The following is a 57,671-nucleotide window of genomic DNA, read 5'->3' as shown; positions in this document are numbered from 1 at the left end:
GGACCATGGCTGAGACGAACGCGGTGCACACCCAGAGCAGGAGCTACCAGGAGGCCGTCCAGGTTCTGAGGGACCTGGTGAACAATCCGGATGCCGAGTTCCACGACGGCCAGTTCGAGGCCATCGAGGCGCTGGTCGATCACTCGCGCCGGGCCCTGGTGGTCCAGCGCACCGGCTGGGGCAAATCCGCGGTGTACTTCGTGGCGTCCCTGCTGCTGCGGCGTCGTGGTGCGGGCCCTACGCTGATCGTCTCGCCGTTGCTGGCCCTCATGAGGGACCAGGTCGAAGCCGCGGCGCGCGCCGGGGTGAGGGCCGTGGCGATCAACTCCGCCAACCAGCTCGATTGGGAGAACGTCTCGGCCCGTCTCGCGGCGGACGAGGTGGATGTCCTGCTCGTCTCCCCGGAACGGCTCGTCAACCCGGCGTTCCGGGAACGCGAGCTCCCCGAGCTGATCCGCCGCACGGGCCTTCTGGTGGTGGATGAAGCACACTGCATCTCGGACTGGGGCCATGACTTCCGTCCGGACTACCGGCGCATCGCGGATCTGATCCGGCAGCTGCCCGGCGACGTCCCGGTCCTGGCCACCACGGCCACCGCCAATTCGCGCGTGGTGCATGACATCGAAGAGCAGCTCGGCACGGACGTGCTCACCATCCGCGGGACCCTGGGGCGTGATTCGCTGCGCCTGGGAGTCCTCAAATTGCCGGACAACACCGCGCGTCTCGCCTGGCTCGCTGAGCACCTCAAGGATCTGCCCGGCAGTGGGATCATCTACACCCTCACCGTCTCCGCTGCGGAAGAGACCGCACGGATGCTGTCCGAGCGTGGCTACGAGGTGCTGTCCTACAGCGGGAAGACGGACACTGCGGAGCGCGAGCTCGCGGAGCAACGGCTGAAGGACAATCAAGTCAAGGCCCTCGTGGCCACCTCGGCGCTGGGTATGGGCTTCGACAAGCCGGATCTCGGTTTCGTGGTCCACCTCGGTGCTCCCAGCTCTCCCGTGGCGTACTACCAGCAAGTGGGCCGTGCCGGTCGTGGCGGCGCCAACGCCGATGTCCTCCTGCTTCCAGGTGCGGAGGACCGCGAGATCTGGAAGTACTTCGCCACGGCGTCCATGCCGGAGCAGGAGAAAGCCATGGCGGTGCTGGACGCCCTGGAGACCTCGCCTAAGCCGTTGTCCAGTCCCGCTCTTGAACCCCGAGTCGACCTCGGGCGCTCACGGCTGGAGCTCCTCTTGAAGGTCCTGGCCGTGGACGGGGCAGTGGAGCGCGTGCAGGGAGGCTGGCAGTCCACCGGCAAGGGCTGGTTCTACGACGCCGAGCGGTACGCCCGCATCGCCGAGGCCCGGGTGCAGGAACAGGACCTCATGGTGATCTACCAGGAGACCGCAGGGTGCCGGATGGAGTTCATCACCTCCGTCCTCGACGACCCTGACGCGCATGCCTGCGGTCGCTGCGACAACTGCGCCGGGCCCTGGTACCCCAGTGGGGTCAGCCGGGAGGCCCTCAACGCCGCCGCGGCGGAACTGGACAAGGTGGGGGCCGTGGTCGAGACCCGGTCCCTGTGGCCCACCGGGATGGACCGACTGGGCGTCCCGGTGAAGGGCAAGATCCCGCCCGCGGAAGCCGTGGCCGAGGGCAGGGCACTTGCCCGGTTGAGTGATCTCGGGTGGGGCGGTCCGTTGCGGGAGGTGCTCGCCGAGAGCGCGGAGGACGCCCCGGTGCGGGAGGACATGCTGCGGGCCTGTGTCGCCGTGCTCCGTGACTGGGGCCGGCCGGAGGGCCGAGGCGTCGACCCCTGGAGCGGACAGGACCGCCCGCTCGCCGTGGTCTCCATGCCGTCCCAGAGGCGCCAACAGCTGATCGAATCCGTCGCCACAGGTCTCGCGGAGATCGGACGCATGCCGTACCTGGGCTCGCTCGGGGTCCGTCATTCGATGGGCGGTGCGGGCCGTCGCGGCAACAGCGCCTACCGACTGGCCGAGGTCTGGGATCGCTTCGGGCCGACACCGCGCATCGAGGAATTCCTGGCGGGGAACCCGGGTGCCACGATCCTCCTGGTGGACGACTCGGTGGACACGCGGTGGACCGTGGTGGTCGCCGGACGGTCGCTCCGGCAGGCCGGGGCCGGCGCGGTGCTGCCTTTCGTGCTCGCGCTCGCCGGCTGAGCGCCACCGGGTGGTGGGGTCACGCTCGCTGGCCGGCAGGGAACTGAAAATCGGCGACTTATTCTCCCGAAGGGGTGACGGGAGCTGATTCAAGGGGAAGGATAGTGATCGTGACTGAGCACACTTCATCTCCTCTCAATGAGAGCGACCCGTCCCTTCCCACCCTCAAGCCCAGCCTGGCGGCCGGTGCGGTCGTCGATGCGCACGATCCCGGTTACAGCTTCCCGGCCGATCCCCTCAGCCGCGCCCGTCTGGAGGACTGGCAGGATCACAAGTTCGGCATCATCATGCACTGGGGGATCTACACCTCCCAGGGCCTCGGTGACAGCTGGACTCTCTGCCGGTCCCGCGACGAGGAGATGATGCTCCTGCCGCCCGGATTCCAGGGCGATGACGATGCCTGGGAAGAGCAGTACAAGGCCGCCCGCACGGCTTTCGCCGGGGAGGACTACGACCCGGAGGACTGGGCCGCGCTCGCCCGTGCGGCGGGGGCGAAGTACCTCGTTTTCACGTCCAAGCACCACGACGGCTTCAACATGTTCGACACCGCCCACTCGGACTTCAAAGTCACCGCGGAGGACGTTCCGCTGGGCCGCGACGTCCTCGCCGAGACCTTTGAGGCCTTCCGCTCTCAGGGCCTGGAGACCGGCGTGTATTTCTCCAAGGCGGACTGGAACCACCCGGGCTACTGGTCGCCGGACGGCACCACCGTGGACCGTTTCCATAACTATGACGCCGCCGCGGAACCCGAGCGCTGGCAGAGCTTCGTGGACTTCACCCACGCCCAGATCGAGGAACTCCTCAGTGGCTACGGTCCCGTCAACGTGCTCTGGTTGGATGCCGGATGGGTCTTCGCTCCGTTCGAGCCCATCGACATCGACCGGATCGCCGCCCGGGCGAGGGAACTCCAGCCCGGCATTCTCGTGGTCGACCGGGAAGTGCACGGCCCGAACGAGGACTATCGCACGCCGGAGCAGCGGATCCCGGATCACCGCCCGTCCTACCCCTGGGAATCGTGCGTGACCCTTTCGGACAACTGGACGTCTCTCTCCCCGGACGAGCAGGCCAAAGACCCCCGGGAGGTGGTCGACATGCTGGTCAAGGTCGTCGCCCGGGGTGGAAACCTCCTGCTGGGCGTCGGGCCGGATCCCACCGGCGCGATCCCGCCGTCCATCCGTGAGGCCCTCGAGGTCATCGGGGCGTGGCTCGAGGAATTCGGGCCGGCCCTGTACGGCACCCGCGCTGTGACCGAGGGCCTGATTCCCGGCAACGGTCTCGCCGAGAGCTGGGAGGACGGGGAGACCACGTGGTGGCTGACCGAGACGCCCGCCGACGCCGGCACGTCCGGCCGGCTCCACCTGATCACTCTCGACGGTTCTGCCGGCAGCGTCAGAATTCCCCTGTCCCGGGCCGTCGCGGAGGTTCAGGCGCTTGGTGGGGTGACCGTCCTCGACTGGGACCAGGATTCCGGCGGCGTTCTCAGCGTGACCCTGTGCGAGAGCGCCGAGTGGCTGGAAGGCCGTCCGGCGGTGTCAGCTGACGCGCTGGGGGAAGATCCCGCGCTGGGGGCGCGCGGCGTCGTCATCCAGTTCGCGTGACTGGGCAGTTCAGGTGACTGATCGGTCCGGGTGACCGGGCAGTTCGGCTGACTCGCCCCGTCGAGTTCGGGGGTCCGTTCCGGACTCGGTGGCTGCAGCCGCCGAGTCCGAACGGACCCCCGAACTCGACGGGGCGCGCTGGGTAGTGGGCAAACAAAAGAGCCCCGGTTTCCCGGGGCTCGATTGGCGGAGACGGGGGGATTTGAACCCCCGGTCGAGTTTAACCCCGACCCTTCATTAGCAGTGAAGTCCATTCGGCCGCTCTGGCACGTCTCCTCGCTATTTGCTAGCCATGCAAGAGTACCGAAGCGCCCGCCGCAACGCAAAACGACGCGGCCCTCCTCGCGAGATGCCAGTTGAGCACAGTTCGGCTGCTCAACACTGTGCTCAACTGGCATCTCGCGAGGGGAGCAGGCCGCCGCTCAGCCCGGCAGCTGACCCGTCAGCGCCTTCCACAGGAAGTGCTGGTTGCGGGCCTGGAGCGCCGCGGCCTGTCGGTTGTCGGAGGCGCCGGCATGGCCGCCCTCGATGGTCTCGTGGTACCAGACGTTCGGCACACCCATCGCCTGCATCCGCGCCGCCATCTTGCGGGCCTGGACGGGCCCGACGCGGTCGTCCGAGGTGCTCGACCAGATGAAGGAATGCGGGTAGTCGACGGCGTCGCGCAGCAGGTGATACGGCGAGAACGTCTTGATGAACTCCCACTGCTCGGGGTCCTCGGGGTCGCCGTACTCGGCGATCCAGGAGGCGCCCGCGGACAGCTTCGTGTAGCGGCGCATGTCCAGGAGCGGCACGCCACAGGACACCGCGCCGAACAGCTCGGGGTACTGCGTCAGCATGTTGCCCACCAGGAGGCCGCCGTTGGACCCGCCCGCGCAGCCGAGGAGCCGCGGCGAGGTCACGTCGCGGTTCACCAGATCCTTCGCGACGGCGGCGAAATCCTCATACGCCCGGTGGCGCTTCTCCTGCAGGGCGGCGGTGTGCCAGGACGGGCCGTATTCGCCGCCGCCACGGATGTTGGCCACTACGTAGACGCCGCCGCGCTCCAGCCAGGCCCGGCCCACCACGCCGCTGTACGCGGGGGTCCGGGACACTTCGAATCCGCCGTAGCCGCTCAGCTGGGTGACATTGGTGCCGTCCAGCACGAGGTCCTTGCGGGCCACCTGGAAGTACGGGACGCGCGTGCCGTCCGCGGAGACGGCGAAGTGCTGCTCGACGGCGTAGTCGTCCTCGTGGAAGAACGACGGCGCGCGCTTGATCTCCGCGTGATCGCCGCCGATAGTGCCGCGCGTCAGAGTCGTGGGCGTGAGGAAGCCGGTGGCCACCAGCCAGTAGTCGTCGCCGTCCGTCTCATCCTCGTCATCGACGGCGTAGGCGTTCACGTCGTGCAGCGGCGGGCAGGCGTCCAGGAGGTCCGAGGGCCACTCACCGGCGGCGGCCTCGCCCGCGTCGCCGCCGTGGTTGTCCGTGCTCGCGCCTGCAGACGGGGGCGTCAGGACCCTGATCTGCGAGGACACGTCCACGAGCAGGTTCAGGAGGAGGTGGTTCCGGGTCCAGCTGTAGGACTGCAGCGAGGTCCGGGAATCCGGTTCGAACAGGACGGTGAGTTCACGGGAGCCGTCCAGCCAGTCGTCGAGGCGCGCCACGAGGAGCGAGCCTGCGGCGTAGTCGGCGCCGCCCACGGTCCAGGGATCGCGTGGCCGGAAGAGGATCCATTCGTGGTGCCAGGCGGTGCTGACGGTGCCCGGCTTGTCGATCCGGACCCAGGCCCCGTCCCGCCACAGCGAGATCTCGTCATTGAAGAAGTCGACGTAGTCCACCGCGGCCAGTCGTTCGAAGCCGGGCGTCGAATCCCAGGAGACGGAGGCGAGCATGTGGTCGTCCGGGACCTCGAAGAGCTGCTCAGCGTCCGACAACGGCGTGCCCCGGCGCCAGCGGGCGCTCGTCCGCGGGTAGGAGGACTGCGTCGCGGGGCGGCCTTCCGCCGTCGTGCTCACCAGGAGGGTGTTCTCGTCCTCCCAGCTCACATGGCCCTTCGCGGTGGGCAGCACGAAACCGCCCGGCAGGAACTCGCGGGTCTCGAGGTCGAACTCGCGGTAGGTGACCGCGTCGCCGCCGTCGGGGGAGAGGCCGATCATCGCGTGACGCCACTCGTCACCCGGCGCCGGGCGGAGGAACGTGGCACCGTGCCAGACCCACTCGGCGCCTTCCTCGGAGGCCAGCGCGTCGAGGTCCAGCAGCACGTCCCAGTCCGGCGTGGCGGTCAGGTAGCTCTCCCAGGTGGTCCGCCGCCACAGGCCCTTGGGGTGTTCGCCGTCCCGCCAGAAGTTGTAATACCACCGGCCTCGTTTGCCGACCATCGGGATGCGATCCGTCGAGTCCAGGACCTCGAGCAGGCGGTCCTGGAGCTGATGGAACTCGGCATCGTCCAGGACCTCCTCGGTCCGGGCGTTCTGCTCCCGCACCCAGGCGAGCGGCCCCTCCCCATGGATCTCTTCCAGCCAGATGTTCTCGTCCACCACGTCATGTGCCGTCATGGATTCATCCTAGACAGAGGGACTGGCGTTGGAGCGCCCCGGGTCGACGCGGCAGGACACACGCGGCCCTGCGGCGGCGCCTTCCGGGGCCCCGCCCCGGACCGGGCGGAACCGTCCGCGGGAGCCCCCGGCCCATTAGGCTTGTCCCATGTCAGGGGATTCGGTGCGTCGTGTGGTGGTGATCGGTGCTGGGCCGCGCGGCAGCAGTGTTCTGGAGCGTCTGGCCGCCAACTGGAAGGCCCGCCGTGAAGACGGCGCCCTCGACGTCGGCGCCCGTCTCGAAGTGCACCTCGTGGACCCGTACCCCCTCGGCTCCGGTCACGTCTGGCAGCCCGCCCAGTCCCGGCTGTTCCTCATGAACACCCAGAGTTTCTTCCCCACCCTCATCCCCGAAGACCCGGACCTGGCGGCGCCTCTGGCGGGTGGCAGCTTTAACACCTGGCGTGCCGCCGTCGCCGCGGGCCAGATAGACGGGCGGGACCGGCTGAGCGAGGACGAGCGGACTGAGTTGCTCGCGCTCGGGCCCGACACCTTCCCCAGCCGCGCGCTCTACGGGCGCTACCTCGAGGAGACGCTCGCCGCCGTCGTCGCGCGGATCGAGAGTGACCCGCTCCTGGGGGGCTTCCATCCGGTGCACCACCGGACCGAGGCCCACGCCGTCCGGCGGACCGGTGACCGCGGGTTCGTGGTCGACCTCCAGGAGGGAAGCATCGCCGCGGACCGCGTCGTCCTGGCCCTCGGTCACGTCCCCGCCCAGCTCAACCCGGAGCAGCGAGAGCTGTATCGCGCGGCGCAGGACCTCGGACTCAGCTACTTCCCACCGGCGTGCCCGGCGGATGTGGACTGGTCGCTCGTGCCTGGTGGCGAGCCCGTCCTCGTCCGCGGGATGGGCCTGAACTTCTTCGACGTCATGGGTCAGCTCACCGAAGGGCGCGGCGGACGCTTCGAACGGCGCGACGGCGGACTCCGCTACCTGCCGAGCGGCCACGAGCCGGTGATCCACGCCGCGAGCCGCCGCGGCGGTCCGTACAAGGCCAAGGCGCAGATCTCCAGCTACTACCCCAAGGAACGCCAGCTCCGGTACCTCACCGAGTCCGCGGTCCAACGGTTCCGGCGGTCCGGCGTGAAGCCCGGCTTCGGTCACGATCTGTGGCCGCTGCTGCAGCGTGATGTGCTCTGGGCCTACTACGACACTCTGGTCACCTCCGATCCGAACGCGATCCGGGACGCGGCCGAGTTCCTCGATCAGCTCGAGGAACTGCTCCGCCCGCATGCGCACAGCCCGGAGGACTGGATGGTCCCCGTCACGGCGCTGATCGAGCGATGCGTTCCCGAGCGGCTGCGCCTGAACCTGCGGGCGCTCGCGGCCCCCTTCGCGCTGCAGCGCTTCGATTCCGCCGCCGAGTTCGACGCCGCCGTGGTGCGCACCCTCGACGAGGACGTGCGCCGATCGGCCGCGGGGGAGAAAGACCCGGTCAAGAGCGCCGTGCTTATCCTGCACGCGGGCCGTTCGCTGCTGAAGGACGCGGTGGCCGACGGCGGCATCACCGAGGAATCCTGGGTGACGGAACTGCGGGGCCGCTTCGAGTCGCTCGTGGAAGGCCTCGCGAGTGGCCCGCCGGCCCTGCGCATCGAGCAGCTGGCCGCGCTGGCCCGCGCCGGCGTCGTGCACTTCGTGGGGCCGGAACCGCGCTTCACCGTGGACCGTGCGGCCGGCCTGTTCCAGGCCTCCTCACCGTGGGTGGACGGAAGCGAGGTCCGGGCCCGGACGCTGGTCGAGGCCCTGGCCCCGGCCAACCGGGTGTCCGCCGCGGCGTCCCCCCTGCTCCGTCAGCTCCTGGAGGACGGTCTCGTCCGCACACGACTCATGATGCGGCCCGAAGGCGGCCCGACGGAAGCATCCGGTCTCGACGTCGTGGCGCATCCGTACCGTGCGGTGGCGGGCAACGGCGAGGTCCAGGAAGATCTGCACGTGCTCAGCCTCCAGCTCTCCGCCGTGCAGTGGGGCGTGGCGATCGCCGCGGAGGCCTTCTCGGGCGGACCGGACGGCGAGCCCACGGAGCTGTTCCGCAGCGGTCAGCGCACGCTGCGCGACGCCGACGAGATCGCCCGGGCCGTCCTCAGCGCGTTCTGAACACAGCGCACCTTCTGAACACAGCGCACCTTCTGAACACAGCGCACCTTCTGAACACCGCGCGCGTTCTAAGCACAGGACAAGGGCCGGTTCCGATCGCGGAATGCGATCGGAACCGGCCCTTGTCGTCACCTCAGGTGAGGGGTGATCAGCCCTTCACGAGGCACGTGAGGTAACCGATCCACGCCAGGGCGTACTTGGCCCAGCCCGCCACGTCCCACCAGTGCTTCGGCGGAACGGGCTTGGTGCAGGCCGGCTGCGGCACCTCGGTCTTGGCGACGGTGACGCTGACCTTCACCGTCGTGCCCGACTCCGCGGCCTTCAGCTGCAGGACACCCGCACCCGCCGCGGCGCCGGCCGGAACGGCCAGGCTCACGGTGGCGGCGCCACCCGAGACCGGAACGGCGCCCAGGGCGGTGGCCTTGCCCGCGGCATCGGTGAACGTGGCCTCGAGCGAGGTGTTCACCGGGCTGCCCAGCGAGGTGAGATCCAGCTTCGACACCGCGGCCTGGATCTTCTCCCCGGCCTTCACGCTGGCCGGGGTGGAGTTCACGACGGCCACGCTGCGACGGGCGAAATCCGGGGACACCGGGGAGTTGGCCTTGAGGAAGGCCATCCAGGCGTCACGGTCCACCAGGCCGGAGTCACGGGTGTTGGCGCCGTCCTTGAAGATCCGGAAGTTGTCGCCACCGGTGGCCAGGAAGCTGAACGTCCCGATCCGGTAGGACTTGGCCGGATCCAGCGGCTGACCGTTGACCTGGATGGAGGTCACGCGGTCACCCGCGGGGCGGGCGGCGTCGTAGGTGTAGTTGATGTTCTTGGAGAGACCCAGTTGCAGGTACGGGCGGCTCGGCACGGTGCCGTCCGGGTTGGTCTGCCACTGCTGCTCCAGGAGCGTCTTGAACTGGGCGCCCGTGAGGGACGTGGTCCAGAGGTTGTTCACGAACGGCAGCACCGCGTTGGCCTGGGCGTAGGTGATGGTGCCGTCCGTGCCGTAGTACAGCTCGTTGCGCAGACCGCCGGGGTTGACCACGCCGATCTCGGCGCCACCCACGGTCGGGTCCTTGAGCGAGGCGACCAGCGAGTCGGCCACCAGGTTGCCCAGGGTGGACTCGCTGGAACGGTCGTCACGCACCGGGGCGCCCGTGGTCGGGTCCTTCGTGAAGGCGGTGGTGATGTCCTTGGTCACCTTGCCGACCGGCTGATTGCCGACGACGGCGGCGTCCGCGAGTGCCTTCTTCACGATCGTGTCCACCTGCTTCACGCGGGGGTAGGCCGCGATGAGATCGGCGGCGGCGTCCGTGGTGCGGGCGACGTTACGGGCCGAGTACGCGGAGACCTGCTTGGAGGCGAGGTCCACGGTCAGCTCGATCTGGCCGATGTTCGCGCCGTAGCTGCCGGTCTGGACCACGGGACGGGTCTTGCCGTCCTGGCCGGGGACGGGACCGTCCCAGGCGTACTCCTTGTGAGTGTGGCCCGTGAAGATGGCTCCGACGGCCGGGCTGGTCTCGGTCACGATCTTGGCGAAGGCCCCACCGGCGGCAATCTCCTGCTGGAGGGTCGCGCCGTCCGGGGTGCCGGCTCCGGCGCCCTCGTGGTACTCGGCGACGATCACGTCGGCGAGCTTGCCGTCCTTGATCTTCGTGGCCACGCGGTTCACGGCGTCGACCGGGTCACCGAAGTCGAGATCGGCGATGCCGCCCGGGGTGACCAGGGAGGGGACCTCCTGGGTCACGGCGCCCACCACTGCCACCTTCACGCCGTTGAGGTCGAGGATCTCGTATTCGGGCAGTGCCGGTTCCTGTGTGCCCTTCTTGTACACGTTCGCGCCCAGGTACGGGAACTTCGCGTTGTTCCCCCCGGCGATCACGCGGTCACGCAGATCGGCCCAGCCGCCGTCGAACTCGTGGTTGCCCACGGCCGAGGCGGTGAGGCCCAGCGTGTTGAGCACGTCGATGGTGGGCTGGTCCTTCGCCATGGAGGAGGCGAAGAGGGAGGCACCGATGTTGTCACCGGCGGAGACGAAGGCGGTGCTGCCCGGGGTGGCGGCGGCGCGGAGCTTCTCCAGAGTGCCCGCGACGTTGACGGTGTTGTTGTCGATGCGGCCGTGGAAGTCGTTCACGCCGAGCAGGTTCACCTTCGCGCTGGTGGGCGCGGGGGTGGTGTTCAGGCCCACGATCACGGGATCGTGGTCGCTGGAGCGGTACTGGTCCGGAGCGTAGAAGCTGGTCACGTTGTAGTTCCAGCGGCTGTACTCCAGGGCGACGGACTCCACGGAGTTGATGTTCCAGATGTCCGCGCCGTTGACCATCTTCTCCGCCGACGGGGAGGCGAAGATGTGGTCCAGAGAACCGGACAGGCCGCTGAACACGTAGGAGTGCTTCTGGGATCCGTCGGCGTTCTTGGCCTTGCCGTCCTGGTCGACGTAGCCGGCGTCGGTGAGGACGTTCAGCGGGTCTTCCTTGCTGTAGGCGTTGAAGTCACCGATCAGGAAGACCTTGTCGGTGCCCTTGTCCTTCGTCAGGGTGTCCACGAAGCCGAGCAGCGACTTGGACTGGGCGACGCGGGCGAGGTTGGACGCGCCCTGTCCCTTGTCCGTGTCGTCCGGGGTGGCCGCGGAGCTCTTCGACTTGAAGTGGTTGGCCACGGCGATGAATTCCTGCGCCTGGGTGCCGCCCACGGGCTTGAACACCTGGGCGAGCGGCTTGCGGGCGCTCGCGAAGGCGGTGGTGTCGTTGTGGATGACGGATTCGCCCACCGGCTCCGCCACGGCCTTCTTGTAGATGAAGGCGGTGCGGATGACGTCTTCATCGCTCAGCGGCGGCAGAGCCGACGGGCTGCGGACGTAGTCCCAGGTGCCCGGCTTGGCGTCGTTGAGGGCGGTGACCAGCTTGGCCAGCGCGTCGTCGCGAGTCTTGCCGAACTTGGCGGAGTTCTCCACCTCCATGAGGGTCACGACATCGGCGCCGGAGCTGTTGATCGCGGCGACGATCTTGTCCTGCTGGCGCTTGAAGTGCTCAGCGGTCGCGGCGCCACGGGCGTCGCAGCCGCCCTTGACGGTGACCGGCGCGCCGTCGCGGTCGGTGTAGTACTGGCAGCCGCTGAGGCTGTCACCGGTGGTCGGGAAGTAGTTCAGGACGTTGAACGAGGCGAGCTTGAGGTTGCCGCCCACAGCATTCGGCACATCGGCTCGGGTGTTGCCGATGGAGACCGGCTGCACGGTGTCCGCGGTCGCCGGGGTGAGGTGCTCCAGGGGCTCCAGTCGCCAGGCGTTGTTGCCGTAGCCCAGGATGACGTTGGTCTTGAACGTCACGGGAGCGCCCACCCGGACCGGGTCCTTGGTGGTCAGGTAGGGCAGCGGCAGCGCCTTGGTGGTGGCGTTGGAGAGGAAGTTCGTGGTGGCGCCGTCATCCAGCTTGATGGTGCGGGCCTGGTTGTCGTCGGCCACGGCCGTGTTCTCGGCCGTGCCGTACGGAGCCACCGCGTTCGGCTGGACCGCGGGGGTCTTGCCGCTGGCGAGGGTCAGTTCGCCGTACTGGTTGGCGTAGAAGTTGTCGGAGAGCGTGTAATCGCCGGACGGGGCGAGGAGCATGCCCTCGAGGGACTCACGGAAGGTCTCGCTCGCCGGGAGGGCGAAGTGCGTGGCCTTGACCTCGGGAGCCGCGTCGGTCAGCTTGGTCAGCGAGGCGGCGTCCGTGACGTTCACCTGGGTCTGACCGAAGTACTCGCTGACGGTGCCGGAGACCTGCACGTAGTCGCCGATCGCGACCGAGCCGACCGTGGCGGGCGAGTAGACGAACACGGCGTCGGACGCCTGGTGGCCGGCCTCGGTGAGGTCGCCGCCGGTGCCCGGGGTCTGGATGTAGTAGCCGTTCAGGCCACCCGTGGCGTAACGGGCGGTGACCTTGCCCTTGGTGGTCACGCTCTGGCCGACGAGGGGGCTCGTGGCGCCGGTGCCCTGGATCTCGGCGATCGTGGCGGTGCCACCCGGGGTCGGGGTGGGGGTCGGCGTGGGCGTGGGCGTCGGTTCCGGACCGCCCGTCCCGCCCGACGGCGTCGGGGTGATCGAGGTGCTCAGGCTGAAATCGGCCGAGTTGTCGTTGCTGTCCGCGTGGTTGCTGCGGGTGAGCGCCTTGACGTCGGTGTTCGACGACGGCGCCGTGGCCGCCTTGACCTCGTACGTGTTGCTCGTGCCGTAGCCGAGGAGGTCGGCCACGTTGGTCGGCTCGACCTGGCTGCCGGTGCCGAGACCGCTGAGAGCCGTGGCCTGGCGGGCGAGGATGACGGTGCCCGTGGTGCCGGACGGGTTGAACGACGGCGCGTCCTGGTCCGGGGTGGGCAGCTCCGCCGCCGTGGAGGCCGCGTTGTTGCTGCCGCCCTTGATGAGGAACGTCCCCTTGGCGGGGATGTTCCCACGGAGCGCGGTCACGGAGTTGGGGGCGGCGGTCCCGGTGCCGGAACGGTACTGGAGTGACCAGCCGTCCAGCGAGACGGGTGCGTCCGAGGAGTTGTACAGCTCCACGAACTTGTTGCGGTAGGCAGCCCCTGCGCTGCCTCCACTCAGATAAGCCTCATCGATGATGACGGAGGAGGTGCCCGGTGTGGCGACCGTGTTGACCAGCGCGAAGGCCGGCGCGGTCGCCAAAGGGGCCGCGATCAACGCGGCGGTCAGGGCACTCCCCAAGGTTGCTTTCGCAAGCGAGTGAGTCATGGGGTTCTTTCTGTCCAGAGATCGGGTGAGATCCGGTGTCCTGTGGCGGACTGAGAGCTCGGACCGCCAGCAGGAAAGCGAGGGGTCCGTAGCCTAGTCCACCAAGAGAGAGTTAACTCCGGGTTGCGGGGAAAAGAAACTGTTGTTTCAAGATCCGGCGCGAAAAAAATCCTGTGCCGTCACCGCCCGTCGGGACGGGGACGGCACAGGACCTGGCCGGTCTCAGACCAGCGACTGGTGCAGCATGAAGACCGCTCCGGACGGATCGGTGACGCGCGCGTGCCGGCCGTGGGGATCGTCCCGCGGCTCCTCCAGGACGCGGCCTCCGAGCTCGGTGACCTTCCGGGCGGCCTCGTCGGCGTTGTCCACCACGAGGTAGATGAGCCAGTTCGACGGCACTCCCTCGGGGAGGAACTTCGCGGCGTCGAACAGTCCGGCACGAGCCTGATCGCCTTCGCCGAGGGTGCTGTAGCGGAAGTCCTCGGTGTCCTCCATGACGGAGATGTCCCAGCCGAAGGCCTTGCGGTAGAAGTCCACCGCGGCGGCGTAGTTCCGGCTGGCCAGTTCGTGCCAGCCGACGGCGCCGGGTTCGTTGACCAGGGAGTAGCCGCCGTGGGAAAGGGGCTCCCACACACCGACGAAGGCGCCGGAGGGATCCTCGGCGATCGCCATGACGCCCATCTCCGGGACCGTCATGGGCGGCACGACGACCTGTCCGCCCGCCGCGGTGATTGCCGCGGCGGTGGCCTCGGCGTCGTCGCTCTTGAGGTAGATGCCCCAGGTGCTCGGCATCTCCTGCTGGTCCGGCTGCTTGGCCATGAGGCCGGCCACGCGGCGGCCGTCCTTGGACGCGGTCACGTAACCGCCGTACTTCTCCTCGTCACCGCTTTCGAAGGTCCAGCCCAGGAGTTCGCCATAGAACTTCTGGGCCGCTTCCACATCGTCCGTCATCAGGTCGGCCCAGCAGGGATCACCGGGAGCGAAAGTAGGGGTGGTCATGATGCGCTCGCTTTCTAGGGAAGTGCCGCCGTGCGCCGGCGGACCAGGGTGGGCGGAGCCCGTGTGCCCTGATAGTGATGACGCTAACGCCGGGGTCCGACATTCTTCAACGGTTCGCTGCCGACCGGTGGGTGAACTCCCGGCGGTCCGGGCCATGAGCGGTGGCACGGCATGAAAAAGGGCCCCGGAACCTGATGGTCCCGGAGCCCTTGTCCGCGGAAGGTATGGGATTTGAACCCATGAGACGGGGTTACCGCCTACTGGTTTTCAAGACCAGCTCCTTCGGCCGCTCGGACAACCTTCCCTAAATCAAAGTGTTTCACAGCGCGGACGCGCGCTCCAAACGTGCGCGGCGCCGCCGGGGACAGGGAGGAGCGCAGGACCTGCGGAGACACCACCACCCGTGCGCCGTTCACAGTGGGCGCCGTGCACACGAGGCGCCGTGCACAATAGACGGGGGGCCAGAGCGTCCAGAGGAGAGTGGAGACCATGCGAGCCGTCCAGATCACCGAGCCGGGAGGCCCGGAAGTCCTGCGGGTGACCGAAACGCCGGACCCGGTGCCCGGTCCGGGCGAAGTCCTGATCGACGTCGTCGCGGCAGGCCTGAACCGGGCCGATGTGCAGCAGCGCCGGGGGTTCTACCCGCCGCCGCCCGGCGCCTCCGACATCCCCGGTCTGGAGGTCTCCGGCCGGATCGCGGGCTTCGGTCCCGACGTCTCCCGCCCGTTCGCCGTGGGGGAGAAAGTGGTGGCCCTGCTCTCCGGTGGCGGCTACGCCTCGAAGGTCGCCGTGCCGGCCGGGCAGGTGATCCGGATCCCGGAGGGCGTCGACCTGGTGACCGCCGCGGGCCTGCCCGAGGTGGTGGCCACCGTGTACTCCAATCTCTACATGACGGCCGGCCTGCAGGCGGGGGAGACCGTCCTCATCCACGGTGCCACGGGCGGGATCGGCGCCTTCGCCATCCAGCTCGCCAAGGCCCTCGGCTCGGTCGTGGCCACGACGGCGGGCAGCCCGGAGAAAGTCGCCACGGCACGGGGCTTCCTCGGCGCCGACATCGCGATCGACTATAAGACGCAGAGCTTCCCGGAGGCCCTTCGGGAAGCCAACGGCGGGCATGGCGCGGACGTCATCCTCGACGTCGTGGGCGCCAAGTACCTGTCCGCCAATCTGGACGCGCTGGAGGTGCACGGCAGGCTGGTGGTGATCGGCCTGCAGGGCGGTGCCCGCGGGGAACTCGATCTGGGCGTGCTCCTGAGCAAGCGCGCCGCCGTCATCGGCACCACGCTGCGGGCTCGGCCCGTTGAGGAGAAGACCGCCATCATGGACGCCGTCCGGGACGTGGTCTGGCCGCTGATCGCCGACGGCTCGGTCCGCCCGCTGGTCGCGCGGACGTTCCCGCTCGCCGAGGTGGCCGAAGCCCACCGGTACTTCGATTCCGGTCAGCACACAGGGAAAATCCTGTTGACCATGTGACGTGTCTCTGAACTAGGGTGCCTAGTGGGACCGCTGCAGCATTGCACGGTCGCATCCGCTGACGTATGCACCCAGGAGGCCCCCATGAGCGGTACACGCAGCACGGGAGAGCGGGGCGGCACTCTGCCGCCCGCCGCCGTCGCACCGGAGAGACTCGACGCCGAATCCCGGCGCTGGACCCCCGCGCGGATCGCGCTCTGGGCGGCCATCGCCCTGCTCGGCGGTCTGGCGTGGGTCATGCTCGCGCTCGTCCGTGGGGAGACGGTCAACGCGATCTGGTTCGTGTTCGCCGCGGTCTGCACCTATCTGATCGCGTACCGCTTCTACTCCAAGTACCTGGAGAGGAAGCTGATCCGGCCGGATGACCGAAGGGCCACCCCGGCCGAGTACAAAGCCGACGGCAAGGACCACGTCCGCACGGACCGGAACGTCCTGTTCGGCCATCACTTCGCCGCGATCGCGGGCGCCGGTCCCCTGGTGGGCCCCGTCATCGCCGCCCAGATGGGCTATCTCCCGGGGACGATCTGGATCATCGTGGGCGTCGTGCTCGCGGGAGCGGTCCAGGACTACCTGGTGCTGTTCTTCTCGATGCGGCGCGGCGGCCGGTCGCTCGGGCAGATGGCCCGCGAGGAGCTCGGCGTGGTGGGCGGCACCGCGGCCCTGCTGGCGACGCTGCTCATCATGGCGATCATCGTCGCCATCCTGGCGCTCGTGGTGGTCAACGCTCTCGGCGAGAGCCCCTGGGGTGTGTTCAGCGTGGCCATGACCATCCCGATCGCCCTCTTCATGGGCGTCTACCTGCGGTTCATCCGGCCCGGTAAGGTCCTGGAGATCTCCATCATCGGCTTCGTCCTCCTGATGGCCGCGATCATCGGAGGCGGCTGGGTCGCCCACACCGAGTGGGGCGCGGCGTTCTTCCACCTGGACAAGAGCACCATCGCCTGGGGGATCATCGTCTACGGTTTCGTCGCCGCGATCCTTCCGGTCTGGTTGCTCCTGGCCCCGCGGGACTATCTGTCCACCTTTATGAAGATCGGCGTGATCGGGCTGCTGGCCGTCGCGATCGTGGTGGTCCGCCCCGAGATCAACGTCCCCGCCTTCAGCGAATTCGCGGGCCGGGACAACGGGCCGGTGTTCTCCGGTGCGCTGTTCCCGTTCCTCTTCGTCACGATCGCGTGCGGCGCCTTGTCGGGGTTCCACGCATTAATCGCCTCCGGCACTACGCCCAAGCTGATCGAGAAGGAGCGCCAGACCCGGTACATCGGTTACGGCGGCATGCTCATGGAGTCCTTCGTGGCGATCATGGCACTGGTGGCGGCCGTCTCGATCGACCGTGGCCTCTACTTCGTCATGAACGCCCCGCTGGCCCTCACCGGCGGCACCGTGGAGCAGGCCGCGCAGTGGGTGAACTCGCTCGGCCTCGCCGGGGTGAACGTGACCCCGGCGGAGCTGAAGGACGCGGCCGCGGCCGTGGGGGAGCAGACGATCATCTCCCGCTCGGGTGGCGCGCCCACCCTCGCGGTCGGCCTGGCGCACATCATGCAGCAGTTCATCGGGGGTCCGGGGATGGCGGCCTTCTGGTACCACTTCGCCATCATGTTCGAGGCCCTGTTCATCCTCACGGCCGTCGACGCCGGAACGCGCGTGGCCCGCTTCATGCTGCAGGATTCGATCGGCAACTTCGTGCCGAAGTTCAAGGATGCCTCCTGGCGCCCGGGAGCGTGGCTCTGCACGGCCGTCATGGTCGCGGCCTGGGGCGCGGTCCTGATCATGGGCGTCACGGGTCCGCTGGGCGGGATCAACACCCTGTTCCCGCTCTTCGGCATCGCGAACCAGTTGCTGGCCGCGATCGCCCTGGCCGTCTGCCTGGCGATCGTCGCGAAGAAGGGCCGCTTCGGAGCGCTCTGGATGGTGGCGCTGCCGCTGGCTTTCACCGCGGTGGTCACCATCACCGCCAGCTTCCAGAAGATCTTCTCGACCGTCCCGGCCGTCGGGTACTTCGCGAACAACGCCGCCTTCAGCAAGGCGCTCGCGGACGGCAAGACGTCGTTCGGCACCGCGAAGACCGTGGCCGCCATGGAGGCCGTGGTCCGCAACACCATGATCCAGGGCATCCTGTCCGTGGTGTTCGTGGTCCTCGCGATCATCGTCATCGTCACCGCGCTGATCGCCACTGTCCGGGCCTTCCGGGCGCACCGGGCCGGGGAGACCGTCACGGATCACGAGGACCCGTTCGTGCCGTCGAAGGTCTTCGCGCCCGCGGGCCTGATCCCCACCGCCGCCGAGCGCGAACTCGCCGCGGAGTGGGCGGAGGTGCCGGCGTCGGAGCGCCTCGCGGACGCGGGGCACCACTGATGAACCGCAAGAGCCCGACGACGGCGGCCGTCCCGCCGTCGTCGGAGGAGCCGCTGCCGCCGGCCGCGCCGCCGCCGGCCACGCCGCAGGGGGTGCGTCCGGGCCGGCCCGCGTCACCGTGGGAGCGTCTGGCCCGCGGCGCGGAGTCATTGAAGCGAGGGATCCGGGGGGTTCTGGGAGCCGACGCGTACGAGAAGTACCTGGAGTTCCACGCGGCCCGTCATCCCGGTCACGAGCCCCTGAGTGAGGCGGAGTTCTGGCGGGACCGCACCGATCGGCAGGACCGGAATCCACAGGGCCGGTGCTGCTGAGCCCGTGAGAGTATGGGGCCATGAGTGAGGAGCCGAAGCCACAGGAATCCGCAGGGGCGGCCGGGCAGGAGGGTCCCGTGGAGGGGCGTCCCGTCGAGGGGACTCCGGTCGACGGTCCGGGGGACACTCAGGAGCCCCGGTCGCAGGAGCCCCGCGCGCAGCAGGGACCCGGCGGCGAGGGGGACCGCCGCCCCCGCAACATGCTCGAGCTCGTGGATGAGCCGGCCAAGGTCATGCGGATCGGCACGATGATCCGGCAGCTCCTGGAGGAAGTGAAGGCGGCCCCGCTGGATGACGCGGCCCGCGGGCGCCTGGCGGAGATCCACGAACGGTCCATCAAGGAGCTCGAGGACGGGCTGGCCCCGGAACTCGTGGAGGAACTGGAACGGATCTCGCTGCCGTTCCCGGAGGATTCCGCGCCATCGGATGCGGAACTGCGGGTCGCTCAGGCCCAACTCGTCGGCTGGCTCGAAGGCCTCTTCCACGGCATCCAGACCGCGATCGCCGCCCAGCAGACCGCCCGGGAACAGATGGCCGCTCAGCTCCGGCAGCTCCCGCCCGGCACCATGGTGGCACCTGGCGTGGTGATCGGGGCCAACGGCGAGCTGCAACGGGCCCCGGCTCGACCCCAGCAGAACCCGCGGCACGCCGGGCCCGAGGAACCCGACTCCGGCCTCGGCCAGTACCTCTGACCCATGGGTCTCTTCAGTGAACTGAGGCAGGCCCGTCGTGACGACGCGGAACTGGGCAAGGGCCTGTGGCGGCGTGCCCACGACCGTTTCCGGCGCGGCCTCGACCGCTTCCATCAGGTGCTCGACGGCGTGAGCGACGACGCCCTCTACGCGGAACTGCTGCCCATCGCCGACGAACTGGCCGCGCTGCTCCCACGGGTCCGCGCGATCTGCGTGGAGGCACAGCGGAGCACCCCGAGCGACGGCCTGGACATCCCGCCGGAGCTGGCCCCCTTGCACCGTCTGCTCTCCCGGGCCGGCAACGACCTGGCGACCGCCGCCCAGGCGGCCACGATGGCCCGGCTCGGCACCACCGATGTGGACAGCGTGCGGCGGCGGGCCGTCGTCGTCGGCTCTCTGATCTCCGAAGCTGAGCAATCCGGGCGGTGACCGGATCTATTCCCGGATTCGCTGACAGAGAACCGGGAGCTTTGTGTCTGGTGGCGTGACAGCTTCCTTTGGAAGGATGGCGCCATGAGCGCAAACCCAGATCTCACTTTCAACGATGGCAACACCATCCCCCAGCTCGGCTACGGCGTGTGGCAGGTGGCCGACGACGTCGCGGAGACCGTGGTCGGCCAGGCCTTCGACGCCGGTTACCGCCACATCGACACCGCCAAGATCTACGGCAACGAGGCGGGAGTGGGCCGCGCGATCGCGGCGTCCGGCCTGGACCCCAAGGACCTCTTCATCACCACCAAGCTGTGGAACTCCGACCAGGGCTACGAGAAGACCCTCGCGGCCTTCGAGGAGTCCCTGGACCGCCTCGGCCTGGATCACCTCGATCTGTACCTGATCCACTGGCTGCAGCCGCAGCGCGGCACCTACGTGGACACCTGGAAGGCCCTGGTCGAGCTGCAGAAGCGCGGCCACGTGACGTCCATCGGCGTCTGCAACTTCACCGCTGAGGCCATCGATGAGCTCATCGAGGCCACGGGCGTGGTGCCCGCGATCCACCAGATCGAACTGCACCCGTACTTCAATCAGTCCGCACTGCGCGAGTACAACGCGGGCAAGGGCATTCTCACCCAGGCCTGGTCCCCGCTGGGTCAGGGCGGCGAGCTGCTGAGCGACCCCGAGGTGGTCCGCATCGCCGAGAAGCACGGCGCCACTCCGGCCCAGGTCGTCATCGCCTGGCACCTGGCCATCGGCAACGTCGTCATCCCCAAGTCCGTCACGCAGAGCCGGATCGTGGAGAACCTCGCGGCGCTGGATGTGACGCTGGATGACGAGGACATCACGGCGCTGAGCAGCCTGGACCGCGGCGCCGAAGGCCGCATCGGTCCCGACCCGGCGGTATCCGACTTCGCCTGATCGGTGATCCGACCGACCGGTCCCGTCCTGCCCTGACCGAAGGGTCAGGGAACGGCGAAGGCCCCCAGGAACTCCTGGGGGCCTTCGCCGTGTCCGAGCTTCCTATCAGAATCGAACTGATGACCTTTTCATTACGAGTGAAACGCAGGAACTGCATTTCAAAGGAAGAAAACATGAGAGAAGGACACGGCTGAGGCGACGGAGAAGTAGCGGGTCAGCTCTAGTGGGGCCCTGCTAGCGCACTGTTTAGCTATCCCGCGCTGTGATCCATCTCGTGGTCGGACAGGCCACCGTACAAAGGCTTTGCCGCGCTCGCGTGGCCAGCAATCCGCTGGACGCTTACTACCTTCCCCAGACTGATTGCAAAGCGTATGGCCGGGTGTTGGAGGTCCTGGACGGGCGGCCTCGGGAAAGTCGGATCATCTGCGGCCGCACGAGCACCGGCTGGTGCGTAGCGACTTCGTCTCCAGGGAAGTTAGTCAGTGCGGACCCGCACCCGTCACCAAAGCGACTTCGAGATGGAAACTACAACTTGGCACGCGATTTCAGATGCGCCCAACCGCCGGGAAAGGCACAATCCTGCTCGTGCCGCCTTTGGCTAGGCCTGGGACACGTTGGTCCCCTGCTTCTGAGCAAGTCCTGCGAACCGCTATGGCAGGCTTGGGGGTTTAGCTCCAGATCATGGTGGGTGAGGGCTGTAATCTCACCCACCTGCAAACCGCAAGTGTCGGGTAGCGTCACGAGAAACTCGCAGTTTCTGCACTCGTCTGCCTGAGTCGTCAACCACGACATTGTGAGACGCACATGCTCACGCTGCATTTGACGCGCTGGAATGTAGTCCGTTTCGCCGACAGGATGTCTCACAGGGCTGTACTCGGATCTTCAATTTCCGAATTCTTGTCGGCGACTGCCGCCGCACCGGAGCGTAAGCTCCATAGCGCTGCAGAAGCGCAAAGGAACCCCAATTTAGAGTAGCCAGTCTCAGCCTGCCGCCCGGGACCAGGGACGTGTGTCGGACTGCGGGCAAACCCTCTGCTTTCCTGTGTCCGTCCAGGGCCTCACTTTTGACTTTGGGGGACGAATCCGCCACCAGCGGGACGCCAGCAGCGACCATAGGGCGCCAGCTAGAGCCAGGGTGTCACTGGATGGCTCCTGCATGCCGTGACCACTCAAGTTGTCGTAGGTCGGAAAGCGCGGACCGCCCCGAACAAGTAATTCGGGACTGTCCCTGCCAACTTCAGCGTCCAAGACTTCGCCAGTGTGGTAGAATTTTTAGACCTGTTGGGAGCGAGCACTAAGGATGCCGTCGATTCACGATCGATCGTTCCGCGGAACGGGGAGATCCGGGTTCGAGTCCCGCGCGAGTTCGTCTCGTAGCTTAAATGGCCAGAGTCCATGTGACTTGGGTCAGTGGTAAAGCCCTCGCTTTAAATTGGATACTGTTGATAACAATTAAAGTGCGGCCCGCATGTCCGGGCCGCACTTTTGTTTATATGACTGCCTGTATTTCTGCCTTTGTGAAGCGGAGGGGTGCATAGTACATACGCGCGTATCCGGTGAGGTTCTTGAGGCGTTGCTGAGGATTGCCCTTCGGGGGGTTTGACGCTATCCAATCCGCCTTCAACATCTCAAGCCACCTCCCTCGTCGCAGGGTCGTTTGCAGAACGATGTTTGCTGCATCGGCAAGACGTTTGGTCACTGCAAGGCAGCAGATAAGCTCAGGTAAGCCCAGACGGACTTCGTTTCCGACTGTGAAGTGCGGTGCCGCTTCGCCCGTGATTTGCTTCCACATGGCGATGGCAGGGGCGGATAGGCCTGAGACTTGGTTCTGAAGGGCCGTATTCGCGCGTCCTCCGTTGTGAATGTGCGCGTTCCGCATTATGCGAATTAGGTGGAACAGTTCCGTAACCTCGCCGGGGAACCGTGCGCCAGTCGCTCGTTCAAACTTCGAGTGCATATTGCTTGCCTTGGCGTTGCTGAGATCCGGCACCCGTGTGTTGGGCTCCGCGTTTATCAGCTTCAACATCCCGACAACTAGGTCCTCATGGAGTCCTATCACGAAGGGGACCGCCATAATACCCAGCAAGGGCTCAGCGTCGGACAAGACGGCGCGAGCCTTGTCTGTCAGGTGATCGAACCTGCGGACGTGTTCAACTGTCGGAAACATCTTTGATAGCGTGACCGCGGACCCAGCCGTCAGCTCTAGAGTCGCAGCTGCCAACTTGGATCCCACGAGCAGGCCCATCATAGTGTCGTTCGCTTGAACGCGTTGATGCTCGTGGATGCGGTAGCTAAGGTAGCTGACTGTCCTCATGATTCCTTTTCTAGGAAGCTGTACGGGGAATCGGCTCCCAGGTTCACTCGAAATGCTGGGTTCGCGTTAATCTCTGGCATCGAACAATTCTACATAAGTAGCGGGAAGTCGGGCCGGTCCGCGCTGTCGTCTGTGGTGCATGAGCGTGCCAGCCCGAAGGACACACGAATATATACGTCCGCGTAAACTCCCCGTGGACGGGCAGGCAGTTCCGAGGTGGCCCTTGATGCCGGTACTTCCCAAGGGCGATATCATCAACGCACCGCCGCCGGAGAGTCAGTGGGAATTTGCCGGCCGTACTTGCGGCGTTCCATTCGATTTCGTCGAATATCAGGCGAGCGAATAGATGGCAACGAAAGCAACGTGCGCGCAGCTGGGAAGGTTCTTGGCGATCGAAAAACCGAGTTTACGGACAGCCCGATTAGGGACGCCGGGCGCCATATCGACGCTGACAGCAAGCGGTCTCTGTTGCTCGTGATCCTGGTATGTCTAGAGATGGCCCCGCAGGCGCTTGATTGCTCTGTCGGAATACTGGCCTTAGTCAGCCTGATCGTCGATCTGCACGTCATCGATAGTGGCGTTCCAGACGACGGTCGGATGTACGATTCTTGTCCCTCCGATTTTCTCGCCATAGGGGAACCGCTTGTCTCGGGACATGAAGTATTCGGCTTCATAGCGAAGAGCAGTTGCAAGGTGCGTAGCATCTGCACCCCTGAGGAGGTGCTTCTTCGCGAGGGTTCGAGCGTCAATAGCGATACTCACGTCCACCTCAACCCAGTGAATCTTCGACTGTCGCAGGAAGCGATCGAGCATAGCGTCTTGGCTGACTTCTTTCATCCCGCCGTTGTACCCACTTAGTTCTGCGAGCAGTAGCGTGGATGCGACGAGCTGTATGTCCCCTCGGTCCATCGCAAGTAGGACCTTCAGGCCTTCTTTCCAGAGGCCGGGCTCTTGTTTGATGACGCTGATAATGGGGCAGGTGTCTAGGTATACGCGAGTAGCAGGGGGCTTAGCGGCCACGAGTCACCTCCATGTACTCCTCGGTTGATAGAGGTCCGGTGAAACCCGGGCTAGAACCTAAGAGAGTCCAAGGGGATAGTCCTGGCTCAGCATGACGCTCTTCGAGCACAGTTAGCCCAAGACTGATCACCTGGCCACGGCCGTTCCTCTTCAACTGCCCGTGCGCCACTACCTCTTGCCCCCAACATTCCTTCAACTTTGCAACATGTTCTGGCGATGCCTGAATCATTACTGCTCTGCGTTCCATAGGGACGTAGACCTGTGCTCGAACACCATGCCGGTGGCGGCTGTCCAAGACGTCTAGGATTCCGGTGACGCTGCCCCAACTCGTCCTCGAACCTTTGACGGCGTCGTGGGCGTTCTTTGCCGTGACCTCTGTCAGAACTGTTTCACTGCGACTGCCGTTTACACTTGTGACCTGGATAGCCTCCACGCGTCCTCTGGAAATCGAACTGCTCACTCGCTCAACACGACGTACCGTGGAGGCTGTGAATAATTGAGGTATCTCAGGTGTGGTGCCGAGCCCATTGAGGCCAGAGACCAAACCTCGAGCCGTGGAACTGACCGTTTCCATATCTAATGACGGGGGCATGATGACCGGCGCCAGCCATGCGTGTATCGACGCCGATCCGCTAACTTGGGCGATTCCCCACTCCACGCGCGCGTTCTTTCCGGGACGTATGGTCCTGTCGATTTCGTCCAAGGACCACGACAACTGATTCAGGATTGTGGCGAAGATGGGGACGGGCACCCTTTTGGTGGTATCGATGATGACTTCGATGGCCGTGTCGGTGGTCGGCCGTTCCAGTGTGATTGTCATCTCTTCACCCCCTATCCCTAGTAAAACACGAAAGCGGGGCTCAGCACTCGCAAGTGCAAGTGAGCGGACGGGAGTGCGCGGATCAACGGGTTTTGTCCGAAGGTCCGGACTCAGCTTGAATAGCCAGATGAACATAGCCTCTCCCCGCTGGGCGAACCTTGTCGTCGAAACGCAGTTCGCTACAGAACTGACTCTGACTGGGCTTCGGAGACTGTGTTCTGTCCCTACAGACCCTGCACTGACTCAGCGGGGCAGCGGCAATCTGGACTACGCGCTTCATGTAGGGATGTACTCGTACTCCTCAGGCCTGGAGCGCCTCTGCAAGCTAGCGATTGCCTGCAACGCGTACGCGGCAACGGGCACCTTCCCCGGACTTCGCGGGTACTCGCACAAAATCGAGAAACTGCTTGATGCTGTTGAGGCTCTAACTCCAACTGGCCCCGGTGCTTCGATGCATAAGGCAGAGTATCTTATCCGCCCGGTGGATCGCCTTGACCCCGACCTTACGAAGACCGTAGAGCGGTTCGCAGGTGGTGCCGGAAGGTACGAGCACCTTGACTCGCTGTGGAACGACGACACAGAAGTCTCCACCTACATCAAGTGGTCTGCGCTGGCTGCAAAGGTTTCAGTCTCCGAGAGAGTTCGCGGGCTAATCTCGATTAAGAGGGCAGCTGCGGACGCAATCAAAACGGACCTCATCGATGACGGACTTGGAGCGGCTGCGCAAGGGCCGTTGGACGACCTGGCGATTCCGACGTTCGAGCCCTCGGTCGGGGTGGCGTTGAGTTTGTTCCGCAAGGTCAGATGGGTATCGACGATCCTAGACGTTGCTACTTACTACACCGGCAAGGGACTCCCAATCCTCAGAGAGGTGATCTCACCAGCCTTCATCCAATCGTCAGAGGACTTCTTCAAGTATCGAATCGCTCGGATCTCAGACGAGGAAGTGGTCGTCGAGGAGTTGCAGACGGCATTTGAGAAAATGAGGAAGCGCGAGTCAACAATGGGCGATGAGGACTTCGAAGAAAACGCCAGCGATACGTGATGAGTGCCTGCCTGCCGTCCATGCAGCCCGGTGGCACGAGGCCAAGGGATGTCCAGCGCGAGACTGTACCCCCGTAGGGATGCCCTTCAACTGCCCCAGAGTCGTGCGAAAATGGCACGCAGCCATCCTAGAGGTTTGGTCTGGTCACGAGGGCGTCCGACGCGTAGCTAGGGGTCGACTTCGGGCCGAACAGGCGCGGAGTCAGGAAGGCGGTCGGGGCAAATTCCGTGGACGAAATGCGCAACGCGGCCCGCGAGCCAGGACGGGTGCGGGAGAAGGTGTGGATTCGCATCACCGCCCGGCATCGAGCGACGGATTAGGGGTGGTCTGTGCCAGGTCAGGAAAAGTGACGGAGAGCCTGGGACCCGACGTAGTTGCGTATACAAAGAGCCCTCTGGCAACATTCCGGCGAAGGCCCCCAGGAATTCCTGGGGGCCTTCGCCGTGTCCGAGCTTCCTATCAGAATCGAACTGATGACCTTTTCATTACGAGTGAAACGCTCTACCGACTGAGCTAAGGAAGCACATGCCGCGCCTGGCCTGCTGGCCTGACCGCACAGGAAACAAGTTTAGGGTGCACTCCGGCCGTGGGTCAAAACGGCCCCGGGCAGGGCCTTTATCCGGGCGCGGTCGCCTGTTCATGTCCCGGTCCTGCACGGTTCAGCTGGCCGTCGCCCGCGCGCGGGAACCTGTAGCTCACGGCGCCATGGGGGGCACGTGCTGCCGCGCGGCCGGACCCGTGTGGCGAGGACCAGCAGAGGAGCGCACACGATGACCGTGAACCCGGTAGCCGGACGGACCACCGCCCAGGACATCACCGGCCGGGCGAGCTGCCTGAGGCTCGCCGTGGTCGACATGTCCGGCACCACCGTCACCGACGGGGGACTCATCGACGAGGCCCTGCGTGACGCGTTCCTGGATGCCGGGGAGGACCCGGACGGCCAGCGGTTCGGATCCATGATGGATTTCGCCCACAGTGCCATGGGGCTCTCGAAGCTCGGCGTCTTCCGGCAGCTCTACGAGGGTGAGCCGGAGCGTGCTCTGCTGGCCAACGCCGTCTTCGAGAAGTCCTACGACCGGCTCGTGGCCCGCGGGGGCGTCCAGGCCATCCCCGGAGCCCGGGAGACCATGGAGTGGCTCCGTGAGGCGGGGATGCAGCTCTGCCTGGTCACCGGATTCGGCCGCCACACGCAGAACACCATCCTGGAATCGCTCGGCTGGATGGGCCTCGCCGACCTGAGCCTGTGCCCGGAGGACGCCGGTCGCGGACGGCCCCACCCCGACATGATCCTCACCGCGGTGCTCGCCCTCGACCTGGACGACGTCCGCGAGGTTCTCGTCGTGGGGGACACGACGGCGGACATCCAGTCCGGCCTGCGCGCCGGCGCCGGGCTCGTCACCGGCGTGCTGAGCGGCGCCCACTCCGAATTCGCCCTGCGTGCAGCCGGGGCCGATGCCGTGGTTCCTTCGATCCGCGACATCCCCGGCCTCCTGCGGGAGGGGAGCCGGCCGCTCCTCGGCGGACGCCAGCTCTGAGGACTGAGGACGCTCGAGGCGTCCCCAGGACAGCGAAAGGCCCCGGCGGGATCCGCAGGGGCCGTTTCACTTTCGCACGCCTTTCCGCTCACGCACGCAGGCGCTCACTCACGGTGCGCGGGGGCTCAGGTGCAGCGCAGACCGTCGTCCGGCGTCGTGCCCTTCACGAAGTAGCTGTCCACCGCCTTGGTGATGCAGTCGCCCGCGCGGCCGTAGGCGGTGTGGCCCTCGCCCTCCCACGTGACCAGGGAGGCGTTGCCCAGCTGCTTGCGCAGATTCCCGGCCCATTCGTACGGGGTGGCCGGATCGCCGGTGGTGCCGATGACCACGATCGGCGCCTTGCCGCTGTACGACGCCGGGGCCACCTTGCGGATGCCGGTGGTCTTGAGGCCTTCGCAGGAGATGCCGCCGTAGGCCATGTACTTGCCGAGTGTGGGCGAGACCTTCTGGAGTTCCTGGGCCTCCTTGCGCATATCGCTCTCCGAGGAGTCCGGCGTGTAATCCAGGCAGTTGATCGCGTTGAAGGCGAAAGAGCTGTTGGACGTGTACTTGCCCTGTGAATCCCGGTCCGCGCCGAAGTCCGCGAGCTGCATCATGGGCGATGGGTCTCCCACGAGCGCCTGGGCGAGGGCCTGCCGCAGGGTGGGCCAGCTCGAACTGCTGTAGAGCGGGACGATCAGGCCGGAGACGAAGCTGTTCACCGTCACGGGACGGCCGTCATTGGCCGACGGCGGGCTCTTCTCGTATTCGGCCAGGAGCTTCTGGATGCGGGCGATCCCGGCGTCGACGCCGTCACTGAGCGGGCAGCCGGAGTTGCGCTGACACCATTCGACGAACACCCGGAGGCTCCGTTCGAAGGCCTTCGCCTGGCCCACGGTCAGCTGCGACTGGGTCAGGGTCGCGTCCAGTGCGCCGTCCAGGACCATCCGGCCGACGCGGTTCGGGAACAGCGTGGCGTAGGTCGATCCGAGGAACGTCCCGTAGGAGTAGCCGAGGTAGTTGAGCTTGTCATTGCGGAGCGCGGCCCGCAGGATGTCCAGATCCTTGGCGGCACTCGCGGTGTCCACATGGGACAGGACGGGGCCGGTCTTCTGCTGGCACGCCTCGTTGGTGTCGCGCTGCTCCTGGACGGCCAGGGCCAGCCCGTCCGCGGTGGACGGGTCGAAATACTCGGCACGCTGCGCGTCCCGTTCCTGGTCCGTGAGGCAGGTGACCGGTGCGGAGCGCTTGACGCCGCGCGGATCGAAACCGACCAGATCGAAATTCGAGCGCATCTCATCGCTGAGGATCCACTGCGCGGACTCATTGACGAAGTCGTAGCCGGACCCGCCCGGGCCACCGGGATTGATGAAGAGCGACCCCTGGGACTTCCCGGTGGCGGCGATCTTGATCAGCGCGATCTCGATGCTCCCCTTGCCCGGGTTGTCGTAATCGGTGGGGACCTTGACCGAGGCGCAGTTCGCATCGTGCTCGCAGGACGTCCAGCTGACCTTCTGGCCGTAGAAGTCCTTCAGCTCGGCCGGAGCGCCATCGCTCAGGCCTTCCTGCTGGCTGCCGGCAGCGGGTGCCTTGGAACCCTTCTCCGGAGCCGGGATGGTCACGCAGCCGCTCAGGCTCAGTGCCAGCACGGCCACGGAGGCGACGACGGCGGCGAACAGCCCGGTGCGCGCCCGTCCCGTCCGCGGGTTCCGCCCCGTGCTCGTCGCAGTGCCCTTCACGCTCTGCCTCATCCTCGTCCACCTTCCGAACTGTCGTGGTTCGCCGTGTCGTCTCCGCGGGCCGGTCCACTCCGGCCGCAGTTCTGTCTGTGAATCGTTTCCTGGTCCCGATACCCGGTTCGCGCCGGTCTCAGACCAGCCCCGCAGCCATGCCTTCCAAGGCCAGCAACGGGGCCACATTGCTGGTGACCAGGCGCCGCCGGGTGAGGTTGATGGCATCGATCCTCGCCAGGGTCTCCTCCGGCGTCCCGTCGGCTGCGAAGGCCTCGATGTCCGCCCGGATCTCCTCGTTCACGAGTGACCCGGTGGCGCCCACTTGCAGGATGAGGACGTCCCGGTAGAAGGAGAGGAGGTCGGTCAGGGTCCGGTCCAGCGAGTCGGTCACCGACCGCTTTCCGCGCCGTTTCTGGTCCTCCTCGAGGCGCTTGAGCTGGCTGCGCAGGGCAGGCGGCACGGTGGCGCCCTCCTCGAGTCCCAGCGATCCCAGGAGCGCGGCGCGTTCGGTGGCGTCACGCTCGGCGTTCGAGCTGTCCGCTTCGGCGGTCGCGATGGACATGAGCCGTTCCGCCATGAGCACCGCGGAGGTGATGCCTTTCAGGGCGAGGGGGAACCGGACGGTTTCCAGGCGCCGCTGCCGGGCGTCGGCGTCGCGGGCCAGACGCCGGGCGATCCCGACGTGGCTCTGCGCCATCCGCGCCGCGCTGGCCGCGAGAGCCGGGTCCACGCCGTCGCGCGCCACGAGCAGTGCGGCGACGTCGTCCACCGCGGGCAGGCGCAGACCCACGCCGCGGCAACGGGACCGGATCGTGACCAGCACGTCTGCGGGGGAGGGGGCGCAGAGCATCCAGACGGTGCGTGCGGTGGGTTCCTCGATGGCTTTGAGCAGCACGTTCGTGGTCCGCTCGGCCATGCGGTCCGCGTCCTCCACGATGATGATGCGCCAGCGGCCGGACGCCGGGTGGTTGCCTGCGGTCGAGACCAGTTCCCGGGCCTCGTCGATGGTGATCGTGACCTTCTCGGTGCGGACGTGCTGCACATCCGGGTGCGTTTCGCCGAGAATCGTCCGGCAGGCGTGGCACTGGCCGCAGCCGCGCTGGGCGGGGTCGGGCTGTTCGCAGTTCAACGCCGCGGCGAAGGCCGTGGCCGCGTTGGATCTGCCCGAGCCGGGCGGGCCGGTGAAAAGCCAGGCGTGGGTCATCCCGTCGCCCGCGGCCGCCCGGCGGAGCTGGGTGACCACGGCGTCCTGGCCGCGGAGTTCGTCGAAGACCGTCACGCGCCTGCTCCCGGCGAACCCGGGCCGGCGCCCGTCGCGACGGCGGACGCGGCGCCATGAGCCGAGAGGACCTGCTCCACCCGTTCCAGGATCAGGCCGGCGATCACCTGAACGTCCTGACGGGCGTCGATGACCAGATAGCGCTCGGGGGCGGCGGCCGCTGCTTCCAGGTAGGCGTTGCGGACCTGGGCATGGAAGGAGTCCGGTTCGGATTCGAGCCGGTCCTCGCCGCCGGGGGCCCGGCGGGCACGTCCTTCGACGGGATCCACGTCCAGCACCACGGTGAAGTCGGGCCACAGGGAGCCGGTGGCCCAGGCATTGAGATCCCGGACCTCCTGGGTTCCGAGCCCGCGCCCGATGCCCTGATAAGCGACCGAGGAGTCGATGTACCGGTCCGTGATGACGGCCTCGCCGCGGGCCAGGGCGGGGCGGATGAGCTGTTCCACGTGTGCCGCGCGGGCCGCCGCGTACATGAGGGCCTCGGTGCGGGGATCGATCTCGCCGTGCCCGTGGTCCAGGACGAGGGACCGGAGTTTCTCACCGATCTCGGTGCCGCCGGGTTCCCGGGTCTGGACGACTACCATGCCGCGTCCCCGCAGTGCCTCGGCCAGCAGCCGGCTCTGCGTGGACTTCCCGGCGCCGTCGCCGCCTTCAAAGGCGATGAACAGGCCGGTTCCGTTTGCGCTGGTAGTCACCCTCACAGCCTAGCGGGCCAAGCTGGGTGCAGGCGGAGAGTCCGCGCTGCTGTGGATGACCGGCGATCCCGTTGCCCACATGACGGGATCCCCTTGCCTGCGATGCCGGAATGCGCCGTAACGTGAGGTCCATGCACGAATCCCTGGACCTCAGCCCCGACTCACTCGTGGTGGCCGCCGGCCGTCCGGACCGGGAGCGGGACGCCCCCGTGAACCCGTCCGTGGTGCTCTCCTCCACCTTCATCGGCACGGGACCGCTCGGCGCCGGGGACCGCGGCTACGGGCGGTATGCGAATCCCACCTGGGAGGCGTTCGAGGACGTCCTGGGCCGGCTGGAAGGGTCTGCCGAGCCGGCGCTGCTCTTCTCCTCGGGTCTGGCGGCCGTGAGCGCGGCGCTGTCCCTTGTGCCGCTCGGCGGGGTCGTCGTGATGCCGGGGCACTCCTATGCAGGCACCGTGCAGATGGCCACCGAGCTCGCGGAGAAAGGGCTCTTCACTCTGAGGCTCGTGGACATCGCCGACACGGACGCCGTCCTGACGGCGTTGACAGCCGAAGACCGCGCGGCCGATCTGCTCTGGCTGGAGAGCCCGACCAATCCGATGCTCGGGGTCGCCGATCTTCCCGTCCTCATCGCCGAGGGCCGGAAGGCGGGCGCGCTCGTGGTCGTGGACAACACGTTCTGCACCCCCTTGGTCCAGCAGCCGTTGCTTCTGGGCGCGGACCTGGTGCTGCACTCGGTCACGAAGTACCTCGCGGGCCATTCGGACGTGGTGCTCGGTGCGCTAGTCGCCCGGGAGTCGAGTCTGCGGGACACCCTCCTGCATCACCGCGCGCTCCACGGGTCCATCGCCGGGCCTTGGGAGGCCTGGCTCGCACTGCGGGGTCTTCGGACTCTTGCGCTCAGGGTGGAGCGCTCGCAGGCCAGCGCGCAGATCCTCGCGGAGCGGCTCGCCGCGCACCCGGCCGTGGAGCGTGTCCGATTCCCCGGGCTGCCCCAGGATCCCGGCCACGAACGGGCCGCGGCCCAGCTGAAGGGTTTCGGTTCCATCCTGGCCATCGAGGTGGGGCCGTCCGGCGGCCGCAGCGGCGCCGAGAACGCTGACGCTCTCGTGCGGGCCTTGCGGCTCTGGGTGCCCGCGACCTCCCTGGGCGGTGTCGAGTCACTCATCGAACGACGACGGCGCCACGTCGCCGAGCCTGTCAGCGTCCCGGACAACCTCGTGCGGCTGAGCGTCGGGATCGAAAGCGTGGAGGACCTCTGGGCGGATCTGTCGCAGGCGCTCGACGCGCTGCCGGGCCACGGAGGATAGGCTGGAGCCGTGAGCGGACAGATGCTGATCTCCTTTGCCACCATGGCCGTCTACTTCGTGATGGGCCTGGTGGCCTTCGGGCTGGAGGCCTGGGCGTTCGTCGACGCCCTGATCCGGAAGCCCGGGGACTTCGAGGCCGCCATGAAGCGCAGCAAGGGATTCTGGCTCGCGGTCACCGGGGCGGCCGCCGCGGTCGGCCTGCTGTCCGTCCTGTCCAGATCGGGTGGTCTGGGCCTGTTCGCGCTCGTCGCCGTGACGGCGTCCTGCGTCTACTTGGCTGATGTCCGGCCCGCCATCAAGGATCTCCGCAGCGGGGGCTACAACAGCTGGTGAACAGATGGTGAGCCTGGCCTGAGGCCGAGGGCTTCACGCCCCGGGCGCCACGGCCGCCCAGGCGACGGACAGCTCGCCCAGGCGGAAGCGGTGGGGGCCGTCGAGCACGGGCCAGCCGGTGTCCCGCAGGACTTCGCACATTCTCATCCAGCGTTGCCGTTTCCCGAAGCTCGCCAGAGGGGCCGCGGCCAGCCAGGCCTGGTCCGCGGCATTCAGGAAGGCGTGGATGCGTTCGCCGGGAACGTTCCGGTGGATGAGAGCCTTGGGCAGGCGCTCCGCCGTCTGGGACGGCAGCTCCAGCGAGCCGAAGTGCACCGAGAGGTGGAGGCTGAGGGGACCGTCGCCGTCGAGCGCCACCCAGAAGGCGGTCCTGCCCAGTTCATCGCACGTCCCCTCCACCACGAGCCCGCCCGGGGCCAGCCGGGAACGCAGGGTGTCCCAGATGGCCGCGACATCGCCCTCGTCGTATTGCCTCAGGACGTTGAAAGCCCGCACCAGCACCGGCCGCTCGTCCACCGGAAGCTCGAATCCACCCAGCCGGAAGTCCAGACCCAGCCTGGCCTCCTCCAGGGCCCGGGCCACCCGGCCCGGCTCGATCTCCACCCCGGTGAGCCGGAAGCCGGGATCCACGGTGCGGAGCCTCTCGAACAGTTCGATCGCGGTGCGCGGGCTCGCCCCATACCCCAGATCGACTGCCAGTGGCCGGTCGGCGTCCCGGAACCGCCAGGCCTGCGTGCCGGTGATCCACCGGTCGACGCGGCGCATGCGGTTGGGGTTGGTGGTCCCGCGGGTGACATTGCCCAGGGGTCTCCCAGTCCTGCCCGCGGCGCGGCCGGGGGCGCGGAGACGTTCGGATTTCTGGACCACCGTCCCATGGTAGGCGCGGTCACGGACGGTGACGTTAAGACGCAAACGACCGGGGGCCTCCGCGGCTGGCTAGGATTGAAGCATGACGTACACCTTGATCCTGCTGCGCCATGGTCACAGCGAATGGAATGCCAAGAACCTCTTCACCGGTTGGGTGGATGTGGACCTCAACGATCAGGGCCGTGCCGAGGCCGCCCGCGGCGGTGAGCTGCTCGTGGAGAACGACGTCCTGCCGGACGTGCTCTACACCTCACGCCTCAAGCGGGCCATCAACACGGCGAACATCGCCCTGGCGAAGGCCGACCGCGGCTGGATCGACGTCAAGCGCGACTGGCGCCTGAACGAGCGTCACTACGGCGCACTCCAGGGCAAGGACAAGGCCCAGACCCTCGCCGAGTTCGGCGAGGAGCAGTTCATGGAGTGGCGCCGCAGCTACGACACCCCGCCGCCGCCCCTGGCCGACGACTCCGAGTTCTCCCAGGTGGGCGACCCGCGCTACGCCGATCTGGGCGATGCCGTGCCCCGCACCGAGTGCCTCAAGGACGTCCTGGTCCGCCTCCTGCCGTACTGGGAGTCCGACATCAAGGAAGACCTCAAGGCCGGCAAGACCGTCCTGGTCACCGCGCACGGCAACTCGCTGCGTGCGCTCGTGAAGCACCTGGACGGCATCTCGGATGACGACATCGCCGGTCTGAACATCCCCACGGGCATCCCGCTCGTCTACGAACTGGACGAGAACTTCGCCCCTCTGAACCCGGGCGGCCGTTACCTGGATCCCGAGGCCGCCGCGGCCTCGATCCAGGCCGTCGCGAACCAGGGCAAAAAATAGCCCCAGCCTCCGCGAGCCGCCATTTGGCGCCCGAATCCCGCGTGGAAAAGGGCGCTAAGTGGCGGCTCGCGCTGTTTCTCGACGCTTAACGACGACGGCGACCCGCCCGCTCAGGGTGAGTCGCCGTCGTCGTATCCGAGTCAGCGTCAGGCGCCGCCGATCTCCTCCGGCTGCCACTCGCCGTTGACGAGGTAGCTGACCTTGCGGGCCACGGAGACCCCGTGATCGGCGAAGCGCTCGAAGTAGCGGCTGGCCAGGGCGACGTCCACGGAGGTGGAGGCGTTGCCGGACCAGTCGGCCGCCGCGACGGCCTTGAAGACGCCGGCGTGAAGTTCGTCGACCTCGAGGTTGAGCCGGACGATCTGGCGGGCCACGTTCAGGTCGTGGGTCTCGAGGAGTTCGGCCACCTTGTTCGCGATCTGGATGTCCAACTCGGCGAAGGAGCGGAAGGTGTCCCGCAGGGACTCCGGGATGACCGGGGCCGGGTAGCGCAGGCGGGTGAGCTGGGCGATGTGACGGGCCAGGTCGCCCATGCGCTCTAGGGAGGCGCTCATGCGCAGGGAGCTGACGATCATGCGCAGGTCGCTGGCGACGGGGCCCTGGAGGGCCAGGATGTCGATGGCCTTCTCGTCGAGGGCGTTCTGCAGGAAGTCGATGCGGGCGTCCGCGGCGATCACGTCCTGGGCGAGGTCCACATCAGCGGTTTCAAAGGCCTGCGTGGCGTTCTGGATGGCGGTCGCCACCAACTTGGAGATTTCAACGAGCTCATCGCCCACCTGGGCGAGCTCATCCTGGAAAGCCTTGCGCACTGACGGCGTCCTTTCGTATGGCTGCGTGCCGCAGTGACGCCCCGTCCGGGGAGCGCCCCCAACACGCTGGTGGTCCAGCTACTTACAGTGTCAGCAGGCCGTGAATAGTGCACGTCCTGAAAGTGAACGTTAGTTGAACCGGACTGCTCCGCCCCGCAATCTGGCCGGATGCCGTCATGCCGGACCGTAAGCTGGGGATGTGGATCCTCTGCTCATCGGCGTCATCGCGGGCCTCGTCGGCTTGTGCCTCGGTGTCTTCGGCGTCCTCGCGTTCCGTGCGAGTGAACATCAGCGCACCCTGGTGGATGACGAGCTGGACGAAGCGCAGCTTCCGGAGGGCGCCGCGGAGGTCCTGAGCGTCCTGGGCCGGGCCTTCGTGATCGTGGATGACATCGACGGCGTCGTGCGCGCCAGCCCTGCCGCCTACGCCTACGGCCTGGTTCGCGGCCACACCGTGGTGCACCACCAGCTGCTCGAGATGACCGCGAAGGTGCGCCGTGACGGCGTGGTCCTGGAGGGCGAATTCGAACTGCCCCGCGGCCCGCTCGGCGCCGGTTCCATCATCGTGCAGGTGCGCGCCGCGGCCCTGGGTGACGAATACGTGCTGCTGCTGGCGGATGACCGCACCGAGATCACCCGCACCGAGGAGATCCGCAACGACTTCGTCGCGAACGTCTCCCACGAGCTGAAGACCCCCGTGGGCGCCATCTCCCTGCTCGCCGAGGCGCTCGAGGACTCCTCGGATGACGAGGTGGCCGTGCGCCGCTTCGCCAAGCGCATGCACAAGGAGGCCTCGCGTCTCGCGGACCTGGTGCAGGACATCATCGAACTGTCCCGGTTGCAGGGAGCGAACATCGCGCTGCAAGGCACCGTGGTGGACATCAACCACGTGATCGCCGACGCCGTCGACCGCTCCAAGCTTCCTGCGGAGAGCAAGAACATCACCCTCGTCGTCGGCAGCGCCGGCACCGACGCCCGCGTCTTCGGCGATCCGGACCTCCTGACCACGGCCTTCCGCAACCTCATCGACAACGCCATCCGGTACTCGCCGGAGAACACCCGGGTGGGCATCGGCATCCGTTCGCGCGAAGGTCTCATCGCCGTCTCGGTGACCGATCAGGGCGACGGCATCTCACCGGAGGACCAGGAGCGCGTCTTCGAACGGTTCTACCGGGTGGACGCCGCCCGTTCCCGTGCCACCGGCGGCACGGGCCTGGGGCTCAGCATCGTCAAGCACGTCGTGTCCAACCACGGTGGCGAGGTGTCCGTCTGGTCTCAGCCGGGCCAGGGTTCCACCTTCACCGTCCGCCTTCCCGAGATGGAGGGCCGCGAGTCCTCCGACGACGCGGGGAGCCCGGAGGAAACCCACGAGGCCGGCAGGACCGGCCGCCGCAACGCTCATCAAAGCAGCGCTCATCACGAAGGAGTCCAGGCGTGAGCCGCATTCTGATTGTGGAGGACGAGGAGTCCTTCAGCGACCCGTTGTCCTACCTGCTCGGCAAGGAGGGCTTCGAGGTGGAGGTCGTGGACAACGGCCTCGACGCCATCACCGAATTCGACCGGAACGGCGCGGATCTGGTGCTGCTGGACCTCCAGCTGCCCGGCCAGTCCGGCACCGAGGTGTGCCGGCAGCTCCGTCAGCGGTCCTCGGTCCCGGTCATCATGCTGACGGCCAAGGACTCGGAGATCGACAAGGTGGTGGGCCTGGAACTCGGCGCGGACGACTACGTCACCAAGCCGTACTCGTCCCGGGAGCTGGTGGCCCGCGTGCGGGCCGTGCTGCGCCGTCAGGGCGAGCCGGAGGAGCTCATCACCACCACCGTCCAGGCCGGCCCGGTGCGCATGGACATCGAACGGCACGTGGTCAGCGTCGGCGGCGAGCAGGTCTCCCTGCCCCTCAAGGAGTTCGAGCTCCTGGAGATGCTCCTGAGGAACTCCGGCCGTGTCCTGACCCGTGGCCAGCTGATCGACCGGGTGTGGGGCTCCGACTATGTGGGGGACACCAAGACCCTCGACGTCCACGTCAAGCGCCTGCGCAGCAAGATCGAGCCCGACCCCTCCGCACCCCGGTATCTGGTGACCGTCCGAGGGCTGGGCTACAAGTTCGAGCCGTGAGCACTGGGCCTCGGATCACCGGGTCCCGGGAGTCCCGGGGCGGCTGACGGAGGGCGCGTGCCGGGAAGGCTTGCGGAAAGCGTCCGCGGAAAACGCTGAAGGAGCGGTCCCGAGGGGCCGCTCCTTCAGCGTTGGTGGTGCCTGACGTGCTCCGGCGCGGAGGCTCTAGCGTCCGCGCCGCTGCGAGCTCCAGTACAGGGGCCCGCCCAGCGCGACGGCCAGGAAGGCCACCGTCAGGACGAGCTCCGCGAGAAGCAGCATGAACACGGCGGTGACGCCGAGGTTCAGGGCCACTCCGCCGAGCGCTCCCAGACCGACCATGAGGGCGGCCAGGATGGCCAGTGCCAGGAGGTAGGCGCCGAAGAAGCGGCCGGGGGTGTCGAGGCGTGCCAGCTGGCGGCTGATGGACCGCGGCTGGACCAGGTTCAAAATGGTCATAGTCGTCCTCTGACAGAAAATTCCAGGGAAGGGGCGGCTCAAGCCGCACCTCTTATTCTTCCGCACCGGCGTCCCCGTGGCACCTGTTGGACGGCTGACGCGGCTGTGTGTTTGCTCACAGGGTTTCCGGGGGCGTCCGCAGGGGTTCCTCCGCGTCCGCCAAGCCGCGCCTCCGGGCGGGAAAAACGTCCCTGAGGGGGAACGACGACGGCGCGGCCCCCGGCAGTGAGCAGGTCACCGCGCGGGGTCCGCGCCGTCGTCGTGCGGGCCGGAGTCCGGCCGTAGGCCGAAGCCGGCTGAAGGCTAGTGGCCGCCCTCGGTGGTGGAGGTCGACTCCGGGGTGGCGGAGGTGGTGGGCTCGGCCTTGGTGGAGGCGCCCGGGGTGGCCTTGGGGGCGGGGAGGTACTGCTTGTACTCCTTGATGGTGCCGTCCAGGACGGGGACCTTCACGTCGTCGGTCTTGCCCTCACCGGAGAACTGGAGGCTGACCAGGGAACCCGGAGCGCCGCCCGTGGTGCTGAGGATCGCTGCGTCGCTCTTCTCGTTGAGGGACACTTCGTCGTTCGCCTTGACGCGGACCTGGGTCTGGGAGCCCTCGGCGCCGTTCACCGTGACGGTGACGTCCTGCTTGCTGCCGTTGAAGATGCTGCCGAGCAGGCGGCCCGGGTTCTTCTCGCCGTCGCTGACGAGCATGACGTTGCGGACCTTGATGTCGCCGAACTGGGCGTTGACGCCGTCCGATGCCGCGTACTGGTGGGTCGTCTGCTGGGCCGAGGTGGCGGAGCAGGCGGTGGTGGCGGCGAGGAGTCCGAGGCCCAACGCTGCGGCGGCCAGGGCGCGCTTGCCGGGCTTGACGGTCTGGGGGGCAGTGGAACGCACTTTACGTAACTCCTTGCACGAGTGAATGAGAGCTCTTTGCTGACAGTTTATCGGCAAATGGGACAGGCCCGGGTTCAGCGGGGCCGGGCCCCTGTTACACGGGGACCCGGATGCACCTTTTTGCCGGTCCGTCAAGTCACGTGACGAACCTGTGAGTGGGCCTGGATCCTTGATATTTCAAGGAAGAGCGGCATCCGGCCCGGGAAGTTGCGGCGCTCACACGTGGTAAACTGGAAGTCGGGAAAGGGGATAATCCACATGGTTTTTGAAGTCGGCGAGACGGTTGTTTACCCTCACCACGGTGCTGCGAAGATCGAAGAGATCAAGATGCGCACCATCAAGGGCGTTGAGAAGATGTACCTCAAGCTCCGCGTAGCCCAGGGCGACCTCACCATTGAGGTGCCCGCTGAGAACGTCGATCTGGTGGGCGTTCGGGATGTCGTGGGCAAGGAAGGCCTGGAGCACGTTTTCGACGTCCTCCGTGCCGAGTTCACCGAAGAACCCACCAACTGGTCCCGCCGTTACAAGGCGAATCTGGAGAAGCTGGCTTCCGGTGACGTGATCAAGGTCGCCGAGGTCGTGCGTGATCTCTGGCGCCGTGACCAGGACCGCGGCCTGTCCGCGGGAGAGAAGCGGATGCTGTCGAAGGCGCGTCAGATCCTGATCTCCGAGCTGGCCCTGGCCGAGAAGACGGACGAGGAGCACGCTGCGAACGTTCTGGACGAGGTTCTCGCCTCGGACGTGAAGGCTTCCTAGCAGTCCCTGCAGGGTTTTCCGAAAGATCTGTTTTGTGAAAGGCCCGTCCGGTGCACCAGCACCGGACGGGCCTTTCGCTGTTCGGGGTCCCTGGTGTTGTCAGGAGCTCGTTCCGCGCCGCGACGTGAGGACGATCCCCGGTGCGGGCATCATCCGCCCGTCCCGGTCCGCCTCGATCGTCACCTCGAGCCGTGACGTGCCGCTGGGCTCGTCCGTCGGGAACCAGGACCGGCCGGGAGTGACTAGGAGGAGCATCCCGTGCACGGTGCCGAGAGGCTGGAACGACGCCGATCCGCGGCCGTAGTCGGGAAGACCGAAGGCCGCACGGATCCCGGCCGCAGTGGCCTCCACGTCCGCGACCGGCACTCCGGCCTCGCTGATGTTCTGGATGTCGGCCGCCGTGAAGGGGTGGTCCCGGTCGTCGGGGATGTCGCGCCGGATGATGAGTTCCAGGATGTTCCCGTCAGGATCTGCGAAGTAGAGCGACCGGGCGTTCCACACGGCCGGCATGTCGAACTCGTCCTGGCCGTCGGCGTCCCGGAGCAGCGTGACCCGCGAACTGAGCCAGAGCTTGGCGCTGGGGAGCTGCCTACGGGGGATCGTCCACGCGAGGTGCTGACGGCCCGGCCCCGTGGGGCCCTCCCGGAGCCGCAGCTCGGAAGTGCCGATCCGGACGAGAAGCCCGGCGTCCTCGCGGTGGACCGGGAGCCCGAGGAGCTCTCAGTAGAAGGTTTCCGCGCGCTGGAGGTCGGAAGTGTTGAAGGCGACTGAAGTGATCCGCATGGTGCCAGCCAACCGCCTCAACCATGGTTGAGGTCAAACGTCTGCTGCCGCCGGGCGCCTCCGCCGCGACTACGCTGGCTCTATGACTTCTGTTTCACGGCTCGGGGTGGTGGTCCTGGCGGCCGGCTCCGGGCAGCGCCTGGGATTCGGCATCCCCAAGGCCCAGGTCCTCCTGGGCGACGAACCGATTCTGCGGCACGCCCTGTCGGGAGTGGTGGCCGCGGGCGTCGCGGACGCGATCGTGGTCGCGCTCCCCTCCGCGGACGCCGGCGACGGCGCCGCGCTGCGGGAGGTCGTGGAGAACTTCCGCGCGGAGCACCCCGGTGCGCCGTGGAGCCTCTCCGTCGTGGAGGGCGGCGCGACCCGCTCGGACTCGGTGGCGCGCGCGCTCACCGTGCTGGACGACGTCGAACACGTCCTGGTGCACGACGCGGCCCGGCCGCTCGTCCCGGTCCAGGTGTTCCAGCGGGTGGCCGACGCCCTGCGGGCGGGTGCCCGGGCGGTCATCCCCGCCATCCCCGTGGTGGACACCATCAAGCAGGTGCACGCGGGGCACGGCGCGGACGCGGAGATCGCCCCCGAACTCGTCACGGGCAACATCGCACGGGAGACGCTGCGGGCCGTCCAGACGCCCCAGGGCTTCAGCCTGGCCGCGCTGCGGGCCGCCCACGAGGACGCGCAGTACCTCGATGACCGGCAGGCCGCCGCCATCACGGACGACGCCATGCTGCTCGAGTCCCGCGGAATCCCGGTCCACGTGGTGGCCGGTTCCAGCTACTCGCTCAAGATCACCACGGCAGTGGACCTGATCCTCGCCGAAGGCCTGCTCGAAGGGCCGCTCGCCGGGCGCTGGGTGGGGGAGGCATGATCATCCCGCGCACCGGCGTCGGCGTCGACGCACACGCCTACGCCCCCGAGGACGCGCCCCGGCCCCTCTGGCTCGCCGGTCTCCACTGGCCGGGCGAGAGGGGACTGGACGGGCACTCCGACGCGGATGTCGTCGCCCATGCCGCGGCAGACGCGCTGTTCTCCGCGGCCGGGCTCGGCGACCTCGGCACCCACTTCGGCACGGGCCGCCCCGAGTTCGCCGGCGCCTCGGGCGTCCGACTGCTCACCGAGGCCGCACGGCTCGTGCGGGAGGCGGGATTCGGGATCGGCAACGTCGCCGTGCAGCTCCTGGGCAACCGCCCCAAGTTCTCGCCGCGGAGGCTTGAAGCGGAAGCGGTGCTGAAGGAGGCCGCCGGAGCACCCGTCAGCGTGTCCGCCACCACCACGGACGGCCTCGGCTTCCTGGGCCGCGGCGAAGGGCTCACCGCGGTGGCGACAGCTCTCGTCTATCCGCTCCCGGAGGACGGGGCCTGAGCTCGTCCCTGGGGTCCGTCCCGGCGCAAATGGCGGGGACGGACCCCAGGGCATAGGCTTTGGCAGGTGACACTGCGTTTCTATGACACGGCCTCAGCCCAGGTCCGCGAATTCCAGCCGCTCGAGCCCGGCAAGGCGAGCCTGTACTACTGCGGCGCCACCGTCCAGGGCCTGCCCCACGTGGGCCACGTCCGTTCGGCGATCGCCTTCGACCAGCTCACCCGCTGGCTCCGCTACCGGGGCTTCGAGGTGACCGTGGTCCGCAATGTCACGGACATCGACGACAAGATCCTCGCCAAGTCCGCCGAATCCTTCGAGGACGGCTTCGTCCCGGACGGCGACCGCCCGGCGAAGGAACCGTGGTGGGCCTTGGCCTACCGCTACGAGCAGGCGTTCCGCACCGCGTACGAGACGCTGGGAGTGTCCGCGCCGAGCTACGAACCGCGCGCCACGGGCCACATCCCGGAGATGCACGCGCTCATCGCCCGGCTCATCGAACGCGGCCACGCCTATGCCGCCCCGGACGGCTCCGGCGACGTCTACTTCGATGTCCGTTCGTGGCCCGAGTACGGATCGCTGACGCACCAGCGGATCGACGACATGCAGGCCGCCACCGACGCCGACCCGCGCGGCAAGCGCGACCCCCGCGACTTCGCGCTGTGGAAGGGCCACAAGGCGGGCGACCCCGAGACCGCCGCCTGGGATTCCCCCTGGGGCCGCGGACGCCCGGGGTGGCACCTGGAATGCTCGGCCATGGTCACCAAGTACCTCGGCCCCCGCTTCGACATCCACGGCGGCGGCCTGGACCTGCGCTTCCCGCACCACGAGAACGAACTGGCCCAGTCCGCGGCGGCGGGCGACGGCTTCGCGAACTTCTGGATGCACAACGGCATGGTCACGTACCAGGGCGAGAAGATGTCCAAGTCGATCGGCAACACGGTCAGCCCGGAGGAGATGCTCTCCCAGGCGAGCCCCCGCGTGGTGCGCTACTACCTGGGCCAGGCGCAGTACCGTTCGGTGCTCGACTACAACCCGGGCTCGCTCGTGGAGGCCGCGTCCGCCGTCGAGCGCATTGACGGTTTCATCAGCCGCGCGCTCCGCTCTCAGTCGCAGGGAAACGGGACGTTCGGTCACGTCAGTCACGGCCTGGTGCCGGACGACTTCGCGAAGGCCATGGATGACGATCTCAATGTGCCGCAGGCTCTCGCCGTGCTGCACGAGACCGTCCGGGCCGGGAACGCCGCCCTCGCCGCGGGGGATGCCGAGACGGTCCGGAGCGCGCTGGACTCGGTGCTCGCCATGACGCGGGTTCTGGGACTGGACGACGTCGCGTCCACGGGCGCCGCCGAGGGGCCGGCGCTGGAGGCGCTCGACGCGCTGGTGAGGGCCCAGCTCGAGGCCCGGGCTGCCGCTCGCGCGGCGAAGGACTGGGCTGCTTCGGACGCCATCCGGGACGGGCTGGCCGGGGCCGGTGTGGTCGTGGAAGACGGTCCGCAGGGGGCTTCCTGGAGCCTGCGTCAGGACTGACACGAGTTGAACCGTAAAATGGTGCAGGTCCGCAACACTACTGCAGAGGTGAATCATGGCCAAGATCGGCCGTTCCGGCGCTGTCCGTAAGCACAAGAAGGGCGCCTCCGTGGGTACTGGGGGCCATGGCCGCAAGTCGCTCGAAGGCAAGGGCCCCACGCCCAAGGCGGAGGACCGCACCTATCACAAGGCGCACAAGAACAAGGTCCTCGCCGAGCGCGCGGCCGCCAAGCGCGCCGGGGGAGACACCCGTGCCCCGCGTCGCGCCAGCGGTCCCAAGGGCCGTGCCACCGAAGAATTCGTGACCGGCCGCAACTCCGTGGTCGAGGCGCTGCGCGCGGGCATCCCCGCCAAGACGCTGTACGTGGCCATCCGCATCGATGTCGATGACCGCGTCAAGGAAGTCCTGAAGCTCGCGGCCGAGCGCGGTGTGCCGATCCTCGAAGCCGGCAAGCCGGAACTGGATCGCCTCACCGAGGACGCCGTCCACCAGGGCCTCGCTCTGCAGGTGCCTCCGTACGACTACGCGGACCCCTACGATCTCGCCGAAGAGACCATCGAAGCATGGCGCAAGGGTCACATCGCCAACCCGCCGCTCTTCGTCGCGCTGGACGGCATCACCGATCCCCGCAACCTCGGCGCCATCATCCGCTCCGTCTCCGCTTTCAGCGGTCACGGCGTCGTGGTGCCGGAGCGCCGTGCCGCGGGCATGACCGCGGCCGCCTGGAAGACCAGCGCCGGCGCGGCCACCCGCGTCCCCGTGGCCCGGGCCGGCAACCTGAACAACACCTTGAAGGCGTTCCAGGAGATGGGCATCTTCGTGCTCGGCCTGGACGGCGACGGCGAAGTCTCGCTGCCCGACCTCGAGCTGGCCACCGAGCCGATCTGCCTCGTGGTCGGTTCCGAGGGCAAGGGTCTGAGCCGTCTGGTCCGCGAGCACTGCGACCAGATCGTCTCCGTGCCGATCGACTCCGCCATGGAGTCCCTCAACGCAGGCATGGCCGTCGCCATCTCCCTGTACGAAGTCTCCCGGCGCCGTTCCCACACCTGACAGTCCCATGAGCAATCCCATCACCATGCCCCTGGAATTCGTGGTGACGGCCTCCCGGCCGTTCCCGCTGGGCGTGACCCCGGCCCGTCAGGCCGACCAGTACGCCCCTGACACCGTCAATGTGGCGGTGTTCGCCCCCGGGCTGACCGCCGTCGACGTCCACCACCTCGGCCAGGACGGCCAGTGGCACCGCACGCGCCTGACGGAGAAGAGCGGCGGGGTCCACCACGGCCTCGTGCCTCGCTTCCCACTCGGCACGAAGTACGGGTTCCTGGGGCCGGAGACGGCCGCTCGCCTGACGGGCAGCCACCTGATGCGGCGCGACGACGACGGCGCGCCGCACTCCAGCGTGCCCTCCGGCCTGCTGCTGGACCCCTACGGCCGGGGCGTGGACATGGTGGATGGCTCGCTCGTGTCGATGCGGATGCACCAGGACTTCGACTGGGGCGCCGACCGGCGCCCCAACACCCCGTGGCGGGACACCGTGGTCTACGAGGCCCATGTCCGCGGGCTGACCAAGCTGCACCCGGACATCCCCGAGGATCTCCGCGGCACGTACGCCGGTCTGGCGAACCCCGTCATGGTGGATTACCTCAAGGAGCTCGGCGTGACCGCCGTGGAACTGCTCCCGGTGCACTTCCACCTGGACGAGGCTCACCTGGAGAACGTCGGCCTGACGAACTACTGGGGCTACAACACGGCGTCCTTCTTCGCTCCGCACCCGGACTACGCGACGGAGGCGGCCCGCGCCGCCGGCCCCGGCGCGGTCCAGGACGAATTCAAGGGCATGGTCAAGCTCCTGCACGCGGCGGGCATCGAAGTCATCCTCGACGTCGTGTACAACCACACGTCGGAGGGCGGCAAGGACCTGCCGGCGCAGAGTTTCCGTGGCCTGGGGGACGGGACCTACTACCGTCACGACGGCAACGGGAACTACTACGACACCACGGGCTGCGGGAACTCCCTCAACTTCGGTGAGCCGCGTGTGGTGCAGCTCGTGCTGGACTCCCTGCGCCACTGGGTGCAGGACTACCACGTGGACGGTTTCCGATTCGACCTGGCCACCACGCTGTGCCGGGACGAGAACAACCAGTTCGATCCCAAGCACCCCTTCCTCGTGGCACTGGCCGCGGACCCGGTGTTCCACGAGGTCAAGCTCATCTCCGAGCCGTGGGACGTGGGTCAGGGCGACTCCTGGCAGACGGGTCGCTTCCCCTTCGGCTGGGTGGACTGGAACGACCGCTTCCGGGACACCGTGCGCTCCTTCTGGCTGTCGGAACGCGCCGCGATCGACGCCGGCCACCAGGGCCGGAGCGTCTCCGCACTGGCCGATGTGGTGTCCGGCTCGGCGTCGCTCTTCGCGCCGTCCGGCCGCAACCGGCTCGCGTCCTTGAACTTCATCACGGCGCACGACGGCTTCACGATGCGGGACCTGGTCTCCTACGACCGGAAGCACAACGAGGCCAACGGTGAGAACAACCGCGACGGTAACGACAGCAATTTCAGCTACAACCACGGCTACGAAGGCCGCACCGAGGTCGAGCCGCTCCTGGCCCAGCGCGCGCTGACCAGCCGGAACCTCATGACGACGCTCATGGTCTCCCTGGGCGTCCCCATGATCGTGGCCGGCGACGAGCTGGGCCGCACCCAGCAGGGCAACAACAACGCGTACAACCAGGACAACGCCATCACCTGGATCGACTGGACGCCCACGCGGGAGAGTCGGCAGATGCTGCGGGCCACGCAGCGGGCCATCCGGATCCGCCATGAGTTCATGGCGGCGCAGCCGTTCGACTACCCCCAGCGGGACGAGCACTCGTATCTGCACTGGTTCAACCAGGACGGCGAGTTCATGTCCGGCGAGGATTGGAACAACCCGGGCCAGCGCCTCGTGCAGCTGCTGCTCGGGTCCCGGAGGGGCAAGGTCGACGGTCTCGTGGTGATCAACGGTGGCCCGAGCGATCTGGAGATCGTGCTCCCGCGTCTGTCCGAGCTCGGCATCACCGCGGAGCAGGACACCGCGAAGTTCGAACTCCGGCTGTCCACGTCGCTGGTCCACGACGAACGCCGTGGCACCCGGCGCGCGGAAGGGGAGAAGGACCTGGTGGACGCCTTCTCCATGAACATCTACCGACTCTGACCATCTACCGACGCTGAGGTCCTGTGAACCGCAAAACGCTCCTGAGCCTGGCCGGCCTCGTCCTCGCCGCCGTCGTGGCGGGCCTCATCTGGCTCGGCGGCAGCGGCTCGGGCAGCAAGCCGCTCGCCGGCGACGGCGGGAACGCCACGCCCGGCAGCTCGGCCACCCAGCGCCCGGGGGTGAAGAACCCGAGCAGCCTCGACACCGTGAAGGAGTCCGCGCTCCCGGCGGAGGCCCGTCGCACGCTGGAGCTCATCGCGAAGGGCGGCCCGTACCCGTACGACCGGGACGGGATCAACTTCGGCAACTTCGAAGGCGTGCTGCCGAAGAAGCGCAGCGGCTACTACCAGGAGTTCACCGTGCCGACCCCGGGTTCCCAGACCCGTGGGGCCCGGCGCATCATCGTGGGGTTGGAGCACGAGAAGTACTACACCCCGGATCACTACAAGAGCTTCCGCTTCATCCTGGAGGGCCAGTGAGGACCTACCCCGCCGCCACGCACACGCTGAATGAACTCGCGCACGCGAGCCTCGCCGTCGGGCGTGAGCCCTTCGCCGTCCCCGCCGCCGCGGACAAGGCGGGCACCCTGGCCGCCTTCGCCACGGCTCTCGGTTTCCCCGACTGGTTCGGAGGCAACCTGGACGCGCTCAACGACTGCCTGGGGGACTGGGCCGACGCGCTCAGTTCGCCGTCCGCTCTCCTCTGGCAGCGTTCCGCGACGCTCGACGCCGGCACTGCGGCCGCCATCGAGAGCATCCTCGACGAGGCGGAGGCCGGCAGCCCGCACCTCGCCGTCGTCGTCCTCGGCTGAGCGGGCCCGGCCCGGGGAGCAGGATCAGCGGAAGCTTGCGTAAAGGGGCCCCGCAGCCCCTTGCACGGCGAAAGCCGAGTACCCCGCTGCGGGGATAGCAAGCGGAGCTGATCCTGCTCCCCAGGCCACGCCGGCACCGCGGCTACGCGTTGACGACCAGGCCCAGTTCCGCGCTGCTCGCCAGGCCCTCGTGCTGCGGGAAGATCCGCACCGTGTAGCCGAACGCGCCCGAGCGGTCCACCGGGATCGTGCCACGGAAGAGCCAGCGGCCGCCGCCCAGCTCCTCGACCGGGTCCAGGTCCACGCTGCGGGGATCCTTGATCCGGTCGTCATGGCCGGCCCGGCCGTAGGCGGCGGTGACGCGGACCTCGTCCGGGGACAAGCCGTCGAGCGCGACGTAGCTGTTCACCGTGAGGGTGTCGCCGATCTGCGGTGATTCGCCCACACCGCTGCTGTCGACATGCTCCACGTGGACGTTCGGCCAGGAGGCGCGGACCCGCTCGACGTAGGCGGCCAGGTCCTTCGCGAGGGCGTAGCCGTCCTCCGCAGCGTCCCGGCCGGAGACCGCGGCCGGCGTGTAGAGCCCCGAGACATAGTCCTTGACCATGCGGTCGGCGGAGACCGCCGGGCCCAGATGGGCCAGGGTGTGCTTGATCATGGAGATCCACGCCGTCGGCAGCCCGTCCTCGTCCGCCGAGGAGGGACCCGCCGCGCCGGCGTCGGTGGAGAGCGCGGCGCCGTAGAAGCGCGGCGCCACCTGGGTCTCGAGCAATTCGTACAGGGCGGCCGCCTCGATGTCGTCCCGCTCCTCGGGGGATGCGCCGTTGTTCGCGGTCGGGATCGCCCAGCCGTTCTCGCCGTCGTACATCTCATCCCACCAGCCGTCCAGCACCGAGAGGTTGAGCGAGCCGTTGATGGCGGCCTTCATGCCCGACGTCCCGCAGGCCTCGAGGGGCCGCAGCGGATTGTTGAGCCAGACGTCGCAGCCGGGGAAGAGGGTCCGGGCCATGGCGATGTCGTAGTTGGGGAGGAACACGATCCGGTGCCGGACTTCGGGGTCGTCGGTGAAGTGCACCAGGTCCTGGATCATCTTCTTGCCCGCGTCGTCGGCCGGGTGCGACTTGCCCGCGATCACGAGCTGCACCGGGTGCTCCGGGTGCAGGAGGATCCGCCGGAGCCGCTCCGGATCGCGCAGCATGAGAGTCAGGCGCTTGTACGTGGGCACGCGGCGGGCGAAGCCGATGGTCAGGACGTCGGGGTCGAGCACGCCGTCCGTCCAGCCGAGTTCGGCGTCGGCCGCGCCGCGCTTCTTCCACGAGGACCGCAGACGGCGCCGGACATCCGCCACCAGCTTGCCGCGCAGCTCCCGGCGCAGTGCCCAGAGCGTCTCGTCCGGCACGTTGTACGCCAGGTCCCAGCGGCCCAGGGACTCGGCCTCCGGACCGAAGGCGTCCCGGGCGAGGGTGCCGATGCTGGAGTCCACCCAGGTGGGGACGTGGACGCCGTTCGTGACGGAACCGATCGGGACCTCGGATTTCTCGAACCCCGGCCAGAGCCCCGCGAACATCCCGCGGGACACCTCGCCGTGCAGCTTGGCCACGCCGTTGGCGCGCTGGGCCAGGCGGAGGCCCATGACGGCCATGTTGAACTTGCCCGGATCGCCGCCGTCGTAGTTCTCGCGTCCGAGGTTCAGGATCTTGTCGACCGGGACGCCCGGCGCGAGCCCGGCCCGGAAGAAGTGCTCGATCTGTGCCAGCTCGAAGCGGTCGATCCCTGCCGCCACGGGGGTGTGCGTGGTGAAGACCGTCGACGCCCGGCCCGCGGCCAGGGCTTCGTCCCAGCTCAGGTTCTGGCCCGCCATCAGTTCCCGGATGCGCTCGATGCCGAGGAATCCCGCGTGCCCCTCATTCGTGTGGAAGACCTCCGGTGCGGAAGTGCCTGTCAGGCGGGCGTACGCGCGCAGGGCCTTCACGCCGCCCATGCCGAGGAGCAGTTCCTGCTGGAGACGGTGGTCCCCGCCGCCTCCGTAGAGCCGGTCCGTGATGCCGCGTGCGGCGTCGTCGTTGCCCGGGACGTTGGAGTCCAGCAGCAGGAGCGGCACGCGGCCCACCTCGGCGCGCCAGATCTGCGCGAGCAGTTGCCGTCCGTGGGGGAGCGGAAGCCGGACGGTGACGGGCGTCCCGTCCTCCTCCCGCAGGAGCGTCAGGGGAAGGTTGTCCGGGTCCAGCACCGGGTACGTCTCCTGCTGCCAGGCGTCGCGGGACAGGGACTGTTTGAAGTACCCGGCCTGGTACAGGAGCCCGACGCCCACCAGGGGGACGCCGAGGTCCGAGGCCGACTTGAGATGATCACCGGCCAGGATGCCCAGACCGCCCGAATACTGGGGGAGCACTTCGGTGATGCCGAATTCGGGGGAGAAATATGCGATGCGTTCGGGGGCGTCGCCGTGCAGGCTCTGATACCACCGTGGCTCCGTGAGATAGCGGTCCAGATCCGCAGCGGCCGTCTGAATCCTGGCCACCACATCCTCATCCCGCGCCATGGCCCGGAACTCCTCACCCGAGATGGCTCCGAGAAGGGCCACGGGATCGTGCCGGCTCTTGTCCCAGAGCACGGGATGCAGGCTTTCGAAGAGCTGGCGGGTCGGAAGGTGCCAGGACCAGCGGAGATTGTTCGCCAGGCGGGCCAGTGGGGCGATCGGTTCGGGCAGGACGGTTCTGACAGTGAATCTGCGGATGGCCTTCACGTGCGCCACACTAACCGAGTCATCCGACCATCGGAACAGGGGCATGTTTCTTTTTGGTAAATGACGCGTGACGGCGGTTTCTTTCAAATGACCCTTAGCAATCGGCCCTGGTCCGGACTAACGTCGTGGGTGTGAGCAGCACCAAACGAAGCGCCAGCCGAGCCAAGTCCACCCCCGAGCTCCCCGCGTCCAGCGGGATCCCGAGCGGCCTGCGATTCGGCAGGTTCCCCATCACGAATGTGCAGCCGAGCGTCGAGGGCGGTCGCTTCCCGGCCAAAGCCGTTCCGGGCCAGGGCCTCGTGGTGAGCGCCACCGTCTTCCGTGAGGGGCACGATCAGCTGGGCGTCACCGCCGTCCTGAAGGATCCGAAGGGCAAGGTCCGGGAGACCGTCCGTCTTCACCCCGCCCGGGGCGAGCGCGGCCTCGGCACCGATCTGTGGGAGGGCGTCTTCACGCCGACCGCCACGGGCGCCTGGACCTTCCTCATCGAGGCCTGGCATGACCGGTACGGCACCTGGCACCACAACGCGGAGATCAAGGTCGCCGCGGGTGTGGACGTGGAGCTCATGCTCGCCGAGGGCGCCGCGCTGCTCGCCCAGGCCGCCGACGACGACGCCAAGCGCACCGCCGCGGACCGCCGCACCCTCCGCCGTGCCGCCGAAGCGCTCGCGGACTCCCGGCTGACCGTCGAGGAGCGCCTCGGCGCCGGCTTCTCGGACGCCGTGGCCGGCGCCGTCGAGCGTCAGCCGATCCGTGACATGGTGACCGAGTCCGAGGAGTTCCCGATCCTCGTGGAGCGCGCCGCCGCGGGCCAGGGCTCCTGGTACGAGTTCTTCCCCCGATCCGAGGGTGCCAAGCGTGACCCGGTCACGGGGGAGTGGACCTCCGGGAACTTCCGCACGGCGGCCCGCCGTCTGCCCGGCGTCGCGGCCATGGGCTTCGACGTGCTTTACCTGCCGCCCATCCACCCGATCGGCCATGCCCATCGGAAGGGCCCCAACAACACGCTCGTGGCGGGACCGGGTGACCCGGGCTCCCCGTGGGCCATCGGCTCGGCCGAGGGCGGCCACGACGCGATCCATCCGGACCTCGGCACCTTCGAGGACTTCGACGCCTTCGTGGCGGAGGCCGAGGCACAGGGCCTGGAGGTCGCACTGGACCTCGCGCTCCAGGCGAGCCCCGATCATCCGTGGGTGCAGAGCAACCCGGAGTGGTTCACCCGCCGCGTGGACGGCAGCATCGCGTACGCCGAGAACCCTCCGAAGAAGTACCAGGACATCTACCCCCTGAACTTCGACAACGACCCCGCCGGTCTCAGCAAGGAGATCCTCCGCGTCGTCCAGCTGTGGATCAGCCACGGCGTGAAGATCTTCCGCGTGGACAACCCGCACACCAAGCCCGTGTGGTTCTGGGAGTGGCTGATCGGTCGCGTCAACAAGAAGCACCCCGAAGTGGTCTTCCTGGCCGAGGCCTTCACCCGGCCCGCCATGATGCACGCGCTCGGCCGGGCCGGCTTCCAGCAGTCGTACAGCTACTTCACCTGGCGGAACACCAAGGAGGAGATCGAGGAGTACTTCACGGAGGTCTCCCGGGACTCCGCGCCGTTCTTCCGCCCGAACTTCTTCGTGAACACCCCGGACATCCTCACGCAGTACCTCCAGTACGGCGGTCCGGCCGCGTTCAAGATCCGTGCCGTGCTGGCCTCAATGGGCAGCCCGCTCTGGGGTGTCTACGCCGGATACGAGCTCTTCGAACACGTGGCCCGTCCGGGCGCCGAGGAGTACATCGACAACGAGAAGTACGAGTACAAGGACCGTGACTGGGAGGCCGCCGAGGCCGCCGGGCGCTCGCTGGCTCCGTACCTGACGCGTCTGAACCACATCCGGCGTGATCACCCCGCGCTGGGCGACCTGCAGAACCTCACGGTCCACCAGTCCTCGGACGATTCCACCGTGGTGTTCTCGAAGCACAAGACGCTGCCGGACGGCTCCAAGGACACCGTGATCGTCGTGGTGAACGTGGACCCGCACGGCACCCGCGAGTGCACCGTCTCCCTGGACCTGGACGCGCTCGAGCTCGATCCTCAGGACTGGACCGCCTCCCACGGTTTCCGCGTGGATGACCTGATCAGCGGTCAGAGCTGGGAGTGGGGCGAGCACAACTACGTCCGGCTGGACCCGCACGTCGAACCTGCACACATCCTGCACATCCGCCGAGGAGTCTGATGACTTTCAGCCTGCCGTCCGCCAGCAACGGGATCGCCAGCCGGGACCGTTTCGACACCAACGCCCCGGGCCTCGCCCACGACCCCCAGTGGTTCCGCAAAGCGGTGTTCTACGAGGTCCTGGTCCGCGCCTTCGCGGACTCGAACGGCGACGGCTCAGGTGATCTGAACGGCCTGATCGACCGGCTGGATTACCTGCAGTGGCTCGGCATCGACTGCCTCTGGCTCCCGCCGTTCTTCCAGTCCCCGCTCCGGGACGGCGGCTATGACATCTCGGATTACAAGGCCGTGCTGGACGAGTTCGGCACCATCAACGACTTCCAGCGTCTGGTGGGCGAGGCGCATGCCCGGGGCATGCGCGTCATCATCGACCTTCCTCTCAACCACACCTCGGACCAGCATCACTGGTTCCAGGAATCCCGGCGTGACCCGAGCGGTCCGTACGGCGATTTCTACGTGTGGAGTGACACGGACGAGAAATACCAGGACGCCCGGATCATCTTCATCGACACCGAGGAATCGAACTGGACGTTCGATCCCATCCGGCGGCAATTCTTCTGGCACCGTTTCTTCAGCCACCAGCCGGATCTGAATTTCGAGAATCCCGCCGTCGTCGAGGCGATTTACGATGTGGTGCGTTTCTGGCTGGACCACGGGGTGGACGGTTTCCGCGCCGACGCCATTCCGTACCTTTTCGAAGAAGACGGCACCAATTGCGAGAACCTGCCCGGCACGCATCACTTCCTGCGGGATCTGCGGGCCATGGTGGACCGTGAATATCCCGGCCGGATCATCATCGCGGAGGCCAATCAGCCCCCGCAGGAGGTCGTGGAGTATTTCGGCACCGAAGAGGCCCCGGAATGCCACATGTGCTTCCATTTCCCGATCATGCCGCGGCTGTATTTCGCCCTGCGGGACCAGTTGGCCGCGCCGATCGTGGAGTCCATGAAGGACACCCCGGCCATTCCGGCGGGAACCCAATGGGGCACGTTCCTGCGCAACCACGACGAGCTGACGCTGGAAATGGTGACCGCGGAGGAGCGCTCCGCGATGCTCGGCTGGTACGCCCCGGACCCGCGGATGCGCGCCAATGTCGGCATCCGGCGTCGTCTGGCGCCCCTCCTGGACAATTCGCGGTCCGAGATCGAGCTGATCAACGCGCTGCTCCTGAGCCTGCCGGGGTCGCCGTTCCTGTACTACGGCGACGAGATCGGCATGGGGGACAACATCTGGCTCCAGGACCGCGACGCCGTCAGGACGCCCATGCAGTGGACTCCGGACCGCAACGCCGGGTTCTCGATCGCCGACCCGGGCAAGCTCTACCTGCCCGTCATCCAGTCGCTCGTGTACCACTACGGCATGGCGAACGTGGAGGCGGAGGCGGCCCACTCAGGATCGCTGCTGCGCTGGACCCGGCAGATCCTGGCCGTCCGCAAGGCTCATCCGGCCTTCGGCCTCGGCGCCTTCCACCACGTTCCGGCCAATCATGAGTCGGTGCTCGCCTACCGCCGCGAGGTGCTTCCGGACAACGCGGAAGGCGCCCAGCCCGAGACGCTGCTGTGCGTCTTCAACCTGTCCCAGAATCCGGTGGCGGCCGTGCTGGACCTGCCGGAATTCGCAGGACGAGGTCTGCGGGACATCTTCGGCGGACAGCCGTTCCCCAGCGTGGCCGATGACGGGACGCTCGGACTCACACTGTCCGGCAACGGCTACTTCTGGCTCCGGTTCCGCACGGCGGCGCCGGGGATGCAGACGACGGCCATCCCGATCGTGCCTCAGGGCGTGTGACATGACCGCCTCCGCCGACGAGCTCATGGGACTGCTGGAGCACTGGCTTCCGCAGCAACGGTGGTTCCCCGCCAAGGGGAGCACGGTCACGATGTCCGTGGCCGCCGTGCTTCCCGGTGTCTCGCGGCCGGAGCGGCACTCCGAAGTGAGGGTGCTGCGGCTCGCGTATCCCGATGCGCAGGGGTCGCCGGTGGTGACGCTTCTTCAGGTTCCCCTGCTGTTCCTCAAGGCCTCGGACCAGGCGTCCGACGACGGCGCGGGTTTCATCGGCGCAGTCTCCTCGGCCGGTGGCGAGGACGGCTCGCCCGCGGTGCCGGGCTCGTGGCACGTCTACGACGCCCCGCAACGCCGGGAGTATCTGGACGAGGTCCTGGCCAGCACCTCGCTGAACGCCCATTCGGAGAACCCGGGGGAGCACTCCGGCATCCAGGCCCGCCGCGGCCCCGACGCTGCCAAGAGCATCGCGCTGTCAGACCCGTTGTTCTCGATGGATCCCATGCGGAGCGAACAGTCGAACACCTCCATCGTGCTGAATGCCCAGGGTCGCGGCATGATCGTGAAGTTCTTCCGGACCCTCTCCACCGGCCAGAACCCCGAGGTCGAGCTGGGCGCCGTCCTGACCCGCCTCGGCACCCAGGACGTCCCCGCCACGCTCGGCTGGCTGGAGGCGCATTGGCAGGATCAGGGCGTGGCCTACCAAGCCGATCTGGCCGTCATTCACGAGTTCCTCCCGGGCGGTTCGGACGCGTGGGGCGCAGCGCTGGACGCGGCTGCCCGCGGGGGGTCCTTCGCGCGCCAGGCTCACGCCATCGGGCAGGGGACGGCGCGGATTCACCGCCGCCTGGCCGAAGGGCTGCCGGTGTCGACCGCGCCGGAGGGCGTGCTGAGCCGGTTGGCCGCGAGGGTGCGGGACAGCTGGGCTCAGGTGCGCGCCGTCGTCGGGCCGTATGACGCTGAGATCGAAGCGCTGCTCACCTCGCTGTCCGCCGTCCCGGCACAGCCTCAGCGGATCCACGGCGACCTTCACCTGGGGCAGATCCTGACCCTGCAGTCGCCGGCCGCAGGCGCCGAGCGCTGGGTCTTCCTGGACTTCGAGGGGGAGCCGCTCCGGCCGATCTCCGAACGGGCGCTGCCGGACCTGCCGTTGCGGGATGTGGTCGGGCTGCTCCGTTCACTGGACTACGCCGCCGGGGCCGCTCAGCGCCAGGTGGCGGGAGCCGACGTCTCCGACGGGTGGGTGGCCGAGTGTTCGGCGGCCTTCCTGGAGGGTTATTCGAGTGTGGTGCCCGGGAGGATTGACCAGCGTTCTCCCCTTTTCATGGCATTGTGGCTGGACAAGGCCCTGTACGAGGTCCGTTACGAGCAGAGCAACCGCCCCGGCTGGCTGGACATCCCGGTCAGCGCGGCGCGTGCGACGCTGGACGAACTCGCAGGTCCCGACGCGAAAGGGAAACCATGACCCCCACCCCGGAAGCCGCTGCGCCGGCTCCCTTGCCGATCGATCAGGCCACGCTGGGCCAGGTGGCTCATGGTGAACATCACGCTCCGCACTCCGTGCTCGGCGCCCACCTGGACGACCGCGGCGTCGTCACCTTCCGCACGGTCAAGCACCTCGCCGAGGCGGTGACGGTCATTCTCGCCGACGACGCGCGGATCCCCCTTCATCACGAGGGTTTCGGCGTCTGGGTGGGCACCTACGTCTCGCCCGATGGCGCGCATGTGCCGGACTACCGGCTCGAGGTCGCCTACGAGAACGCCGAGACCGTCGTGGTGGATGAGCCGTACCGGTACCTGCCGACGCTGGGCGAACTGGACCTCCACCTGCTGCAGGAGGGCCGGCACGAGACGCTGTGGACCGTGCTCGGCGCCAGGGTGCAGCGCTACAGCTCCGTGATGGGCGAGGTCACGGGCGTCTCCTTCGCGGTGTGGGCCCCGAACGCGCAGGCCGTGCGGGTCATCGGCGACTTCAACTCCTGGGACGGCCGCCAGCACTCGATGCGTTCTCTCGGATCGAGCGGTGTGTGGGAACTCTTCATCCCGGGGCTCGGTCCCGGCACCCGCTACAAGTTCGCACTGCGCACTCGGCATGGTCACTGGGTGGAAAAGGCGGATCCGCTAGCCTTCGGCACCGAGGTTCCGCCCATGACTGCCTCCGTGGTGGTGGAGCGCTCCTATGAGTTCAAGGATCAGGAGTGGATGGCCGCCCGCGCGTCGCGCGATCCGCACAATTCGCCCATGAGCGTCTACGAGGTCCACCTCGGCTCCTGGCGCCTGGGCCTGAGCTATCGCGAGCTGGCGCGGGAGCTGGTCGAGTACGTCCAGTGGCTCGGCTTCACCCACGTGGAGTTCATGCCGGTGGCGGAGCACCCCTTCGGCGGCTCTTGGGGCTACCAGGTCACGTCCTACTACGCGCCGACCTCCCGTTTCGGGCATCCCGACGAGTTCCGCTTCCTTGTGGACGCGCTGCACCAGGCCGGGATCGGCGTGATCATGGACTGGGTCCCCGCGCACTTCCCCAAGGACGAGTGGGCTCTGGCGCGTTTCGACGGTGAGCCGCTCTACGAGCACGCCGATCCCCGTCTGGGCGAGCACCCGGACTGGGGCACGTACATCTTCAACTTCGGCCGCAAGGAGGTCCGGAACTTCCTCGTCGCCAACGCGCTGTACTGGCTCGAGGAGTTCCACGTGGACGCCCTCCGCGTCGACGCGGTGGCCTCGATGCTGTACCTGGACTACTCACGGGAAGAGGGACAGTGGGTGCCGAATCAGTTCGGCGGCCGCGAGAACCTGGACGCCATCAGCTTCCTGCAGGAGACCAACGCCACGGTCTACAAGCGCAATCCGGGAGCCATGACCATCGCCGAGGAATCGACCGCGTTCCCCGGTGTCACGGCGCCGACCTCCCAGGGCGGCCTGGGATTCGGCCTCAAGTGGAACATGGGCTGGATGCACGACTCCCTCGCCTACATCGCCGAGGACCCGGTCAACCGGCGCTGGCACCACAACACCATCACCTTCTCGCTCGTGTACGCGTTCACGGAGAACTTCCTACTGCCGATCAGCCACGATGAAGTCGTGCACGGCAAGGGGTCGATGCTGCGCAAGATGCCCGGCGACCGCTGGCAGCAGCTCGCCAATCTGCGCGCGTTCCTCGCCTACCAGTGGGCGCACCCCGGCAAGCAGCTGATCTTCATGGGCACCGAGTTCGGCCAGGAAGCCGAATGGAGCGAACAGCACGGGCTCGACTGGTGGCTCGCCGAAGGGCCGGATCACCGCGGTGTCCAGCTCCTGGTCAAACAGCTCAACGCCATCTATCAGGACACTCCCGCGCTCTGGGAGCAGGACAACACGGGCGAGGGCTACCGCTGGATCAATGGCGGCGACGCCGACCGGAACGTTCTCAGCTTCATCCGCATCAGCGCCGACGGCGAGCAGCTGGTCTGCGCGGTCAACTTCGGGGGCGCACCCCACCACGACTATGCGCTGGGCTTCCCGGCCGAGGGCGAGTGGGTGGAGATCCTCAACACCGATGCCCACGAGTTCGGAGGTTCCGGGGTCACCAACGGCGGAACCGTGGTGGCGGACAACGGGCCCTGGGACGGCCAGCCGGCCTCGGCGAGGGTGACGCTGCCGCCCCTGGGTGCGGTGTACTTCACAAAACTCGCCTGAGCGCGCGGGGTCGGAAAGGGCCCGTCGGGACGGCTCCGAAGAGTGCCTGAGGCCTGGAATCACGGGGATTCCGGGCCTCGGACGATCCCGGGAAGGGCCCGACGAAGGGGGAGTTGGCACGACCGCCGAACGGTGGTAGAGTTGATACCCGCACCGCAGCGAAGGAAAGCTTCTGAAGAAGTCAACCGGACACGCTGCGGATCGCACAACATTCACCAAGAAATTGTGAGAAGTTGAGCGATTTGCACCGAGGAATTCGGGGTGCTAAGCTTGAAAAGTTGCTTCGGGAACGGCAAGCAGGGCTAACGAGCCGGCTTGGAGATCCGAAAGCAGTCTGTTGTTTGAGAACTCAATAGTGTGTCATGTTTTTTTGATACCAATGTTTTTTGGTAATCACTGGTTCACTGCCCCTGTGGTGGATTGGTGTTTGCTGGGTTTTGAATTTCTTTTTGGAGAGTTTGATCCTGGCTCAGGATGAACGCT

At 67.6% G+C, this 57,671-nt stretch carries 42 protein-coding genes and 3 tRNA genes; 28 read left to right on the top strand and 17 right to left on the bottom strand.

Annotation, left to right across the window (positions count from 1 at the left end; translation table 11 throughout):
- Nucleotides 1–5 precede the first annotated feature (5 nt).
- Both AB6732_RS14600 and AB6732_RS14595 read left to right on the top strand, forming a co-directional pair.
- Nucleotides 6–2,168: an ATP-dependent DNA helicase RecQ gene (locus AB6732_RS14600; protein ID WP_370960629.1), complete on the top strand. Its 2,163-nt coding sequence runs from the start codon at nucleotides 6–8 to the stop codon at nucleotides 2,166–2,168.
- Between the two features lie 110 nt (nucleotides 2,169–2,278).
- Entirely contained in the window at nucleotides 2,279–3,766 is a 1,488-nt protein-coding gene (locus AB6732_RS14595) for an alpha-L-fucosidase (RefSeq protein WP_370960628.1), read from the top strand.
- Between the two features lie 184 nt (nucleotides 3,767–3,950).
- Here the strand turns inward: AB6732_RS14595 and AB6732_RS14590 are convergent.
- Nucleotides 3,951–4,042 (bottom strand) — tRNA-Ser (locus AB6732_RS14590).
- A 146-nt stretch (nucleotides 4,043–4,188) separates the two neighbouring features.
- Nucleotides 4,189–6,303: a prolyl oligopeptidase family protein gene (locus tag AB6732_RS14585; protein WP_370960627.1), complete on the bottom strand. Its 2,115-nt coding sequence runs from the start codon at nucleotides 6,301–6,303 to the stop codon at nucleotides 4,189–4,191.
- Nucleotides 6,304–6,451: 148 nt separating this feature from the next.
- Between AB6732_RS14585 and AB6732_RS14580 the strand changes: the two genes are divergently transcribed.
- The gene (locus AB6732_RS14580; RefSeq protein WP_370960626.1) at nucleotides 6,452–8,437 is read left to right on the top strand and encodes an FAD/NAD(P)-binding protein; all 1,986 of its coding nucleotides are present in this window, start codon (nucleotides 6,452–6,454) and stop codon (nucleotides 8,435–8,437) included.
- 148 nt (nucleotides 8,438–8,585) lie between these two features.
- Here the strand turns inward: AB6732_RS14580 and AB6732_RS14575 are convergent, their stop codons facing one another.
- The 3 genes from AB6732_RS14575 to AB6732_RS14565 all read right to left on the bottom strand — a co-directional run bounded on the left by AB6732_RS14575 (nucleotide 8,586) and on the right by AB6732_RS14565 (nucleotide 14,451).
- Nucleotides 8,586–13,148 carry an ExeM/NucH family extracellular endonuclease gene (locus AB6732_RS14575; protein WP_370960625.1) on the bottom strand — a complete coding sequence of 1,521 codons (4,563 nt, stop codon included), beginning with the start codon at nucleotides 13,146–13,148 and terminating at the stop codon, nucleotides 8,586–8,588.
- Between the two features lie 222 nt (nucleotides 13,149–13,370).
- The gene (locus tag AB6732_RS14570; RefSeq protein ID WP_370960624.1) at nucleotides 13,371–14,147 is read right to left on the bottom strand and encodes a VOC family protein; all 777 of its coding nucleotides are present in this window, start codon (nucleotides 14,145–14,147) and stop codon (nucleotides 13,371–13,373) included.
- Between the two features lie 216 nt (nucleotides 14,148–14,363).
- Nucleotides 14,364–14,451, bottom strand: a tRNA-Ser gene (locus tag AB6732_RS14565).
- Between the two features lie 185 nt (nucleotides 14,452–14,636).
- On the opposite strand from AB6732_RS14565, the gene AB6732_RS14560 reads away from it, so the two are divergent.
- The 6 genes from AB6732_RS14560 to AB6732_RS14535 all read left to right on the top strand — a co-directional run bounded on the left by AB6732_RS14560 (nucleotide 14,637) and on the right by AB6732_RS14535 (nucleotide 20,331).
- Complete coding sequence (locus AB6732_RS14560; RefSeq protein ID WP_370960623.1) at nucleotides 14,637–15,620, top strand: NAD(P)H-quinone oxidoreductase; 984 nt, start codon at nucleotides 14,637–14,639, stop codon at nucleotides 15,618–15,620.
- An 84-nt stretch (nucleotides 15,621–15,704) separates the two neighbouring features.
- Nucleotides 15,705–17,975, top strand: a complete 2,271-nt coding sequence (locus AB6732_RS14555; RefSeq protein ID WP_370960622.1) for a carbon starvation CstA family protein — start codon at nucleotides 15,705–15,707, stop codon at nucleotides 17,973–17,975.
- A 128-nt stretch (nucleotides 17,976–18,103) separates the two neighbouring features.
- A complete protein-coding gene (locus tag AB6732_RS14550; RefSeq protein ID WP_370961026.1) occupies nucleotides 18,104–18,286 on the top strand; it encodes a YbdD/YjiX family protein in 183 nt (60 codons plus the stop codon).
- Between the two features lie 20 nt (nucleotides 18,287–18,306).
- Nucleotides 18,307–18,978, top strand: a complete 672-nt coding sequence (locus tag AB6732_RS14545) for a bacterial proteasome activator family protein (protein WP_370960621.1) — start codon at nucleotides 18,307–18,309, stop codon at nucleotides 18,976–18,978.
- Between the two features lie 3 nt (nucleotides 18,979–18,981).
- Nucleotides 18,982–19,407: a hypothetical protein gene (locus AB6732_RS14540; RefSeq protein ID WP_370960620.1), complete on the top strand. Its 426-nt coding sequence runs from the start codon at nucleotides 18,982–18,984 to the stop codon at nucleotides 19,405–19,407.
- 84 nt (nucleotides 19,408–19,491) lie between these two features.
- A complete protein-coding gene (locus AB6732_RS14535; RefSeq protein WP_370960619.1) occupies nucleotides 19,492–20,331 on the top strand; it encodes an aldo/keto reductase in 840 nt (279 codons plus the stop codon).
- A gap of 1,489 nt (nucleotides 20,332–21,820) precedes the next feature.
- Here AB6732_RS14535 and AB6732_RS14530 read toward each other — a convergent pair.
- Together AB6732_RS14530 and AB6732_RS14525 are read right to left on the bottom strand one after the other, a co-directional pair.
- The gene (locus AB6732_RS14530) at nucleotides 21,821–22,645 is read right to left on the bottom strand and encodes a hypothetical protein (protein ID WP_370960618.1); all 825 of its coding nucleotides are present in this window, start codon (nucleotides 22,643–22,645) and stop codon (nucleotides 21,821–21,823) included.
- Between the two features lie 537 nt (nucleotides 22,646–23,182).
- On the bottom strand, nucleotides 23,183–23,665 hold the full coding sequence (locus tag AB6732_RS14525; RefSeq protein WP_370960617.1) for a type II toxin-antitoxin system VapC family toxin: 483 nt from the start codon (nucleotides 23,663–23,665) through the stop codon (nucleotides 23,183–23,185).
- 947 nt (nucleotides 23,666–24,612) lie between these two features.
- Here AB6732_RS14525 and AB6732_RS14520 point away from each other — a divergent pair.
- The gene (locus AB6732_RS14520; RefSeq protein WP_370960616.1) at nucleotides 24,613–25,530 is read left to right on the top strand and encodes a hypothetical protein; all 918 of its coding nucleotides are present in this window, start codon (nucleotides 24,613–24,615) and stop codon (nucleotides 25,528–25,530) included.
- 450 nt (nucleotides 25,531–25,980) lie between these two features.
- Here AB6732_RS14520 and AB6732_RS14515 read toward each other — a convergent pair.
- Nucleotides 25,981–26,053: transfer RNA gene (locus AB6732_RS14515), tRNA-Thr, on the bottom strand.
- A 247-nt stretch (nucleotides 26,054–26,300) separates the two neighbouring features.
- Between AB6732_RS14515 and AB6732_RS14510 the strand changes: the two genes are divergently transcribed.
- Nucleotides 26,301–27,065, top strand: coding sequence for an HAD-IA family hydrolase (locus AB6732_RS14510; protein ID WP_370960615.1), 765 nt, complete (start codon nucleotides 26,301–26,303; stop codon nucleotides 27,063–27,065).
- Between the two features lie 125 nt (nucleotides 27,066–27,190).
- On the opposite strand, the gene AB6732_RS14505 is transcribed toward AB6732_RS14510, so the two are convergent.
- From AB6732_RS14505 to tmk, 3 genes are all read right to left on the bottom strand, one after another.
- Nucleotides 27,191–28,795 carry an alpha/beta hydrolase gene (locus AB6732_RS14505; protein ID WP_370960614.1) on the bottom strand — a complete coding sequence of 535 codons (1,605 nt, stop codon included), beginning with the start codon at nucleotides 28,793–28,795 and terminating at the stop codon, nucleotides 27,191–27,193.
- 118 nt (nucleotides 28,796–28,913) lie between these two features.
- Complete coding sequence (locus tag AB6732_RS14500; protein ID WP_370960613.1) at nucleotides 28,914–30,056, bottom strand: DNA polymerase III subunit delta'; 1,143 nt, start codon at nucleotides 30,054–30,056, stop codon at nucleotides 28,914–28,916.
- Nucleotides 30,053–30,751, bottom strand: a complete 699-nt coding sequence (gene tmk / locus AB6732_RS14495; RefSeq protein ID WP_370960612.1) for a dTMP kinase — start codon at nucleotides 30,749–30,751, stop codon at nucleotides 30,053–30,055. Before tmk ends, AB6732_RS14500 begins: the two co-directional genes overlap by 4 nt.
- A 131-nt stretch (nucleotides 30,752–30,882) precedes the next feature.
- Between tmk and AB6732_RS14490 the strand changes: the two genes are divergently transcribed.
- Nucleotides 30,883–32,061: a PLP-dependent aspartate aminotransferase family protein gene (locus tag AB6732_RS14490; RefSeq protein WP_370960611.1), complete on the top strand. Its 1,179-nt coding sequence runs from the start codon at nucleotides 30,883–30,885 to the stop codon at nucleotides 32,059–32,061.
- Nucleotides 32,062–32,070: 9 nt separating this feature from the next.
- On the top strand, nucleotides 32,071–32,394 hold the full coding sequence (locus tag AB6732_RS14485; RefSeq protein ID WP_370960610.1) for a DUF2516 family protein: 324 nt from the start codon (nucleotides 32,071–32,073) through the stop codon (nucleotides 32,392–32,394).
- A 33-nt stretch (nucleotides 32,395–32,427) separates the two neighbouring features.
- Here the strand turns inward: AB6732_RS14485 and AB6732_RS14480 are convergent, their stop codons facing one another.
- Nucleotides 32,428–33,261, bottom strand: coding sequence for a class I SAM-dependent methyltransferase (locus AB6732_RS14480; RefSeq protein WP_370960609.1), 834 nt, complete (start codon nucleotides 33,259–33,261; stop codon nucleotides 32,428–32,430).
- Between the two features lie 82 nt (nucleotides 33,262–33,343).
- Between AB6732_RS14480 and AB6732_RS14475 the strand changes: the two genes are divergently transcribed.
- Nucleotides 33,344–34,090, top strand: coding sequence for a phosphoglyceromutase (locus AB6732_RS14475; protein ID WP_066214970.1), 747 nt, complete (start codon nucleotides 33,344–33,346; stop codon nucleotides 34,088–34,090).
- A 146-nt stretch (nucleotides 34,091–34,236) separates the two neighbouring features.
- Here the strand turns inward: AB6732_RS14475 and phoU are convergent, their stop codons facing one another.
- Nucleotides 34,237–34,899 (bottom strand): phosphate signaling complex protein PhoU, encoded by a 663-nt coding sequence (gene phoU / locus AB6732_RS14470; RefSeq protein WP_370960608.1) that lies wholly within the window; start codon nucleotides 34,897–34,899, stop codon nucleotides 34,237–34,239.
- Nucleotides 34,900–35,107: 208 nt separating this feature from the next.
- On the opposite strand from phoU, the gene AB6732_RS14465 reads away from it, so the two are divergent.
- Both AB6732_RS14465 and AB6732_RS14460 read left to right on the top strand, forming a co-directional pair.
- Nucleotides 35,108–36,337 carry a sensor histidine kinase gene (locus AB6732_RS14465; protein WP_370961025.1) on the top strand — a complete coding sequence of 410 codons (1,230 nt, stop codon included), beginning with the start codon at nucleotides 35,108–35,110 and terminating at the stop codon, nucleotides 36,335–36,337.
- Nucleotides 36,334–37,014: a response regulator transcription factor gene (locus AB6732_RS14460; protein WP_066214974.1), complete on the top strand. Its 681-nt coding sequence runs from the start codon at nucleotides 36,334–36,336 to the stop codon at nucleotides 37,012–37,014. Before AB6732_RS14465 ends, AB6732_RS14460 begins: the two co-directional genes overlap by 4 nt.
- A 165-nt stretch (nucleotides 37,015–37,179) precedes the next feature.
- Here AB6732_RS14460 and AB6732_RS14455 read toward each other — a convergent pair whose 3' ends face one another.
- Both AB6732_RS14455 and AB6732_RS14450 read right to left on the bottom strand, forming a co-directional pair.
- A complete protein-coding gene (locus AB6732_RS14455; protein ID WP_107004266.1) occupies nucleotides 37,180–37,452 on the bottom strand; it encodes a hypothetical protein in 273 nt (90 codons plus the stop codon).
- A 303-nt stretch (nucleotides 37,453–37,755) separates the two neighbouring features.
- A complete protein-coding gene (locus tag AB6732_RS14450; protein ID WP_144630247.1) occupies nucleotides 37,756–38,331 on the bottom strand; it encodes a hypothetical protein in 576 nt (191 codons plus the stop codon).
- Between the two features lie 258 nt (nucleotides 38,332–38,589).
- On the opposite strand from AB6732_RS14450, the gene AB6732_RS14445 reads away from it, so the two are divergent.
- Complete coding sequence (locus AB6732_RS14445) at nucleotides 38,590–39,087, top strand: CarD family transcriptional regulator (RefSeq protein WP_066214979.1); 498 nt, start codon at nucleotides 38,590–38,592, stop codon at nucleotides 39,085–39,087.
- A gap of 99 nt (nucleotides 39,088–39,186) precedes the next feature.
- Here AB6732_RS14445 and AB6732_RS14440 read toward each other — a convergent pair whose 3' ends face one another.
- Nucleotides 39,187–39,597 (bottom strand): hypothetical protein, encoded by a 411-nt coding sequence (locus tag AB6732_RS14440; protein ID WP_370960607.1) that lies wholly within the window; start codon nucleotides 39,595–39,597, stop codon nucleotides 39,187–39,189.
- Nucleotides 39,598–39,952: 355 nt separating this feature from the next.
- On the opposite strand from AB6732_RS14440, the gene ispD reads away from it, so the two are divergent.
- The 7 genes from ispD (at nucleotide 39,953) to AB6732_RS14405 (ending at nucleotide 46,761) form a co-directional block, all read left to right on the top strand.
- A complete protein-coding gene (ispD, locus tag AB6732_RS14435; protein WP_370960606.1) occupies nucleotides 39,953–40,738 on the top strand; it encodes a 2-C-methyl-D-erythritol 4-phosphate cytidylyltransferase in 786 nt (261 codons plus the stop codon).
- A complete protein-coding gene (gene ispF, locus AB6732_RS14430) occupies nucleotides 40,735–41,232 on the top strand; it encodes a 2-C-methyl-D-erythritol 2,4-cyclodiphosphate synthase (RefSeq protein ID WP_370960605.1) in 498 nt (165 codons plus the stop codon). Before ispD ends, ispF begins: the two co-directional genes overlap by 4 nt.
- A 66-nt stretch (nucleotides 41,233–41,298) precedes the next feature.
- Nucleotides 41,299–42,759 carry a cysteine--tRNA ligase gene (gene cysS, locus AB6732_RS14425; RefSeq protein ID WP_370960604.1) on the top strand — a complete coding sequence of 487 codons (1,461 nt, stop codon included), beginning with the start codon at nucleotides 41,299–41,301 and terminating at the stop codon, nucleotides 42,757–42,759.
- Nucleotides 42,760–42,814: 55 nt separating this feature from the next.
- Complete coding sequence (rlmB, locus tag AB6732_RS14420) at nucleotides 42,815–43,810, top strand: 23S rRNA (guanosine(2251)-2'-O)-methyltransferase RlmB (protein WP_370960603.1); 996 nt, start codon at nucleotides 42,815–42,817, stop codon at nucleotides 43,808–43,810.
- A 7-nt stretch (nucleotides 43,811–43,817) separates the two neighbouring features.
- Nucleotides 43,818–45,950 (top strand): glycogen debranching protein GlgX, encoded by a 2,133-nt coding sequence (gene glgX / locus AB6732_RS14415; RefSeq protein WP_370960602.1) that lies wholly within the window; start codon nucleotides 43,818–43,820, stop codon nucleotides 45,948–45,950.
- 23 nt (nucleotides 45,951–45,973) lie between these two features.
- Nucleotides 45,974–46,429: a ribonuclease domain-containing protein gene (locus AB6732_RS14410; protein WP_370960601.1), complete on the top strand. Its 456-nt coding sequence runs from the start codon at nucleotides 45,974–45,976 to the stop codon at nucleotides 46,427–46,429.
- Nucleotides 46,426–46,761 (top strand): barstar family protein, encoded by a 336-nt coding sequence (locus AB6732_RS14405; protein WP_370960600.1) that lies wholly within the window; start codon nucleotides 46,426–46,428, stop codon nucleotides 46,759–46,761. Before AB6732_RS14410 ends, AB6732_RS14405 begins: the two co-directional genes overlap by 4 nt.
- Before the next feature lie 142 nt (nucleotides 46,762–46,903).
- Here AB6732_RS14405 and glgP read toward each other — a convergent pair whose 3' ends face one another.
- Entirely contained in the window at nucleotides 46,904–49,507 is a 2,604-nt protein-coding gene (glgP, locus tag AB6732_RS14400) for an alpha-glucan family phosphorylase (RefSeq protein ID WP_370960599.1), read from the bottom strand.
- Between the two features lie 197 nt (nucleotides 49,508–49,704).
- Here glgP and AB6732_RS14395 point away from each other — a divergent pair, with 197 nt between their 5' ends.
- The 4 genes from AB6732_RS14395 to glgB are packed head-to-tail and all read left to right on the top strand — an operon-like array spanning nucleotide 49,705 to nucleotide 57,188.
- On the top strand, nucleotides 49,705–51,732 hold the full coding sequence (locus AB6732_RS14395; protein ID WP_370961024.1) for an alpha-1,4-glucan--maltose-1-phosphate maltosyltransferase: 2,028 nt from the start codon (nucleotides 49,705–49,707) through the stop codon (nucleotides 51,730–51,732).
- A complete protein-coding gene (treS, locus tag AB6732_RS14390) occupies nucleotides 51,732–53,519 on the top strand; it encodes a maltose alpha-D-glucosyltransferase (RefSeq protein WP_370960598.1) in 1,788 nt (595 codons plus the stop codon). Before AB6732_RS14395 ends, treS begins: the two co-directional genes overlap by 1 nt.
- A 1-nt stretch (nucleotide 53,520) precedes the next feature.
- Nucleotides 53,521–54,978 (top strand): phosphotransferase, encoded by a 1,458-nt coding sequence (locus AB6732_RS14385; protein WP_370960597.1) that lies wholly within the window; start codon nucleotides 53,521–53,523, stop codon nucleotides 54,976–54,978.
- Nucleotides 54,975–57,188, top strand: coding sequence for a 1,4-alpha-glucan branching protein GlgB (gene glgB, locus AB6732_RS14380; protein ID WP_370960596.1), 2,214 nt, complete (start codon nucleotides 54,975–54,977; stop codon nucleotides 57,186–57,188). The genes AB6732_RS14385 and glgB overlap by 4 nt, the downstream gene beginning before the upstream one ends.
- The last annotated feature ends 483 nt before the right edge of the window (nucleotides 57,189–57,671 follow it).

It is taken from the genome of Arthrobacter sp. RCC_34 (genome assembly GCF_041360795.1).
Lineage (GTDB): Bacteria > Actinomycetota > Actinomycetes > Actinomycetales > Micrococcaceae > Arthrobacter_E.
The sequence above is the reverse complement of the archived record's forward strand: the minus strand, read 5'-3'. Positions and strand labels throughout refer to the sequence as shown.

Bases quoted from the DNA above. Each gene is read 5' to 3' on its own strand.
- AB6732_RS14600 (WP_370960629.1), top strand. From the start codon at position 6: ATGGCTGAGACGAACGCGGTGCACACCCAGAGCAGGAGCTACCAGGAG.
- AB6732_RS14585 (WP_370960627.1), bottom strand. From the start codon at position 6,303: ATGACGGCACATGACGTGGTGGACGAGAACATCTGGCTGGAAGAGATC.
- AB6732_RS14580 (WP_370960626.1), top strand. From the start codon at position 6,452: ATGTCAGGGGATTCGGTGCGTCGTGTGGTGGTGATCGGTGCTGGGCCG.
- AB6732_RS14575 (WP_370960625.1), bottom strand. From the start codon at position 13,148: ATGACTCACTCGCTTGCGAAAGCAACCTTGGGGAGTGCCCTGACCGCC.
- AB6732_RS14570 (WP_370960624.1), bottom strand. From the start codon at position 14,147: ATGACCACCCCTACTTTCGCTCCCGGTGATCCCTGCTGGGCCGACCTG.
- AB6732_RS14560 (WP_370960623.1), top strand. From the start codon at position 14,637: ATGCGAGCCGTCCAGATCACCGAGCCGGGAGGCCCGGAAGTCCTGCGG.
- AB6732_RS14555 (WP_370960622.1), top strand. From the start codon at position 15,705: ATGAGCGGTACACGCAGCACGGGAGAGCGGGGCGGCACTCTGCCGCCC.
- AB6732_RS14545 (WP_370960621.1), top strand. From the start codon at position 18,307: ATGAGTGAGGAGCCGAAGCCACAGGAATCCGCAGGGGCGGCCGGGCAG.
- AB6732_RS14540 (WP_370960620.1), top strand. From the start codon at position 18,982: ATGGGTCTCTTCAGTGAACTGAGGCAGGCCCGTCGTGACGACGCGGAA.
- AB6732_RS14535 (WP_370960619.1), top strand. From the start codon at position 19,492: ATGAGCGCAAACCCAGATCTCACTTTCAACGATGGCAACACCATCCCC.
- AB6732_RS14530 (WP_370960618.1), bottom strand. From the start codon at position 22,645: ATGAGGACAGTCAGCTACCTTAGCTACCGCATCCACGAGCATCAACGC.
- AB6732_RS14520 (WP_370960616.1), top strand. From the start codon at position 24,613: ATGAACATAGCCTCTCCCCGCTGGGCGAACCTTGTCGTCGAAACGCAG.
- AB6732_RS14510 (WP_370960615.1), top strand. From the start codon at position 26,301: ATGACCGTGAACCCGGTAGCCGGACGGACCACCGCCCAGGACATCACC.
- AB6732_RS14505 (WP_370960614.1), bottom strand. From the start codon at position 28,795: ATGAGGCAGAGCGTGAAGGGCACTGCGACGAGCACGGGGCGGAACCCG.
- AB6732_RS14490 (WP_370960611.1), top strand. From the start codon at position 30,883: ATGCACGAATCCCTGGACCTCAGCCCCGACTCACTCGTGGTGGCCGCC.
- AB6732_RS14475 (WP_066214970.1), top strand. From the start codon at position 33,344: ATGACGTACACCTTGATCCTGCTGCGCCATGGTCACAGCGAATGGAAT.
- AB6732_RS14455 (WP_107004266.1), bottom strand. From the start codon at position 37,452: ATGACCATTTTGAACCTGGTCCAGCCGCGGTCCATCAGCCGCCAGCTG.
- AB6732_RS14445 (WP_066214979.1), top strand. From the start codon at position 38,590: ATGGTTTTTGAAGTCGGCGAGACGGTTGTTTACCCTCACCACGGTGCT.
- AB6732_RS14440 (WP_370960607.1), bottom strand. From the start codon at position 39,597: ATGCCGGCCGTGTGGAACGCCCGGTCGCTCTACTTCGCAGATCCTGAC.
- ispD (WP_370960606.1), top strand. From the start codon at position 39,953: ATGACTTCTGTTTCACGGCTCGGGGTGGTGGTCCTGGCGGCCGGCTCC.
- ispF (WP_370960605.1), top strand. From the start codon at position 40,735: ATGATCATCCCGCGCACCGGCGTCGGCGTCGACGCACACGCCTACGCC.
- rlmB (WP_370960603.1), top strand. From the start codon at position 42,815: ATGGCCAAGATCGGCCGTTCCGGCGCTGTCCGTAAGCACAAGAAGGGC.
- glgX (WP_370960602.1), top strand. From the start codon at position 43,818: ATGAGCAATCCCATCACCATGCCCCTGGAATTCGTGGTGACGGCCTCC.
- treS (WP_370960598.1), top strand. From the start codon at position 51,732: ATGACTTTCAGCCTGCCGTCCGCCAGCAACGGGATCGCCAGCCGGGAC.
- AB6732_RS14385 (WP_370960597.1), top strand. From the start codon at position 53,521: ATGACCGCCTCCGCCGACGAGCTCATGGGACTGCTGGAGCACTGGCTT.
- glgB (WP_370960596.1), top strand. From the start codon at position 54,975: ATGACCCCCACCCCGGAAGCCGCTGCGCCGGCTCCCTTGCCGATCGAT.